The 57,671-nt window shown below is 37.0% G+C and carries 62 protein-coding genes (2 of these 62 running past the window's edge); 1 reads left to right on the top strand and 61 read right to left on the bottom strand.

Features of this window, described 5'->3' with window-relative positions:
* The 54 genes from JMM81_RS03810 to JMM81_RS03545 form a co-directional block, all read right to left on the bottom strand.
* Positions 1-380 carry the 5' portion of a flagellar biosynthetic protein FliO gene (locus JMM81_RS03810; RefSeq protein WP_256240160.1) on the bottom strand. The gene continues 319 nt to the left of window position 1, outside the view, so the window shows 380 of its 699 coding nt (coding positions 1-380); the start codon lies at positions 378-380; its stop codon lies beyond the left edge, outside the window.
* Positions 381-404: 24 nt separating this feature from the next.
* Entirely contained in the window at positions 405-767 is a 363-nt protein-coding gene (locus JMM81_RS03805) for a response regulator (RefSeq protein WP_256240159.1), read from the bottom strand.
* Between the two features lie 75 nt (positions 768-842).
* Positions 843-2,120: a flagellar motor switch phosphatase FliY gene (gene fliY / locus JMM81_RS03800; protein ID WP_256240323.1), complete on the bottom strand. Its 1,278-nt coding sequence runs from the start codon at positions 2,118-2,120 to the stop codon at positions 843-845.
* Positions 2,110-3,108: a flagellar motor switch protein FliM gene (fliM, locus tag JMM81_RS03795; protein WP_256240158.1), complete on the bottom strand. Its 999-nt coding sequence runs from the start codon at positions 3,106-3,108 to the stop codon at positions 2,110-2,112. Before fliM ends, fliY begins: the two co-directional genes overlap by 11 nt.
* A gap of 45 nt (positions 3,109-3,153) precedes the next feature.
* Complete coding sequence (gene fliL / locus JMM81_RS03790; protein ID WP_256240322.1) at positions 3,154-3,582, bottom strand: flagellar basal body-associated protein FliL; 429 nt, start codon at positions 3,580-3,582, stop codon at positions 3,154-3,156.
* Entirely contained in the window at positions 3,572-3,790 is a 219-nt protein-coding gene (locus JMM81_RS03785) for a flagellar FlbD family protein (protein ID WP_256240157.1), read from the bottom strand. The genes fliL and JMM81_RS03785 overlap by 11 nt, the downstream gene beginning before the upstream one ends.
* Before the next feature lie 50 nt (positions 3,791-3,840).
* On the bottom strand, positions 3,841-4,650 hold the full coding sequence (gene flgG, locus JMM81_RS03780) for a flagellar basal body rod protein FlgG (RefSeq protein WP_256240156.1): 810 nt from the start codon (positions 4,648-4,650) through the stop codon (positions 3,841-3,843).
* Between the two features lie 80 nt (positions 4,651-4,730).
* Positions 4,731-5,123: a TIGR02530 family flagellar biosynthesis protein gene (locus tag JMM81_RS03775; protein ID WP_256240155.1), complete on the bottom strand. Its 393-nt coding sequence runs from the start codon at positions 5,121-5,123 to the stop codon at positions 4,731-4,733.
* A gap of 14 nt (positions 5,124-5,137) precedes the next feature.
* Positions 5,138-5,773 carry a flagellar hook assembly protein FlgD gene (gene flgD / locus JMM81_RS03770; protein ID WP_256240154.1) on the bottom strand — a complete coding sequence of 212 codons (636 nt, stop codon included), beginning with the start codon at positions 5,771-5,773 and terminating at the stop codon, positions 5,138-5,140.
* A 12-nt stretch (positions 5,774-5,785) separates the two neighbouring features.
* Positions 5,786-7,444: a flagellar hook-length control protein FliK gene (locus tag JMM81_RS03765; RefSeq protein WP_256240153.1), complete on the bottom strand. Its 1,659-nt coding sequence runs from the start codon at positions 7,442-7,444 to the stop codon at positions 5,786-5,788.
* 41 nt (positions 7,445-7,485) lie between these two features.
* The gene (locus tag JMM81_RS03760; RefSeq protein ID WP_256240152.1) at positions 7,486-8,094 is read right to left on the bottom strand and encodes a MotE family protein; all 609 of its coding nucleotides are present in this window, start codon (positions 8,092-8,094) and stop codon (positions 7,486-7,488) included.
* An 8-nt stretch (positions 8,095-8,102) separates the two neighbouring features.
* Positions 8,103-8,546, bottom strand: coding sequence for a flagellar export protein FliJ (gene fliJ, locus JMM81_RS03755; protein WP_256240151.1), 444 nt, complete (start codon positions 8,544-8,546; stop codon positions 8,103-8,105).
* Positions 8,547-8,550: 4 nt separating this feature from the next.
* Positions 8,551-9,867 (bottom strand): flagellar protein export ATPase FliI, encoded by a 1,317-nt coding sequence (gene fliI, locus JMM81_RS03750; RefSeq protein ID WP_256240150.1) that lies wholly within the window; start codon positions 9,865-9,867, stop codon positions 8,551-8,553.
* Positions 9,864-10,631: a flagellar assembly protein FliH gene (gene fliH / locus JMM81_RS03745; protein WP_256240149.1), complete on the bottom strand. Its 768-nt coding sequence runs from the start codon at positions 10,629-10,631 to the stop codon at positions 9,864-9,866. Before fliH ends, fliI begins: the two co-directional genes overlap by 4 nt.
* Positions 10,624-11,640 (bottom strand): flagellar motor switch protein FliG, encoded by a 1,017-nt coding sequence (gene fliG / locus JMM81_RS03740; RefSeq protein WP_256240148.1) that lies wholly within the window; start codon positions 11,638-11,640, stop codon positions 10,624-10,626. Before fliG ends, fliH begins: the two co-directional genes overlap by 8 nt.
* Before the next feature lie 14 nt (positions 11,641-11,654).
* Positions 11,655-13,253 carry a flagellar basal-body MS-ring/collar protein FliF gene (gene fliF / locus JMM81_RS03735; RefSeq protein ID WP_256240147.1) on the bottom strand — a complete coding sequence of 533 codons (1,599 nt, stop codon included), beginning with the start codon at positions 13,251-13,253 and terminating at the stop codon, positions 11,655-11,657.
* A 76-nt stretch (positions 13,254-13,329) separates the two neighbouring features.
* The gene (gene fliE / locus JMM81_RS03730) at positions 13,330-13,626 is read right to left on the bottom strand and encodes a flagellar hook-basal body complex protein FliE (RefSeq protein WP_256240321.1); all 297 of its coding nucleotides are present in this window, start codon (positions 13,624-13,626) and stop codon (positions 13,330-13,332) included.
* Between the two features lie 26 nt (positions 13,627-13,652).
* The gene (gene flgC / locus JMM81_RS03725) at positions 13,653-14,111 is read right to left on the bottom strand and encodes a flagellar basal body rod protein FlgC (RefSeq protein ID WP_256240146.1); all 459 of its coding nucleotides are present in this window, start codon (positions 14,109-14,111) and stop codon (positions 13,653-13,655) included.
* The gene (flgB, locus tag JMM81_RS03720) at positions 14,111-14,506 is read right to left on the bottom strand and encodes a flagellar basal body rod protein FlgB (RefSeq protein ID WP_256240145.1); all 396 of its coding nucleotides are present in this window, start codon (positions 14,504-14,506) and stop codon (positions 14,111-14,113) included. Before flgB ends, flgC begins: the two co-directional genes overlap by 1 nt.
* Positions 14,507-14,955: 449 nt before the next feature.
* Positions 14,956-15,735 carry a GTP-sensing pleiotropic transcriptional regulator CodY gene (codY, locus tag JMM81_RS03715; protein WP_256240144.1) on the bottom strand — a complete coding sequence of 260 codons (780 nt, stop codon included), beginning with the start codon at positions 15,733-15,735 and terminating at the stop codon, positions 14,956-14,958.
* A 116-nt stretch (positions 15,736-15,851) separates the two neighbouring features.
* Positions 15,852-17,258, bottom strand: coding sequence for an ATP-dependent protease ATPase subunit HslU (gene hslU, locus JMM81_RS03710; protein WP_256240143.1), 1,407 nt, complete (start codon positions 17,256-17,258; stop codon positions 15,852-15,854).
* A gap of 20 nt (positions 17,259-17,278) precedes the next feature.
* Positions 17,279-17,821, bottom strand: coding sequence for an ATP-dependent protease subunit HslV (hslV, locus tag JMM81_RS03705; protein ID WP_256240320.1), 543 nt, complete (start codon positions 17,819-17,821; stop codon positions 17,279-17,281).
* A gap of 251 nt (positions 17,822-18,072) precedes the next feature.
* Positions 18,073-18,975 carry a tyrosine recombinase XerC gene (gene xerC / locus JMM81_RS03700; protein WP_256240142.1) on the bottom strand — a complete coding sequence of 301 codons (903 nt, stop codon included), beginning with the start codon at positions 18,973-18,975 and terminating at the stop codon, positions 18,073-18,075.
* Between the two features lie 62 nt (positions 18,976-19,037).
* Complete coding sequence (gene trmFO, locus JMM81_RS03695; protein ID WP_256240141.1) at positions 19,038-20,345, bottom strand: FADH(2)-oxidizing methylenetetrahydrofolate--tRNA-(uracil(54)-C(5))-methyltransferase TrmFO; 1,308 nt, start codon at positions 20,343-20,345, stop codon at positions 19,038-19,040.
* 303 nt (positions 20,346-20,648) lie between these two features.
* Positions 20,649-22,745, bottom strand: coding sequence for a type I DNA topoisomerase (gene topA, locus JMM81_RS03690; RefSeq protein ID WP_256240140.1), 2,097 nt, complete (start codon positions 22,743-22,745; stop codon positions 20,649-20,651).
* A gap of 417 nt (positions 22,746-23,162) precedes the next feature.
* On the bottom strand, positions 23,163-24,029 hold the full coding sequence (gene dprA, locus JMM81_RS03685) for a DNA-processing protein DprA (protein WP_256240139.1): 867 nt from the start codon (positions 24,027-24,029) through the stop codon (positions 23,163-23,165).
* A gap of 149 nt (positions 24,030-24,178) precedes the next feature.
* Positions 24,179-25,081 carry a succinate--CoA ligase subunit alpha gene (gene sucD / locus JMM81_RS03680; RefSeq protein ID WP_256240138.1) on the bottom strand — a complete coding sequence of 301 codons (903 nt, stop codon included), beginning with the start codon at positions 25,079-25,081 and terminating at the stop codon, positions 24,179-24,181.
* Positions 25,082-25,101: 20 nt separating this feature from the next.
* The gene (gene sucC / locus JMM81_RS03675) at positions 25,102-26,259 is read right to left on the bottom strand and encodes an ADP-forming succinate--CoA ligase subunit beta (protein ID WP_256240137.1); all 1,158 of its coding nucleotides are present in this window, start codon (positions 26,257-26,259) and stop codon (positions 25,102-25,104) included.
* Between the two features lie 319 nt (positions 26,260-26,578).
* Positions 26,579-26,872 carry an EscU/YscU/HrcU family type III secretion system export apparatus switch protein gene (locus tag JMM81_RS03670; RefSeq protein ID WP_256240136.1) on the bottom strand — a complete coding sequence of 98 codons (294 nt, stop codon included), beginning with the start codon at positions 26,870-26,872 and terminating at the stop codon, positions 26,579-26,581.
* Positions 26,869-28,275, bottom strand: coding sequence for a hypothetical protein (locus JMM81_RS03665; protein ID WP_256240135.1), 1,407 nt, complete (start codon positions 28,273-28,275; stop codon positions 26,869-26,871). The genes JMM81_RS03670 and JMM81_RS03665 overlap by 4 nt, the downstream gene beginning before the upstream one ends.
* A 10-nt stretch (positions 28,276-28,285) precedes the next feature.
* Complete coding sequence (locus JMM81_RS03660) at positions 28,286-29,056, bottom strand: ribonuclease HII (protein WP_256240134.1); 771 nt, start codon at positions 29,054-29,056, stop codon at positions 28,286-28,288.
* 106 nt (positions 29,057-29,162) lie between these two features.
* Positions 29,163-30,041, bottom strand: a complete 879-nt coding sequence (ylqF, locus tag JMM81_RS03655; RefSeq protein WP_256240133.1) for a ribosome biogenesis GTPase YlqF — start codon at positions 30,039-30,041, stop codon at positions 29,163-29,165.
* 18 nt (positions 30,042-30,059) lie between these two features.
* The gene (gene lepB, locus JMM81_RS03650) at positions 30,060-30,611 is read right to left on the bottom strand and encodes a signal peptidase I (RefSeq protein WP_375162344.1); all 552 of its coding nucleotides are present in this window, start codon (positions 30,609-30,611) and stop codon (positions 30,060-30,062) included.
* Positions 30,612-30,843: 232 nt separating this feature from the next.
* A complete protein-coding gene (gene rplS, locus JMM81_RS03645) occupies positions 30,844-31,188 on the bottom strand; it encodes a 50S ribosomal protein L19 (protein ID WP_256240131.1) in 345 nt (114 codons plus the stop codon).
* A 185-nt stretch (positions 31,189-31,373) separates the two neighbouring features.
* A complete protein-coding gene (gene trmD, locus JMM81_RS03640) occupies positions 31,374-32,120 on the bottom strand; it encodes a tRNA (guanosine(37)-N1)-methyltransferase TrmD (protein ID WP_256240319.1) in 747 nt (248 codons plus the stop codon).
* Positions 32,120-32,638 (bottom strand): ribosome maturation factor RimM, encoded by a 519-nt coding sequence (rimM, locus tag JMM81_RS03635; RefSeq protein WP_256240130.1) that lies wholly within the window; start codon positions 32,636-32,638, stop codon positions 32,120-32,122. The genes trmD and rimM overlap by 1 nt, the downstream gene beginning before the upstream one ends.
* A 13-nt stretch (positions 32,639-32,651) precedes the next feature.
* Entirely contained in the window at positions 32,652-33,038 is a 387-nt protein-coding gene (locus JMM81_RS03630) for a YlqD family protein (RefSeq protein ID WP_256240129.1), read from the bottom strand.
* Between the two features lie 297 nt (positions 33,039-33,335).
* The gene (locus JMM81_RS03625) at positions 33,336-33,575 is read right to left on the bottom strand and encodes a KH domain-containing protein (protein ID WP_256240128.1); all 240 of its coding nucleotides are present in this window, start codon (positions 33,573-33,575) and stop codon (positions 33,336-33,338) included.
* 11 nt (positions 33,576-33,586) lie between these two features.
* Entirely contained in the window at positions 33,587-33,859 is a 273-nt protein-coding gene (rpsP, locus tag JMM81_RS03620; RefSeq protein ID WP_256240127.1) for a 30S ribosomal protein S16, read from the bottom strand.
* 121 nt (positions 33,860-33,980) lie between these two features.
* A complete protein-coding gene (gene ffh, locus JMM81_RS03615; protein WP_256240126.1) occupies positions 33,981-35,333 on the bottom strand; it encodes a signal recognition particle protein in 1,353 nt (450 codons plus the stop codon).
* A gap of 12 nt (positions 35,334-35,345) precedes the next feature.
* Positions 35,346-35,678, bottom strand: a complete 333-nt coding sequence (locus JMM81_RS03610) for a putative DNA-binding protein (protein WP_256240125.1) — start codon at positions 35,676-35,678, stop codon at positions 35,346-35,348.
* A gap of 171 nt (positions 35,679-35,849) precedes the next feature.
* The gene (gene ftsY, locus JMM81_RS03605; RefSeq protein ID WP_256240124.1) at positions 35,850-36,839 is read right to left on the bottom strand and encodes a signal recognition particle-docking protein FtsY; all 990 of its coding nucleotides are present in this window, start codon (positions 36,837-36,839) and stop codon (positions 35,850-35,852) included.
* Between the two features lie 95 nt (positions 36,840-36,934).
* Positions 36,935-40,501, bottom strand: coding sequence for a chromosome segregation protein SMC (smc, locus tag JMM81_RS03600; protein WP_256240123.1), 3,567 nt, complete (start codon positions 40,499-40,501; stop codon positions 36,935-36,937).
* A gap of 12 nt (positions 40,502-40,513) precedes the next feature.
* Positions 40,514-41,278 carry a ribonuclease III gene (rnc, locus tag JMM81_RS03595; RefSeq protein WP_256240122.1) on the bottom strand — a complete coding sequence of 255 codons (765 nt, stop codon included), beginning with the start codon at positions 41,276-41,278 and terminating at the stop codon, positions 40,514-40,516.
* 185 nt (positions 41,279-41,463) lie between these two features.
* Complete coding sequence (locus JMM81_RS03590) at positions 41,464-41,697, bottom strand: acyl carrier protein (protein WP_256240121.1); 234 nt, start codon at positions 41,695-41,697, stop codon at positions 41,464-41,466.
* Positions 41,698-41,878: 181 nt separating this feature from the next.
* Positions 41,879-42,622 (bottom strand): 3-oxoacyl-[acyl-carrier-protein] reductase, encoded by a 744-nt coding sequence (gene fabG, locus JMM81_RS03585; protein ID WP_256240120.1) that lies wholly within the window; start codon positions 42,620-42,622, stop codon positions 41,879-41,881.
* On the bottom strand, positions 42,619-43,566 hold the full coding sequence (gene fabD / locus JMM81_RS03580) for an ACP S-malonyltransferase (RefSeq protein WP_256240119.1): 948 nt from the start codon (positions 43,564-43,566) through the stop codon (positions 42,619-42,621). The genes fabG and fabD overlap by 4 nt, the downstream gene beginning before the upstream one ends.
* Positions 43,559-44,587 (bottom strand): phosphate acyltransferase PlsX, encoded by a 1,029-nt coding sequence (gene plsX, locus JMM81_RS03575; protein ID WP_256240118.1) that lies wholly within the window; start codon positions 44,585-44,587, stop codon positions 43,559-43,561. The genes fabD and plsX overlap by 8 nt, the downstream gene beginning before the upstream one ends.
* A gap of 79 nt (positions 44,588-44,666) precedes the next feature.
* Positions 44,667-45,230, bottom strand: coding sequence for a transcription factor FapR (gene fapR, locus JMM81_RS03570; protein ID WP_256240117.1), 564 nt, complete (start codon positions 45,228-45,230; stop codon positions 44,667-44,669).
* A gap of 174 nt (positions 45,231-45,404) precedes the next feature.
* Entirely contained in the window at positions 45,405-47,453 is a 2,049-nt protein-coding gene (gene recG / locus JMM81_RS03565) for an ATP-dependent DNA helicase RecG (RefSeq protein ID WP_256240116.1), read from the bottom strand.
* Positions 47,446-48,333: an L-serine ammonia-lyase, iron-sulfur-dependent, subunit alpha gene (gene sdaAA / locus JMM81_RS03560; protein WP_256240115.1), complete on the bottom strand. Its 888-nt coding sequence runs from the start codon at positions 48,331-48,333 to the stop codon at positions 47,446-47,448. Before sdaAA ends, recG begins: the two co-directional genes overlap by 8 nt.
* A 75-nt stretch (positions 48,334-48,408) precedes the next feature.
* Complete coding sequence (gene sdaAB / locus JMM81_RS03555) at positions 48,409-49,071, bottom strand: L-serine ammonia-lyase, iron-sulfur-dependent subunit beta (RefSeq protein WP_256240114.1); 663 nt, start codon at positions 49,069-49,071, stop codon at positions 48,409-48,411.
* A 260-nt stretch (positions 49,072-49,331) separates the two neighbouring features.
* The gene (locus JMM81_RS03550) at positions 49,332-51,014 is read right to left on the bottom strand and encodes a DAK2 domain-containing protein (RefSeq protein ID WP_256240113.1); all 1,683 of its coding nucleotides are present in this window, start codon (positions 51,012-51,014) and stop codon (positions 49,332-49,334) included.
* Between the two features lie 16 nt (positions 51,015-51,030).
* A complete protein-coding gene (locus JMM81_RS03545) occupies positions 51,031-51,393 on the bottom strand; it encodes an Asp23/Gls24 family envelope stress response protein (protein WP_256240112.1) in 363 nt (120 codons plus the stop codon).
* Between the two features lie 320 nt (positions 51,394-51,713).
* Between JMM81_RS03545 and rpmB the strand changes: the two genes are divergently transcribed.
* Positions 51,714-51,902 carry a 50S ribosomal protein L28 gene (rpmB, locus tag JMM81_RS03540; RefSeq protein WP_256240111.1) on the top strand — a complete coding sequence of 63 codons (189 nt, stop codon included), beginning with the start codon at positions 51,714-51,716 and terminating at the stop codon, positions 51,900-51,902.
* A 206-nt stretch (positions 51,903-52,108) separates the two neighbouring features.
* Here rpmB and spoVM read toward each other — a convergent pair whose 3' ends face one another.
* The 7 genes from spoVM to rsmB all read right to left on the bottom strand — a co-directional run.
* Positions 52,109-52,189 carry a stage V sporulation protein SpoVM gene (spoVM, locus tag JMM81_RS03535; protein ID WP_017551496.1) on the bottom strand — a complete coding sequence of 27 codons (81 nt, stop codon included), beginning with the start codon at positions 52,187-52,189 and terminating at the stop codon, positions 52,109-52,111.
* Between the two features lie 125 nt (positions 52,190-52,314).
* Positions 52,315-52,962 carry a thiamine diphosphokinase gene (locus JMM81_RS03530; protein WP_256240110.1) on the bottom strand — a complete coding sequence of 216 codons (648 nt, stop codon included), beginning with the start codon at positions 52,960-52,962 and terminating at the stop codon, positions 52,315-52,317.
* Positions 52,963-53,045: 83 nt separating this feature from the next.
* Complete coding sequence (rpe, locus tag JMM81_RS03525) at positions 53,046-53,690, bottom strand: ribulose-phosphate 3-epimerase (protein ID WP_256240109.1); 645 nt, start codon at positions 53,688-53,690, stop codon at positions 53,046-53,048.
* Positions 53,691-53,692: 2 nt separating this feature from the next.
* The gene (gene rsgA / locus JMM81_RS03520) at positions 53,693-54,574 is read right to left on the bottom strand and encodes a ribosome small subunit-dependent GTPase A (protein ID WP_256240108.1); all 882 of its coding nucleotides are present in this window, start codon (positions 54,572-54,574) and stop codon (positions 53,693-53,695) included.
* 51 nt (positions 54,575-54,625) lie between these two features.
* Positions 54,626-56,602, bottom strand: a complete 1,977-nt coding sequence (gene pknB, locus JMM81_RS03515; protein ID WP_256240313.1) for a Stk1 family PASTA domain-containing Ser/Thr kinase — start codon at positions 56,600-56,602, stop codon at positions 54,626-54,628.
* Entirely contained in the window at positions 56,602-57,357 is a 756-nt protein-coding gene (locus JMM81_RS03510; protein WP_256240107.1) for a Stp1/IreP family PP2C-type Ser/Thr phosphatase, read from the bottom strand. Before JMM81_RS03510 ends, pknB begins: the two co-directional genes overlap by 1 nt.
* A gap of 46 nt (positions 57,358-57,403) precedes the next feature.
* On the bottom strand, positions 57,404-57,671 hold the 3' portion of the coding sequence (gene rsmB, locus JMM81_RS03505; protein WP_256240106.1) for a 16S rRNA (cytosine(967)-C(5))-methyltransferase RsmB. The gene runs 1,082 nt beyond the window's last position; only the last 268 of its 1,350 coding nucleotides appear in the window; the start codon falls outside the window, past its right edge; it ends in the stop codon at positions 57,404-57,406.

The following is a 57,671-nucleotide window of genomic DNA, read 5'->3' as shown; positions in this document are numbered from 1 at the left end:
GAACGATTACCACCAAGAGTCGTGCCACCTAAATTTTCAATTAACTGCGAGCGTTTATATAAACTACTTTTTTTATTGATAAATTTCAAAATAGAGTAAAGTAACGCTACAACAAAAATAGTCGCTACGATCATTTTAATAAAGTCCCATAAGGTTAAACCAACCGTATTTGAAGCTGTTTCTATTTCTGGATTTTTCTCTAATCCTTCGGTCGGTCGTTCTTCTGGTTTAGATGTTTGTTGTTCTCCACAAGCATCCGGTTGTTCCAAACAATCTTTGACACTTTTATTTACTTGCTCTGCAAAGGTTTGTGTTTGAAAACCTAGCAGAGCAAACATGAATAATAATCCTATGAAACAGAATTGTTTTTTTTGCAACATCCTGCACCTTCTAAAAATAAGTCTTTAGCTGAGCGTTTTCGAAATGGCTTCCAATACGCGATCAGCTTGGAATGGTTTAACAATAAAATCTCTTGCACCTGCTTGAATAGCATCAATGACCATGGCCTGTTGACCCATTGCCGAACACATGATTACTTTTGAATTTGGATTCATCTTTCTAATCTCTTTTAGAGCTGTAATTCCATCCATTTCAGGCATTGTAATATCCATCGTCACAAGGTCTGGCTGACATTCTTTATATTTTTCTATGGCCTGTTGACCATCTGCTGCTTCCCCTACTACTTCATATCCGTTTTTCGTTAAAATATCTTTGATCATCATTCGCATAAATGCAGCATCATCCACTATTAAAATTCTATGAGCCATAAATCTTCAACCCCCACCATTATCTTTTTTCATATATTAGCAATGATGAATAGAAATCTATTCATCTGTTCAACCTTATTTAAGTTTTCTAAGTCGGTCCGATTGACTAATAATATCCGTCACTCGTACACCGAAGTTCTCATCAATAACAACTACTTCCCCTTTTGCAATTAATCGATTATTTATATGAATATCGACAGGTTCACCCGCTAATTTATCAAGCTCAATAATCGACCCAGGAGACAATTCTAAAATTTCTTTTACAGATCTTTTCGTTCTTCCTAATTCCACCGTTACTTGCAATGGAATATCAAGTAACATATCTAAGTTTTTTGCCTCTGACTCTTGAAGATGATACGGTTCAAAATTCGAAAACATAGCTGGCTGCACGTTGGGGTGTGCACCTAAAGGATGAGTTGAACCAAAATGCTGCGGACCAGTATGTTGATTTTCCGAATGTGTTGGCATTTGGTTATTTACTGGATATGACTCCTGAAGATATGGTTGTTCCTGCTGTTCCAAATGTCTTGACCCCTGGGGAGCCTGATTCATATACATAGAACTATTCTGTTGTCCAATAGATTCATATTGCTCTTGGTGTCCATTTAAATTTGGCATTTGCTGCAAAGTTGAAGCTGTGTTCACAGACTCATTTACTTCTTCATTTGTCCCAGCTGTAGGGTTTAATAAGTCATTCACTAAACTTTTCGCAAAGTTTAGCGGCAACAACTGCATGATATTTGAGTCAACTAAGTCACCAATTTTTAATCGAAATGATATTTTTACAAATAGATCATCTTCTGGTATTCGATCCGTTCCTTCACCTTGAGAAACATTTAATATATCAATCGAAGGAGGTGAAATATCTACCCTTTTACTAAAAATAGTTGACATAGATGTTGCTGCAGAACCCATCATTTGATTCATAGCTTCTTGAACGGCACTCATTTGGATTTCTCCCATTAAAGCATCAGGGTTTTTGCCGTCCCCACCTAACATTAAATCCGCAATAATGCTAGCATCTGTTTGTTTAATCACTAATAAGTTGCTGCCAGAGAATCCTTCTGTATAACTTACTTGAATAGCCACGTAAGGATGAGGGAATTCATCCGCTAATTTACTTTGCAATATTACGGTTACTTCTGGTGTTGTAATATCCACCTTTTGATTTAATAAAGTAGACAATGCGGTAGCTGAACTTCCAAATGAAATATTCCCAATTTCTCCTAATGCATCTTTTTCCACTACAGACAAATGTTCTTCTAAATTCACATCAGGCACGACATCTGATACGTCGCCTCCACTGAGTAAAGCGTCAATTTCATCTTGTGAGAGCATTTCATTACTCATGATCGTCATCTCCCTCCTTCCATGTATCTAATACTTGAATGGCTATTTTTTTGTTCATTTTCCCAGGCTGTCCAACAAATTTAGGAATATCTCCGACTTTTAATACAAGAGGGTCGTCAATTGATTGATTTAATTCAATTACATCTCCAGTACCAAGCATTAAAAAGTCTTGAATCGATATAACTGATGTGCCAAGCTCAGCAGAAATCGGAATCTCTGCCTGTTGGATACTTGCTTCAAGTCTCTTAATTTCTTTAGGCTCCCCGGCTTTTTTCTCATTCTGCATCCAATATTGAATCGACAATTTAGGAATAATCGGTTCCAAAACAACATGTGGAATACATATATTAATCATTCCACTTGTTTCCGCAATCGTCGTATTTAATGAAATGACCACAACCGTTTCATTCGGAGATACCATTTGTAAAAATTGTGGATTCACTTCAAATTCTGTCAAAACAGGATCTATTTCCACAATCGTTTCCCATGCTTCCCTAAAATAATCACACGCCTTTTCAAACATGGCAGACATTATTTTGGTTTCTATCTCCGTTAAATTATCTACTTTGTTAACACTTGTCCCTTTTCCACCCATCATTCTGTCCATCATTGCATAAGCAATATTCGGATTCACTTCCATGATAATCCTACCTTCTAATGGCGGAACTTCAAAAATATTTAAAATAGTCTTTTTGGGTATGGAGCGAATAAATTCTTCGTAAGGAATTTGATCTGCTGATGCGACACTGATTTGAACAAACGTTCTTAATTGAGCGGAAAAGAACGTAGTCATCAGCCTTGCAAAGTTCTCATGGATACGAGTTAAACTTCGGATTTGATCCTTTGAGAAGCGGAGTGCTCTTTTAAAGTCATACACTTTCACTCGTTTCTCAGTTTCTTCTTTTTTTAATTCATCTGCATCCATTTCACCTGTTGACAATGCTGATAATAAAGCATCTATTTCATTTTGAGAAAGAACATCTCCAGACATCAACCCCACCTCCTATTGTTCATCTTTTTGCTAGTGATGTCTTTTTCATTGGAGGAGAAATTGGGTGATATAAACCTTCTCAACCTTGCCATCTTGCATAAGCTCATTTGTTTTGACCTTTAAATCTTCCTCTAGTTGTTGTTGGCCTTCTTTTCCTTTAATCGTTTCCGCTGTTTTCTCAGAAAGCTCCAAGATGATGATATTATTTATCTGAAAACTTCTCTTTTCAAGTTCTTCTTTAGCCTTTTTACTGTCAGTCTGGATTTTGAAGGAGATACGAATAAAATCATCGCTAGCCAGATTGGTTGTAATCTCAGGTATATCTACGGTAGCTTCCATCACCTCATCAATCGTTGGTTCCTTATTTGGGTCCTGACCATTGTGATTTAACACCATCACGATCGCCACAACTCCAACAAGGGCGATGGCAACAAGCAGGATGAGCATCGTCATGATAAGTTTATTATTCTTCATCATTATTCCCCCCTAACCGTTGTCCGAGCAGATTAACCGATTGATAAAATGCTAAAATCAACTCCAACACTTTCTCTTCCTTTTCTTTGATGACGTATTTGTTACCATTCGTCATCGTAATGGTTGTATCCGGAAATGATTCAATAGTCTCTATGTACAACGCATTAATTATAAATGATTTTCCGTTTAAACGGGATACTTTTATCACTGTTAAATTCAGGGTTAAAGGGAAACCTTTAACCCTATACCTCCCTTAAATTAACGTTTTAAATTCACTAACTCTTGTAAGATTTCATCTGATGTTGTAATGATTTTAGTGTTTGCTTGGAAAGCTCGTTGTGTAGTAATCATTTCGGTAAATTCTTCTGAAAGATCCACGTTTGACATTTCAAGAGCACCAGATAAAATGGTTCCTGCACCCGATTGACCAGGCTCTTTAACTTCAGATGGTCCGCCCGAACTTTGAGACACTTTAAAAAGGTTACCCCCTGCTTTTTCTAATCCACCACTATTTGCAAATCTAACCACAGCAATTGCTCCACCAGGATAATTTTCTAAAACCCCATTTCTAATATAGGAAATTTTCCCGTCCACACCAATACTAATATTTTCAACTTCATCAATATTTTCTATTTCAACTACAGCATTATCGGAATCTGTCACAAATTCACCAGATCCAGTGACTAAACTTCCATTATTATCAAAGTAAAAATTCCCCGCCCGCGTGTACAAAGTCTCTATACCCTTTTGAACTTGAAAGTATCCATCTCCTTGAATCGCTAAATCAAGAACACGATTGGTTGTTTGAATACTCCCTGCATCATGAAGTGTATCAATAGTTGCTACTTGTGATCCTAAACCAACCTGCTTAGCATTTATACCACCCATACCCAATGCAGTTGATGGTGCTGTTGCCCCACCAATCGTTTGATTCATGGTATCCTTAAAAGTCACACGGCCTTTTTTAAATCCATACGTATTCACATTTGCTATATTGTTCCCTATTACGTCCAATTTCGTTTGAAAGTTTTTTAACCCACTAACTCCTGAATACATTGACCTTAACATTATATATTTCTCCTTTCAGATGAAGCTGCGTCAGTCGATCGGCAGCTAATAGGCTTCCACTTAGGTCCAGCCAATTTATTTTAGTTCATTAATATCGTACCGTTGATATTTGTAAAAATTTGTTCAGTAGCTTCTGCTCGATTCATAGCGGTAATCACTGTATTGTTTTTTGCACTAACAATTAAAGCCACATCATCTAATAACACAAGTGATTCCTTCACTCCCAGATTCTTTGCTTCCGTTACTTTTTCGCCAATCTGTTTCCATTGAGTTTCATTGATGTCGATGCCTCTCTGTTCTAAACGTGCTTGCGCATGCTTGGAGATGGTTAAACCTTTTCTCTCCGATTCTAGTACAGATTGAAGTTCATTAGCAAAATTTGACTGCTGATTTTGTTCCTTTTTTACCGTTTTTTTTAAATCTCCCTGAATAAGCGGTTGTGTATAGAGTGGTCGGTAAACACGATGCCCCATTAAAACCTCCCCTTTTATTCGATTTTCATAATTTGAGTTGAAGAAATTGCTGTATTTTCTTCATCAGCTAGTTGGAATGCTGTATGTCCATTTCTAAATGAAACTGAGTTGACGATGGCTGAGGTTTCCTCGTTTTGATCATTTAGGTACGTAACCATTTTGCCAATCATCATACTTGCTTGTAGCATATTCGATTCATTTATGAAATTATTCACCTGTGAAATGTTACCTGGTTCTAACTTTATTCCATCATCCAAGATAAAAAGAATACTCTCACCTTTAAATTGAATGCTTGCTACTTTTCCAACACCGTCTAAAACTTCTGTCGTTCCATCTTCTAGTTCATTGAGTTTATGCCAAGCAATCTCTTTCCCAACAAATTGATTGTAAGAAATTAATTGGCTTTGTTGTTGTTGAGCAATAAATTTTTCAAATGTACTATTCATATTAGTCATTTGCTCTAATGTAGAAAACTGAGCCATTTGCGCAATAAACTCTGTATCCTCCATTGGGTTAGATGGATCTTGATTTTGTAACTGTGCCATTAGCAGTTGCAAAAATTCATCTTTGCCTAATGTGCTTGATGCCGTTCTTTTCTGGCTTTGCTGATAATTTGATAACAGTAAAGACGCATCAATCGAATTCGCCATTTCCTTCACCTCTTATACTTCAACATTTAATAAGGCTTCTTCAAAAGAAACGCCAAATTGTGGATCATGTTGTTGTTTTTGTTCTTCTTGTTCTCTTTGCTGTTTTTGTTCTTGCTGTTGTTGCGAATCTCTATTAATAAAACGTTCTTGCCCACTCATCTGCTGTAAAATATCAATTTTTTCTACTTGAATATTTTGTAAGCTAAAAGCATTTTTTAAGCTCTGGAGCTGCGACTCTAATAGATCTTTAGCTGTTAAAGTGCTTGTCAAAATTTTAGCGACCAACACTGATTCTTTTTGAATTAGTTCCACTCTCAATGCACCTAGATGTTCTGGGTTTAATTTTAAAAAAAGTTTTTGCGTTCCACCTGTCTTTAACAAATGGCTTTTAGAAAGGATCGATTCAAATTGTTGGATTAGCTTTTCGGTTGATACCTGCTTGTCTGATCCATCTATCAAAAGAGTTAACTGTTCGGTTTTTGACATCTGTTGCACCGGAAGGAATCCACCATTTGAAAAATTAAAACTATTATTTTGATTCATAGAACTATTTGTATTTTTACCTGTATGCTGACTAGTAAGTTGTAATGGATGTAAATTATTTAAAACAAAATTTGTCTTCTTATTTGTCACTACCTGCTTGTTTACTTCATTTTCACGAGATACTATCTGTTGGCTTGTTAAAGACTGTTTTGCTACTTCACTTTCTACTCCCTTAATCGCTTGAGGAGGCATCGCTTGCTTTGCTACTTCACTCTCTACTCCTTTGACTGCTTGAGGAGGCACTGCTTGCTTCGCTGCTTCACTTTCTACTTCCTTAATAGCTTGAGTAGCAGGCAGCACTTGCATATTTATTTCATTTTTAGACAAGTTTAACTGCGTAGTCGCTGATAGAAATTGATTAGCCTTTATATTAGAATCGGTCTGTAAATTCTTAAATGTTTGCTCATTTAATTCTTTTACAACTGGAGTAAATACTTGCTTTAAAAATTCACTTCTCGTTGTTGAAACATTCTCTTTGAGCGAAACTTCAAGTTTCTCGATTGTTTTTTGTAAAAACTCCTCTATCTTCTGTTGATCCATAGACGGCTTTTTATAATCAGAAAGCAATTCAAAGAGTTTTAATGACTTTGCTACAGAGGCAAAATTTTGATCTGTCTTTAAGGTCGTCTGATCCATATTAATATTTGGTAAAATATTAATAAGTGCGATAATTGCCTCATTCCCGTCCATTTCCGGGATCTCTTCTATTACAATTGAAAGTTCCTCTTTGGATCGACTAGCATTCTCTTTTTCTGTATCACTAGTTACATCCTTTAGAAAATCTGTAATAGCCTTGATGATATCTTCATCCCTTAACTGTAAAGCATCCTTAACTAAATCAATCCTGTCCGTCTCTATATCTGATAACATTCCATCCAACAATGTAGACCCAATCTCTATATTGGTAAGATCAGATAAGTTCAAAAATTGAATAAGTTCAGCGAGCTCTTCATTTGAAAGCTGATCAACCGTTTCGGTTACTATCTTCTCTACATCACGACTCAAATTTTGCGACTGAACTAGTCTAGACAATAAGTTAGCAAATTCACTATCCTGTCCAGTCCTAGACTGGATACTACTGTTTGGCATAGAAACAGAGTTTACAAACCCTAGTGCTGCAACTTGCACCTTTTCACCTCCCTTCCATTTAATGTAGAAATTACTATTATTTATTCATTTACTTCCATGTCACTGTTAATCGATAATAACCCTGTGTATTTAGCGGCATCTGTTGCAGTCATTTTTTCTAAAATAGCAGCTAGCGTACCTGGTTTTAAACTCGATAATATTTTCATTGCTTCAGTATCATTCATTTCTGTAATTATAGGAGCAACTTTTTTAGCAGACATCGTTTCATATGTGTTCACAATACCTTTAAAAGCTTGCTCTTCTAATTGTTGAGACTGTGTTAAATTATCTATTTCCTTTTGCAATTGTTCCTGTTCAAGTTTCAACGTTTCAATTTCCTGAGTTTTTCCTTTGGTCTCTGTCTCCAACTGAACAATGGTCGTTTCGCGATCCTTCACTTCTGCTTTCAGTTCTGTTAGCTTACCTTCTAGTTCCTCCAAAGCCTGCTTTTCCGTTATTTCCTCTTCAGAAGGAATAAATGGAACCTTCTCACGAATCTCATTTACCTTTTCAAATACATTTACCCCTGCAACTGTTAGTACGAGAACCGCCACGGTTATGGCAAATAGCGAGGGGATCACAATCACAACAAAAAACCATTGTGTTTTACTATATTGTTTTCTTTTCTGTTCTTCTATCAACTTTTCCATATAAGCACCTAACTTCCCCGATGCACATAATATTGAATTGAGATATCATCCATTTGCCTAGCTTCTATTTGCTTTAATCCCTCAAAGAATTCAAGTTTTCCTTTTTCTTGCATTTTCTCATATTTTTTCACTTCAATATTTTTCTCCATCAGTTTTTCTTGATAAAAATGCATATGAGTCCGCGAATTGTGAACCATTTGTTGATAATGATCAATCGTCTTCTGTAGATTAAGAATAAACCGCTGATGATGCCTAATTTCTTGAACAGGTAATCCATTTTCAAGTTTAGTTGATTGGTAGCTTTCTAAATCTTCTTTTTTCTTCAAAGCTTCATATAATTTCTCTGCCGCCTCTTCAAATCGTTTCACTGAGTCATTATAAACGGAGAGCGCTTCGTCTTTTTCCCGTTCTTTTAGCATCATGATTTTTTCAAACTTAAAATGATACGGCATGAATCTATTCCCCTTTTCCAATTAATGCATATAAGGCATTGACACTTTCTTGCATTGTCACTTTTTCGTAGGTTGCTTGTTTTAAAAAGGAGATAATTTGTGGATATAAGTGGATAGAAGCATCTACATCTTTAGATGAACCTTTTTTATATGCACCAATATTGATTAAATCCTCTGAATCGTAATACGTGCTTAATCGTTCTCTAAGTCTTTCAGCCGATTTAACATGTTCGCGTTCGACAATATTATTCATCACTCGACTAACACTTTTTAATACATTTACCGCAGGATATTGCCCTCTATTTGCTAGACTACGATCAAGAACAAAGTGCCCGTCCAGAATTCCACGCACGGTGTCAGCAATCGGTTCATTCATATCATCACCATCGACAAGAACCGTATAAAATGCTGTAATAGAACCTATCTCATTCGTTCCCGTTCGTTCTAATAGCTTCGGCAATATAGCAAAAACAGAGGGGGTATACCCTTTAGTCGTTGGTGGTTCACCAATCGCCAACCCTACCTCTCTCTGAGCCATTGCAACCCGTGTAACAGAGTCCATCATCAGCATGACATTCATACCCTGATCACGGAAATATTCAGCGATAGCTGTCGCCGTTAAAGCTCCTTTAATCCGCATTAATGCTGGTTGATCCGAAGTGGCAACTATAACAATGGACCTTTTTAAACCTTCTGGACCAAGGTCTTTTTCGATAAATTCTCGTACCTCTCTGCCCCGTTCACCGATTAAAGCGATGACGTTTAAATCGGCAGTAGTATTCCGAGCAATCATCCCTAACAAAGTACTTTTTCCAACTCCACTCCCGGCAAAAATTCCAACTCGTTGGCCATTACCAACTGTAAGTAAACTATCAATCATTCGAACCCCAACCTCGATAGGTTCAGATATGGGTGGTCTTTTTAATGGGTTTGGTGGTGATTGCTCAGTCGGTACTGTCGATAATCCTTTCGGTAAATCTGTACCGTCCAATAAGTTCCCTAAAGAATCAATAACATTGCCGATTAGAGCATGTCCGACTTTAATTTCAAGTGGCTTTGAAGTTGCCTCCACAAGGCTACCTGGTGCAATATCATTAACAGATGTATAGGGCATGAGAATAACAACTTCTCCCCTGAACCCTACTACTTCCGCTTGAATCACTCGATTCTTTCTATGACTTACATGTATGAAGCAAAGATCTCCAATTGAACTTTCAGGCCCTTGTGATTCTATCATAAGACCAACAACTTGTTTGACACGACCGTAGCGTTTAAAGGAATCAATCTCATCAATTTTTTCTAACAATCCAGAAGCTTTCATGATGTTTCACTCTCCAAACATTCCGTAAGCTTTTGTTTAATTTCTGAAAGCTGCGTGTCAATACTTACATCGATTCGACCATAAGGAGATTCTATCAGACAACTGCTTTCCAATAAGTCACTATCCGGATAGATGAATAGGTTCGTATCCTGAGAGAAAACCGACAATAGCTCATCCTTTTTCGCTAGAAGGTTCTCATAATGAACAGGATGCACATGAATTTTCACATCTTGAAATTCCTTTACTTCTTTTACTGCTTTTTTTACGAGAGATATAAAGCAATCCCCATTTTCTTCTATCTTTGTTTTAAGTACCTTTTGCGCTACCTTGATAGACAAATCTAAAATGGTTTTTTCAGAGGTTTCCAAATAAGCATGATAATCGTATTTTGCTACTTGTATGATTTTCTGAGCATCCTTGAGCAACTCTTGATACTCTGAATATCCTTGGCGCTGACCTTCTTCCCATCCCGCTTTGTAGCCTTCTTCATTAGCTGCACTTATCAATAATCCTTTTTCACGTTCCCAGTCTTCACGACTACTCTGAATTTCTGCATATAGAGCATCCATTTCGCTTTTTACTTGTTGACGAATCTGCTCTGCTTCTAATCTTGCCTCTTCAACTAATTCAGTTGGAATAATATTTTCTTCCTTCAAATCAAAGTCATTTTCCACTTTTTCAGGAGTGTTAAACATCTTAATCGAAATGATTTTTTTCTCGGAAAGAGTAGGGTTTGACCACTGAGATTTAATGAGCCTAGACAATAATATCATCTCCTCCACCACGGGCAACAACAATTTCTCCTGCATCTTCCAAGCGGCGAATAATAGCCACTATCCGTGATTGTGCTTCCTCAACATCACGCAAGCGAACAGGCCCCATATATTCCATCTCTTCTTTGAATGTTTCAACCATTCGTGTTGACATATTTTTAAAGATAATCCCCTTCACTTCATCACTTGAAACTTTTAGCGATAATAAGAGATCCTCATTTTCACATTCACGAATAATACGTTGAATGGAGCGATTATCTAATGTGACAATATCTTCAAAAATAAACATTCTCTTTTTAATTTCTTCAGCAAGTTCAGGGTCTTGAATTTCAAGCGCATCTAGGATTGTTCTCTCAGTTGTTCTATCAACACCATTTAAAACTTCAACGACCGCTTCAATTCCACCCGTTTGTGTGTAATCTTGCGTAACCGTTGCAGACAACTTTCGTTCTAAAATTTGTTCAACTTCATTAATGATTTCAGGTGACGTACTATCCATTACAGCAATTCTCTTCGCTATATCTGCTTGCATCTCCTGAGGCAATTCCGAAAGAATTTGTCCTGCCTGCTGTGAATCTAAATAGGAGAGAATTAACGCAATGGTCTGTGGATGTTCATTTTGGATAAAATTTAAAATCTGTGCTGGATCTGCTTTCCTCGCAAAATCAAATGGACGTACTTGCAAAGAAGATGTGAGTCGATTTAATATAGCCGTTGCTTGTTCCTCACCTAGGGCTTTTTCAAGAACCGTTTTGGCATAACCAATCCCACCTTGCGTAATGTAATCTTGCGCAAGTGCAATTTGATGAAATTCTTCAACAACATCTTCTTTTGCATGACTTTCTACCTTTTTAACACTAGAGATCTCTAGTGTTAACTTTTCTATTTCTTCTTCACTTAAGTGTTTATAAACAGAAGCAGAAACATCAGGACCTAGGGAAATAAGAAGAATGGCCGCTTTTTGTTTTCCGCTCAATTCTTTTTGTTCTTTTCTTGCCATCTTTTACCCTCCCTTTAGTCCTCAGCAATCCAAGATCGCAAAAGCTTAGCAAATTCATCTGGTTTTTCCTTTGCCATTTTTTCCAGTTGTTTTCTGCGCAGACTATTCTCTGTTTCATGACTTTCATTTACATCTGGAACATCAACGGGTTGGACTTCTTCTTCTACAGTTTCCTCTAGAGTTTTCTCTCGTTTTCTGCGAGTTCGCATAATCAAGATGATCAATCCTCCAATAATAGCAACTAGAACGCCACCAATAACATACACCCACCATGACAAGGATGCTGATGAAGTTGGTTGCTCATTAAAGGTAACCTTCCCTTCAAATGGCTGCACTGAAACAGATATTTTTTGATTAATTGCTTCATCCGTCAGTTCAGGATTTGCATTTTTATCAATCGATGTTCTCACAATTGTTGCAAGCATATTTGTAATATCATCCACTCGTTCTTGTGGCAAAGAATTAAGATTATCGGCTTCCGGTGGTTCTACCATGACTTGAATACCCAAATCTCTTATTTTATATGGACTTTCCACAATCTCCTTTCGAATTCTATTGATCTCGTAATTGATTGTGTCGTCTACTTTCTCATAATCACCATTGTTTGTATTGCCTTCTAAGTACTGCGCTGCTAATGCATCCGCAGGATCCTCTGCTTGAACAGGCCCACCAACTTGATTCCCATTCCCAGTATACGTTTCCGTAATTTTTTGGGCACTAATTGCAATGCCTTCCATATTTTCTTCATCTACTGGTGTAACTAAGTTTTCTTCTCGATTTTCCTGAGTAAAATCAACATCTGCCGTTACTGAAACAACTACTTTGTCTTGACCAATCAAGGTACCAAGCATTGTTTGAACTTGACGTTGTACATCCCGTTCAATCTCTTTTTTAATTTCCTGTTGGTTAGCAAAAATCGAGCCAGAAAAATTATTTTCATTTTTCAAGTCAAAATACTCAAAGTTTTGGTTCATAATGACGATATTATCTGTAGGTAAATTAGGAACACTTTTAGAGACTAATTGATAGAGTGCCTTAATTTGATTTTGTTCAAATTCATATCCAGGTATCGTACTTAACACAATGGAAGCAGATGCTTTCTCCTTCACATCGTTAACAAAAATACCAGACTCTGGAAGGTTAATCATAACTTTCGCATCATTAATCCCTGCAATCCCTTTTATTAAATCAGCAAGCTCTGTTTGCATTGCATCAAGTTTTAGCATATTAAATTCATTTTCTGTTGTTCCCATTCCAGCATTTTGACTAAAAAAAGAATAATCAATACTACCTGATTTAGGAAGACCTTCTGCTGCTAGCTCTACTTTTAATGTATCAACAATATCTTCTGGCACTTTTATCGTTTGACCACCATCGGCTATTTCTGATTTAATCCCTCTTCCATCAAGGCTTTCTTTAATAGAACCCGTTTCCGAAGGTGAAAGATTACTATATAAAGGGACTAAATTTGTTCTAGTTGTGAAAAAGGTAATAGCCCCGGCTACCATCAAAATAAGTACGATAGCACTAATCATTAGGGCTTGTTGTTTTTTCGAGCGACTTGTCCAGTACGCTTTTAATGGATCCACAAACTTTTGTAACGATTCCTTCATAACGATCCCCCGGTTATTAATCTGATTGGTCAGTAGTAAATAACCGCCAAACTTTGCATCGCACTAACAAAGCTTATTAAACTTGCATTCTCATCATTTCTTGATAAGCCTCTACAGCTTTGTTGCGAACCTCTAATGTTAATTGCATGGTAACACTTGCCTTTTGCGAAGCAATCATCACTTCATGTAAATCTACATCTTGTCCAAGAGCCAACTTCTCTGTCATTTTGTCTGACTCAATTTGCGTTTGATTCACTTTTTCAATTGAATTCTTAAGGAAAGAAGAAAAAGTCTGTTGTGCCTCGTCAGGTGTAGCGGTAGTTTCTACCGGTTTCTGAGTATTTAATAGATTATTTACGGGTAAAAAGGTAATAGTATTCAATTAAGGTTCTCTCTCCTTTATTTTCCGATCTCCAATGCTTTCATGAGCATATTTTTCGATGCATTAAACACCGTGACATTTGCTTCATATGAACGAGTAGCACTCATTAAATCAACCATTTCCCTCAATGGATCTACATTCGGCAACCGTACGTAACCATCTTCATTTGCATCCTGGTGTGTCGGGTCATAGACAAGCTGAAATGGTGTTTCATCTTCAACAATGTTTGTCACTTTCACACCATTTCCCGTCCCTTGATTGCCACTTGTATTCATTGCAACCTGTAGGAATGACGAGAATTGATTTCCCTTCGGTTCCATAACGACAGATTTACGACGATAAGGCTCCCATTCGCCATCCACGAGTTTCGCACGAGTAGTATCGGCATTAGCCATATTAGATGAAACAACATCCATACGGAGACGTTGAGCAGTTAAAGCAGAAGCGGTTGTATTCATACTATGAAAAATGGACATTACTTCCCACCTCTAATTACATTTTGTAAACTTGAAAATTTCCCACTTACTCTTTCAGTAAGAGCATTGTAGTAAATTTGATTTGTGGCTAAATCAGACATTTCTTTATCTATATCCACACTATTACCACTTTCATTATAGGAAACCTGATTTTTATTCATAATGGCAGCTGTTGTATCTGATAATCGATTAAACATAAAATGTCTAGTGTCAGTACGATTTGTCGATAGTGATTGACTAACAGCGTCATTTAAGGAAGCTTTGAAACTAACGTCCTTTGCTTTATAGTTCGGGGTATCTACATTAGCAATATTTTGCGAGATTACCTTCTGCTTTGTAGCCGAATAACGGAGTGCACCCTCAAGAGTAGATATCGTTCCTGAAAATAAATTCATTATAACACCTCTATATGACAATAATTACAAAATCCAATGGAATTTGTCGATTTTTAATACTTTTTGACAAATTTTTAGTAACAAACTTAATTGTAATGAAAATGAAATAATATGTCTATGAATGCAGGGATAATTTTAATAAGTATTTTGTCCCATTTTCATATTAACATCTCGAATTTTTACTTAATTAAGGGAATTTATACAAATAAAACTTAAAATAACGTGAATACACTACACCAATTTTCACATGCCTAAATCAAAAGAAGTAGTTAATAAGATAGACTCTCTTGTCTTATATTTTAAATTAATTTAGCTTAACATAAGAAAGAAAGCGCTTAAAATTTTATGAAATTTAAGAAAAATGTCGTAAATTGTTTTCTGGCACTATAAAAATAGGTCATAAAAAAATCACCTGTTTCATAACAGATGATTTTTTATGACCTAATAGATTAGTTTGTTTTTAATTTTTCTAATTCAAACAAAAACTTATCATTCAATACTTTAATGTAAGTCCCTTTCATTCCTAATGAACGAGATTCAATAACTCCTGCACTCTCTAGTTTCCGAAGTGCATTGACGATAACAGAACGGGTAATACCTACACGATCGGCAATTTTCGAAGCTACCAATAACCCTTCCGTTCCATTTAATTCTTCAAAAATATGTTCAATTGCCTCTAACTCACTGTATGATAGTGAGCTGATCGCCATTTGTACAACCGCTTTACTACGAGCTTCCTCTTCGATTTCCTCGGCCTTTTCATGAAGAATTTCCATACCTACAACAGTTGCTCCATATTCAGCAAGAATTAAATCATCATCATGGAACTGTTCTTCTAATCTTGACAAAATAAGTGTTCCCAGTCGCTCTCCTGCACCAATAATAGGTACAATTGTTGTTAAACCGTTTTTGAAAATTTCTTTATTCTCAATTGGAAAAGCAGTATATTCACTTTCTACATCAATATTTGAAGTCGTTACATTAAGGCTAAACAAACTATTTGTATACTGCTCTGGAAATTGGCGATCCTCAAGCATTTGTTTCATTCGCTCACTTTGAATTTGTTGATTAGCCGCATAACCAAGCAATTTCCCACGGCGACTCACGACGAAAATATTGGAATTAATTACATCACTCAATGTTTCAGCCATCTCTTTAAAGTTTACCGACTTTCCCGCCGCCTTTTGAAGCATCGCATTAATCTTTCTTGTTTTTGACAATAAATCCATTACATTCTTCCTCCTATTTACTAAAACCATAAATATTCTTTATCTAATGTTTAGTTGTATCATTTTTACTTTTTTGTTATTACACTATTCTCTATCAAGCATTGTATGAATTTAGTCTAGAGAATAAAGCGGCTTAAATCCTTATTTCGAGAAATCGCACCCAATTTCTCCTCAACATACTGTGGTGTAATCATGATCTTTTCCATCGTGATATCTGGTGCTTCAAAAGATAAATCCTCAAGTAATTTTTCTAATATTGTTTGTAGACGCCGTGCACCAATATTATCTGTATTTTGATTTACATCAAAAGCAACTTCAGCTATCTTACGAATAGCTTCGTCAGAAAATTCAATTTCTATACCTTCTGTGGCTAATAACGCTTCATATTGCTTAATAAGTGCATTATCTGGTTCGATTAATATTTTAACAAAATCATCCGTCGTCAATTTCGTTAATTCAACACGAATCGGAAACCGACCTTGGAGTTCAGGTATTAAATCAGACGGCTTTGCTGTGTGAAAAGCTCCTGCAGCTATAAATAAGACATGATCTGTTTTAACAGATCCATATTTCGTGACAACGGTAGACCCTTCTACTATAGGTAAAATATCACGTTGCACACCTTCACGGGAAACATCTGCCGATGAGCCACCATTATTCTTACTTGCAATTTTATCAATCTCATCGATAAAAATAATCCCTGACTGCTCTGCACGATAAACAGCTTCTTGTGTTACCTCATCCATATCAATTAACTTTTGTGCTTCCTCTTGAGTCAGTACTTTTCGTGCCTCGCGAACCGTCAGCTTTCTTTTTTTTCGACGTTTAGGCATTAAACTCCCCAAAGCATCTTGCATATTGAGTCCCATTTGTTCCATACCAGAACCTTGTAGCATATCAAACATTGATGGTTGCTGCTCCTCAACTTCTACTGTAACCATATTATCTTCTAATTCGCCTAATGCTAAATTGGCTTGAACGACTTTTCGCTTTTCTTGATGATTCAGATCATCCGTTGAATTAGATTCTTGTTCATCTTGCGTGTTTCCAGCACCAAATAGCATTTCAAGAGGATTTTTCATATTGGTTGTTTTTTTATTAGTAGGAACTAGTAACTCAACTAAACGTTGATTAGCATTTTTTTCCGCTTGTTCCTTTACGCTTACCATTTTCTCCTCTTTGACAATTCTTATAGCTGTTTCTATAAGATCTCTAACCATCGATTCTACATCACGACCAACATACCCTACCTCCGTGAATTTTGTTGCTTCGACTTTCACAAAAGGTGCCTGAACAAGCTTAGCCATGCGTCTTGCAATTTCTGTTTTCCCGACACCTGTCGGACCGATCATCAAAATATTTTTCGGACTGATCTCATCGCGAATGTTTTCGTCAAGCATACTACGACGATAACGATTTCGAAGTGCAACTGCGACTGCTTTTTTCGCATCATTTTGTCCTATGATATATTGGTTAAGTCGTTCAACGATTTGACGGGGCGTTAAATTTAAACTTTTTCCCATTTATTTGGACTCCCTTCCCACTATAACTCTTCTACAATAATGTTACTGTTAGTATATACACATATTTCAGAGGCAGTTTCAAGTGATGCTTTGGCTATTTCCTTTGCGGTTAAATGTTCGCTAGCATATTTCTTCAATGAACGTCCAGCAGATAAAGCATAATTGCCACCTGATCCAATAGCTAAAATACCGTCATCTGGCTCAATCACTTCTCCTGTTCCTGAAACGAGAAGTAGATTGGTATCATCCATAATAATCAACATGGCTTCAAGCCTTCTTAGGACTTTATCACTTCTCCATAGTTTTGCTAATTCAACTGCAGCACGTTGCAGATCACCATTATATTCTTCTAATTTACCTTCAAATAATTCAAACAATGTGAACGCATCTGCAACAGAACCAGCAAATCCAGCTAATACCTTTCCATTAAACAATTTTCTAACTTTTCTGGCTGTGTGCTTCATCACAACAGCATTTCCAAATGTTACTTGACCATCACCAGCCATCGCGCATTTCCCATTATGATGGATGGCAAAAATAGTGGTTGCATGAAATTCTGACATCATATAGCCTCCTTTTTCACAAACTTAATCAGTATGAAATATATATGTTCCTCAACTTGTTTGTCTAGCTTCAGTGACTAAACCCTCAAGCTCATAGACTTTATAAGTAAGAAGGTTACAAGTACACCCTTCTTATCGACCCATTTTATGCTTATCGGACTTGCACAGGATGTGCTGTCGCCTATGTTCGCCACAAAACATATGGCGGTTTTTAAGCAAAATTTCTTCTATAAGACGCCTTCGCTTTTCTGCTAAGCTCTTGGGTGATGGGACATATATGATTTTCTTAAATACTCATTCGTTACATGTGTATATATTTGTGTTGAGGAAAGAAAGGAATGACCTAATAGCTCTTGGACGGTTCTCATATCTGCGCCATTTTCTAACAGATGTGTGGCAAACGTATGACGGAGCATATGCGGATGAATTTTCCCTACTAAGGTTGAGTCCTCCATTAACTTATTTAATATAACGCTAATTCCTCTAGAAGTTAACGGACCTCCTTTATAATTCACGAACAAAAAATCATGATTATGATGATTTTTTATCAGTTTCTTACGACCATTTTGTATGTATTGTTCCAGTGAATCATGAGCAAAACTTCCAAAAGGAACATATCTATCTTTGCTCCCTTTCCCATGAACGAGAACGGTTGATAAAAAGAAATCTACATCCTTGATCCTTAATTGACTACATTCGCCTACTCGAATCCCTGTCGCATATAGCAATTCAAGTAAGGCAGAATTTCTTAAACCTAATGGTGTATCTTTATTGCATGCATCAAACAATTGCTGCACCTCTTCGCCATAAAAAAAATCTGGCAATCGCTTTTCTGCTTTTGGAGTGGAAACAAGTGAAAATGGATTTTCATCTATTATTTTCTCCCTAAGTAGAAATTTATAAAAGGTGCGTAAACTTGAAACTTTTCTTGATACTGATTTTCTAGCTAGTTTTTTTTCAAATAGTTTTGTCAAATATATTCTAATATCTAAATAAGTAACCTGCTTTACACCATCGATATCTTGTTCAATCATGAACATAAAAAATTCGTTTATATCATGTTGATAAGACTCAATTGTATATTGTGCACAATTTCGTTCTATTTGTAAATATTCAATAAATAAATTTAACGGAATGTTCACATTTTCACTCATTTTCAATCACCTCACATGGGCTACTATAGCATATCACATCATAATAGCCCTCTGCAATGAATTCACAAACTTGTCGCAAATTTCTGAATTGTTTCCAACGCCCTTTTAGCATGCTGTTCATTTCGTTCTTGTTTACCTTTTATTCTTACAGGAAGTTCAGGAAATAAACCAAAGTTTGCGTTCATCGGCTGGAAATTCTTTGAATTTGTTGTCGTAATGTAATGAGCCATACTTCCAATCGCTGTTTCTACAGGAAATTGAATAGGATCTTGACCGTTTATAAATCTCGAAGCATTTATCCCTGCGACAAGTCCACTTGCTGCTGATTCAACATACCCTTCAACTCCTGTCATTTGTCCAGCAAAAAATAAATCTTCACGGTTATTAAATTGATAAGTAGCCTTTAGTGCTTTCGGCGAATTAAGAAATGTATTTCGGTGCATCACTCCGTAGCGAACAATTTCAGCTTTTTCAAGCCCTGGAATTAATTGCAACACTTCTTTTTGCGGTCCCCATTTCAAATGAGTTTGAAAACCTACAATATTGTATAGCGTACCAGCTGCATCGTCTTGGCGTAACTGAACGACCGCATATGGTCTTTTTCCTGTTCGTGGATCTTCAAGACCAACAGGTTTCATTGGTCCAAACAACATTGTTTTTTTACCTCGTTTTGCCATTACTTCAATCGGCATACAGCCTTCAAAGAAAATTTCCTTTTCAAATTCTTTGAGGGGAGCTGTTTCAGCTGTAATTAATGCATTGTGAAAACGATCAAACTCCTCTTCAGTCATCGGACAATTTAAATAAGCAGCTTCCCCTTTATCATAACGGGATTTTAAATATACTTTTTCCATATCAATGCTGTCTTTTTCAATAATTGGTGCTGCAGCATCATAAAAATAAAGGTAGTCCTCACCAGTTAGTTCTTTTAAGTTCTCAGCAAGAGAAGCACTTGTTAATGGACCTGTAGCAATGATTGTCACACCCTCTGGAATCTCAGTCACTTCTTCGTGAATAACTGTTACATTGGGATGATTTTTCACTTGTTCCGTAACACGTGCTGCAAAATCATGTCGATCAACAGCCAAAGCTCCACCAGCTGGAACTGCACTTTCATCGGCTGAGCGTATAATGATCGAATCAAGAAGACGCATCTCTTCTTTTAGAACCCCTACAGCATTTGTTAACGTGTTAGCTCGAAGTGAGTTACTACACACTAACTCTGCAAATTTATCTGTATGATGGGCAGGTGTTTGTTTCACCGGCCTCATTTCATATAAACGAACGGAAATACCTCTTTTTGCCAATTGCCAAGCTGCTTCACTACCCGCAAGACCTGCACCAATGACATTTACGAAAAAATCTTTCATGAATTAACCTCCATCTTAAAAAGCACAAGCAACAACGGATCAAAACAAAATCAATCCTATACTAGAGCTAAATTATATAAAAGTATTTATACTAGTATTACGCCACATTCACTTATTTTACACAATTATTCAAAGAGAATAAAGTTTCAAGTGACTATCCTTATCAAAACTTATTCTTTTTGTATCATACTAATTAATCTGATTGGGTATCTAATGCCCCCACTAGCCCTTCTAATGCTAACCACTTTGAGCCCTTGGACATTCCATCTTTGCATAGGAAAAGAGTGAGTAGTTTACTCACCCTTAGCTTTGTGGTTCTTCTTTATAATCACATTCCATACATTGTACTTGTACACCTTTTTTCAACTTTTTTTCCACTAAAAGAGCTTCACACTTTGGACAATTACGAGGTAATGGCTTGTCCCAAGAAAGAAAGTCACATTCAGGAAAGTGATCGCAACCATAAAAAATTCGCTTCTTTTTGCTTTTTCTTTCAATAATATTTCCTTCATGACATTTTGGACATTTGACCCCGATTTCTTTGACAATCGGCTTTGTATTTCGACAATCAGGAAAATTACTACATGCCATAAATTTTCCATAACGTCCCATTTTAAAAACCATTGGGTTTCCACATTGCTCACAATCTTCACCAGCAGGTTCATCTTTTATCTCTACATGTTGCATCTCTTTTTCTGCTTTATCAAGGTTTTTTTCAAACCCTTGATAAAACTCATCAAGAATATGAACCCATTTAACTTGTCCTTCTTCAATATGGTCTAGGTCATTTTCCATTTTTGCTGTAAACTCAACATTGAGAATTTCCGGAAAAAACTCAAGGATTAACTCCATTACAATTTCTCCAAGCTCAGTTGGAACGAAACGTTTATTATCAAGCGCTACATAGCCTCTTTTTTGAATCGTGTCCAATGTTGGTGCAAAAGTAGATGGACGACCAATTCCAAGTTCTTCAAGTGTTCTCACAAGACGTGCCTCTGTATAACGTGGAGGAGGTTGTGTAAAGTGCTGCTTCGGATCGATCTCTTTTTTAATGATTTCGTCCCCTTCTTGTAGATCCGGTAACAATCGATCCTTCTTCTCCTCTGCGTTATCATCTGTTCCCTCAACATAGACTTTCATAAATCCAGGAAACTTTATTTTAGAGCCATTGGCTCTAAAAATAACCGAACCGTTTTTTAAATCAACACTCATCGTATCCATTATAGCAGCAGACATCTGACTTGCAACAAATCGTTCCCAAATAAGTTTATAAAGTCTCAACTGGTCTCTTGAAAGAAATTCTTTTACACTACTAGGATCTCGGAGAGTACTTGTTGGACGAACTGCTTCATGTGCATCCTGAGCATTCGATTTTTTCTTTTCCTTTCGCTCTTCCTTTTGTAAATAGCTACTTCCATATGTACTTTCAATGTACCCTGCAGCCTCAGCCTTTGCGACCTCTGAAATACGAGTTGAATCGGTTCTCATATAGGTAATTAATCCAACTGTTCCTTCTTTTCCAAGATCAATACCTTCATAAAGTTGCTGCGCGAGCATCATCGTCTTTCTCGCCCTGAAGTTTAATTTTCTTGCCGCTTCTTGTTGCAATGATGATGTGGTGAACGGAACAGCCGGATTACGTCGGCGTTCTTTCTTAGTAACAGAATCAACAATAAAACGATTACCTTTTAATTGTTTGATTACTTCATTTACTTCATCTTCTGAAGATAACTCAGCTTTTTTCTTATCAAGCACATTTTCCTTATCAAACCCATAAAATGAAGCTTCAAAGCTCTCTATTCCCTTTAAGAACTCTCCATTGATCGTCCAATACTCTTCAGGAATAAAAGCCTTAATTTCTTTTTCTCTATCAATAATCAATCGTACTGCTATAGACTGAACTCTACCAGCACTAAGCCCTTTTTTAACCTTTTTCCACAACAACGGACTGATATTATAACCTACTAAGCGATCAAGAATCCGCCGTGCCTGCTGAGCGTCCACTAAATCCATATTAATGGGACGTGGATGCTTGAATGACTCTTTTATAGCATCCTTTGTAATCTCATTAAAAACGACACGACAGTCTGAATTCACATCCACATTTAAGCTATTTGCTAAATGCCAAGCAATTGCTTCCCCTTCGCGGTCGGGGTCAGCTGCGAGATAAATTTTCTTCGCTTTTTTTGCTGCAGTCTTCAGATCTTTTAAAACAGGGCCTTTTCCACGAATCGTAATATATTTTGGCTCAAAATGATTTTCTATATCGACACCCATTTGACTTTTTGGCAAATCCCTAATATGGCCCATGGATGCTTTTACCTTATATTTTTTTCCTAAATACTTCTCAATCGTTTTCGCTTTTGCCGGCGACTCAACGATCACAAGAAACTCTGACATTCCAAAATCCTCCTCAAGAGGGATTATATCCACATTATTTCTATCTTTACAGTAAACTTAAAATATTCATTATTATTGTCCATTTTTATCCCATCTGTCAAACAAAAGAATGAATATTTTTCCTTTTTCCCTAGTTACTTCAAAAAGGAAAACGATTTCATTGTCAAAAACACAATGATTTTTTGATCATTTTCTTTGCTCTTTATACCATTATAATTATTCATCATTTCCATTCATTTTTATATCACTTTAAAGAATCTATACTTTACTTATGTTGCAAAATGTATAACAGATTAAAAATAATTTCAACCTTTTTATTGTATATTTCTCGAAAATTGGGGAAACCACTATGAAATTAGTTATTATTCTCCACTATATTAAGAATTATATTGAAAAATTATATTTTTATTACAAATTTCAGTAATATGAGAATTCTTCTAAAATATCTTGTGCAGAAATAACTAACTTTGCCCCTTGTTGGATAAGTTCATTTGTACCGACCGAACTCGGATTAAAGATATGTCCTGGAACTGCAAAAACTTCCCTGCCTTCATGAACTGCATAATTTGCTGTAATTAAAGACCCACTACTTTTTTTAGCCTCAATAATTAAGGTTCCGTGGCTAATCCCAGCAATAATTCGGTTACGCATTGGGAAATGCCACTTTTGTGGTTTCATGTTTGGTGGGTACTCTGAAATGACAAGATGCCTCTTCATCATTTCATGGGCTAACTTTTCATTTTCTTTCGGGTACAGAGAATGAAACCCACCTGCAATAACTCCAACTGTTTGCCCTCCTAACTTTATAGCTGTATGATGCGCAAAAGCATCTATCCCTACTGCAAGTCCGCTAACAATGACCGTCTTTTGCTCAATTAACTTAGGAAATAATAATTCTATTGACTTTTTACCATAAGCAGTTGCTTGTCGTGAACCTACTACAGCGAGTCGTTTTTTCATGGATAGCAGACTGAGGTCACCTTTTACATATAGTACCCATGGGGGCTTGAATGTTTCGCGAAGTATTTCTGGATATTCACGATCAAATATGGTAATTGTTTGAATGCCAAGTTGTTCATACTCATGAATAGTAGTCATTATCTTTTTGGACTGTAGATCATGTAGGATGGTATTTGCTGTTGTTGGTGAGGAAATATAGTTTCTTATTCTACTATCATAAAGGAATTGTAGCTGAGGGTCTTTTTTGAGGATCGTAAAAATGATATTCCAACTCGCCCCTTGGCAATGGTGGAGATGAACAAGTCTTTGTTTGAATTCGTTCATGATGAACCTCCTAGTCGCTGAATGACTATTATTTTTTATTATTATAAAGAAGTAGCTTTGGGAAATAATCTGATAAAGAAGTAAAAAAATCAGTAAATGATAAGAACGGGGAAAAGCCCCTCTAAATAAAGGGGCTAATTCCTATCAAATTAATGCGTTTTACACTTTTCGTAAAGCCCTTGTTCTTTTAGTACAGTAATTAATGTTTCACCCATAACAGAAGGTGTATCAGCTACTTTAATTCCACATTCATTCATAACGCGGATTTTTTCATCAGCTGTTCCTTTTCCACCAGAAATAATAGCCCCTGCATGGCCCATACGTTTGCCTGGAGGTGCTGTACGTCCGCCAATAAAACCAACAACTGGTTTTGTCATATTTGCTTTTACCCACTCGGCAGCTTCTTCTTCAGCTGTTCCACCAATTTCACCAATCATAATAACCGCTTCCGTTTCCGGATCTTCATTAAATGCCGCTAACACATCAATAAAGTTCGTTCCATTAACAGGGTCTCCACCTATTCCGACCGCTGTTGTTTGACCAATTCCAGCTTGTGTAAGCTGATGAACAGCCTCATACGTTAACGTTCCTGAACGAGATACCACACCTACATGTCCTTTTTTATGAATATAACCCGGCATTATACCAATTTTACATTCATCTGCCGAAATAACACCTGGACAGTTTGGACCGACAAGACGCGTATTCTTCCCTTCCATATAACGTTTCACTTTTACCATATCTAGTACTGGAATATGTTCAGTGATACAAATAACTAAATCAAGCTCTGCATCAACCGCTTCAATGATTGCATCTGCTGCAAAAGGAGCAGGAACATAAATGACAGATGCATTTGCACCTGTTGCGTCAACCGCATCTTTGACAGTGTTGAAAACAGGAACTCCTTCTACTTCTTGACCACCTTTACCTGGAGAAGTACCTCCAACAATTTTTGTACCATACTCTAACATTTGTTTTGTATGAAAAAGGGCCGTGGAACCGGTAATCCCTTGAACGATTACTTTTGTGTCTTTATTAATAAATACGCTCACAATGATTCTCCTTTCTGAGATTATACTAGTGAAACTATTTTTTGTGCTCCGTCAGCCATTGACTCAGCTGCCACAATATTTAAACCAGATTCATTTAAAATATTTTTTCCGAGATCAACATTTGTTCCTTCTAAGCGAACAACAAGTGGAATTTGAAGTCCGATTTGCTTTACAGCTTCCACTACACCTGTGGCGATGACGTCACACTTCATGATTCCACCAAAGATATTCACAAAAATACCTTTAACATTCGAATCAGAAAGGATAATCTTGAATGCTTCTGTTACCTTTTCAGCGGTCGCACTACCTCCAACATCAAGGAAGTTTGCTGGTTGCCCACCATAATAGTTGATAATATCCATTGTCGACATGGCAAGACCTGCACCATTTACCATACAACCAATATTACCATCTAAAGAAATATAACTTAAGTCATATTTAGACGCTTCAATTTCTTTTGCATCTTCTTCTTCAAGGTCACGGTATTCAACAATATCTTTTTGTCTGTATAACGCATTTGAATCAAAGTTTAATTTCGCATCTAAAGCCATTACTTTTCCATCACCTGTTACAACAAGTGGATTGATTTCTGCAATCGAGCAATCTTTTTCTATATAAGCACTATAAAGACCTAACATAAATTTAACCGCTTGACCGATCAAATCATGTGGAATATTGATATTGAACGCAACACGACGTGCTTGATAAGGCATTAAACCAATAACTGGATCAATTTCTTCTTTAAAGATTTTTTCCGGTGTTTTTTCTGCTACTTCTTCGATTTCTGTTCCGCCTTCTTCAGAAGCCATTAAAACAACACGTGACGTTGCTCGATCTAAAACAAGACCAACGTAATATTCTTTTTTAATGTCACAGCCTTCTTCAATAAGGAGGCGTTTTACTTCTTTTCCCTCTGGTCCTGTTTGATGTGTAACGAGTGTTTTCCCAAGAATTTCATTCGCGTATGTACGGACTTCTTCTAAGTTCTTCGCTACTTTAACTCCACCAGCTTTTCCACGCCCTCCAGCATGAATTTGAGCCTTTACAACACAAACGTCAGTCCCAAGTTCTTTCGCCGCTTCAACAGCTTCTTCAACTGTAAATGCAACTTTTCCATTTGGAACCGATACCCCATATTTTCTGAGGATTTCTTTTCCCTGGTACTCGTGAATATTCATTTCCCATCCTCCTACTAAACTATTAAGAAAGCATTCTACAAACTTGCTTATTAGATCACTTTCATATCCAGAAAATTTTCACTATTATATAAAGTAAAAATATACTGCGCTTTCATTTTATATAATGAATAGTAGCTTGTCTACTATAATGAATCAAAAATAATCATTTTTTTAAAATATTCAAAAATTCACTTCATTGAAAGCGTTTTCATTAAATTTAACTATATTAAAATAATCATCTCTGTTAAATCCCTTACTTATTTCAGATGATTGCACAAACTTTAGCAGACGTAAAAAACGAGATTCTACGTAACCTCAGTCAACCATCTCGCTTTTTACTTGCCTGCTTATCCGCACGATAAATAAAAGCAAATACTTCAGCAACTGCCTGATAAAGCTCGTCAGGAATACGATCATTGATATTCAGTTTTCCTAATAACTCAACTAAAGAAGGATCTTCTTGTATCGGAACATGATGCTCTTTCGCTTCTGACAAAATCTTGTCAGCAATAAGTCCCTTGCCTTTTGCCACAACAGTGGGTGCATTCATTTGCTTCTCATCATAATTCAATGCAACTGCTTCTTTTCTTTTTTCATCTTGATTATAGCTCATATACGCAAATCCACTCCTGAATATTGGCTTGAGGTAAAATATGGAGATAGTTGTTGTTTATCCCGTTTCATAACTCGCTTCGATGGTTGAGTAAAATGAACAGCCGATAATTTAAAATCGATTGATTTCAAACTTTCCCTCAATTGCTCAATAAAAGGAGAAGCTATTTGCTTTAAAGAATCATTTTCATTCATAACGGATATGGTCATAACTCGGTTTTGAACTTGCATATCGACAATCGTATCACGAAGGTTTTCGAGTTCTAAATAAAATAAAATTCGACAATAAGCTGGATCAATCTGACCATTTTCTCTTTTTCTTCCACTCCACTGCATCGTTAAATCAACCACTTTATGCTGTAAGGCTACCGGGACTTGTACGACAAATTGTTGAGTTGGACCTGAATCCTGCGAAAGAATCTGAAGCCCAGTTATTTTATGGAGTACTTTTTCCGCTATTTCACTTATAGAGCCTGATGAAGTTTCCTTTAAAAGATCGAGTAATAATGGCTTTAGTGCTTCTTTTTTTAATAATTCTTCCTGCGGCTGTTTGAGGAATTGTGCCACTTCATGCTCATAAGAAAATCCAATATTCTTCATCAATCCTTTTAGATAATTTGTAAATGCTGAATGATCCTGTAAAGCAGAATTGGTCGCTGCTAATGATTCACTCCTCATGTTCATTCCATTTTTCTGGTCATTTAACAACTTTTCCACATTTATCCCGGGGGTATTAAATTCATCTATAAAAAGAGCTAGTTGGTTTCCTACTTTCGTTAAAGGTTGCTCCTTTAACAGGTTTCCGAGCGTTTCTAAGGACTCTGTGAAAGACTCATTGTTCATTATAGCAAGAACAGCTTGGAAAGCTGTCTTCGTCATCGGAAGCTGTTTATGTAGCATCTGCTTAACGGCTTCTAATCCATCTTGACTAGCATCAGATTCTTTTAACCAACTTGCTGTTTGATGAACGATTTCTTTACCGATAGGGAGCTGTTCCTTAAGAAAAAAACGCATGATTTCTGTGTTCTCTTCATTTACAGGAATGGATAGTTCTTTTAATAAACCAGCCAGCGAAGCCCCAGAGGTATCAGGTTTTCTAGTGTTCATATGCATTCCATTTGAGGTTCGTCCAGGCCCAATATCCGCTACATGTCCAACCACCTTCAATCTGACCTTTCCTTCTCCAGGTTGGACTTGAAACCAATATTTTTGATTGGCTTCTAAAGATGCTTCTAATTGGGCAACTATTTTTTGCGATCCTACTTGTAACGAGGCAATTCCATTTGGAAATAGCTTAATTATTTTTCCGTTTAAAATTTGACCAGGCTGAAAGGAGGTTGTTTTAAATTCTTGTGTTGCCCCCTCTTTTAATAACCCAGTTATTAAATTATTTATCATGGTCATGTTGTCACCTTCATGAATGGATATATTCCTTTACAGGGGAAAAACTTTTACGATGAATTGGTGTAATTCCGTGTAGTTTAATCGCTTGCAGATGTTCCTTCGTTCCATAACCAGCATTGCGGGCAAAACCATACTGTGGGTATAGCCGGTCATAATCCTTTAAGATTCGATCACGCGTTACTTTTGCCACGATAGATGCAGCCGCAATAGAGACACTAAGACCATCACCTTTTATAATGGCCTCCGATGGATAGGATGTTTCAAGTTTTACTGCGTCAATTAAGAGAAAATCTGGTTTTGGTTCTAACTGTTGAATCGCAGCTAACATCGCCTTTTTGGTAGCTTTAAAAATATTTATTGTATCAATTTCATCGCTTTCAATCAAACCAATTCCGATTGACACAGCTTTTTCACTTATTTCAGTAAAAAATTGCTCTCGTTTTTGCTCACTTAACTTTTTAGAGTCATCGATTCCTGGAAGATAGAAGTTGTGTGGCAAAACCACAGCTGCAGCGACGACTGGGCCTGCTAGTGGACCTCTGCCTACCTCATCAATTCCAGCCATAAATCGATAACCTTCGTTATGATATTTTTGCTCATATGCTGTCATAAACATAAATTTCTCATATTGCTGTTTTTTTTGTTCCTGCTCACGACTCCATCTTTTTATTAATGTTTGAACACCCTTTCGCTCATCTTGTTTGAGCTGCATGACAAAATCATCATTCTGATCTGTTACCTTTGAAAGTTTTTCTGTGATTTCTTTAATCGTCCATTTCAACTAGAATAACTCCTATCTCTTTTCTATTAATACTATCGGTACTGCTCGAAAAAAATCAAGACCATTCTAAAGGGAATAGTCTTGATTTTTCAATATATCATCTTCTTTATTTTTCAGAATAACCATCGTTTACTAGTTGCCCTGGTTGTTCAAAGGAAAGAGCACCCATCTTTTCCGACCGAATTTCTCTAATAATAAGTTCGGTCACTTTATCGTAGTCTATTTCCCCTTTTCCCATTAGACAGCCACGTTTCCTACCAATTTGATCAAAGAATACAACAATATCTTCTGGGAATTCTTCAAGCTGAAAACGTTCCTTTAAGCGATACGGATAATTAGCTTCAAGAAATCGCAATGCATATATAGCAACATCTTGTAAATTTAGAATCGTATCTTTTATAGCCCCTGTTAAAGCAAGCTTTAAACCAACTTCCGGATCCTCAAATTTCGGCCACAGTATTCCTGGTGTATCCAATAATTCAAGCTCTTTCCCTACTTTGATCCATTGTTGAGCTTTCGTCACACCTGGAGTATTACCTGTCCTCGCAATATTTTTTTTAACTAGCCGGTTGATTAGAGTTGATTTCCCAACATTTGGAATACCTACAATCATCGCTCTAATGGCTCTTGGATTGTTTACACCTTTTGCTTTCATCCTGTCAAACTTATCTTTTAATATTTCCTTTGTAGCGGACACAATTTCTTTCATCCCTGTCCCTGCATGGGAATTAATAGCTAGTGCCTTAATCCCTTTACTATGGAAATACTCAATCCATTCCTTCGTAATGGTTTTATCTGCCATATCTGCTTTATTCAACAATACTAACCTTGGTTTATGTTGAATGATTTCATCAATCATCGGATTTCGAGATGAAAGGGGAATCCGAGCATCCACCAATTCAAATATAATATCTATGAGTTTTAATTTTTCTGTAACCTGTCTTCTAGCTTTGGCCATATGGCCTGGAAACCATTGAATGGTCAATAAATACAACCTCCCGCTTTATTTAATAAGACGCACGTCTTCTATAGGCCAATAAATAACACTTGTTTTTCCTAACACTTCTTCCATCGGAACTGTTCCAATATGTCGGCTATCCTTACTAAATCGACGATTATCACCCATGACAAACAAATGTCCTTCTGGAACTACATCACTACCTACTGGAGTCTCTCGTAATGTAAATGAATTAGTTAGTGGACCATCGATGACTTGTTTTTTATACTCATCAAGATATGGCTCCTCATATGCAGTTCCATTCACATAAAGGGTATCATCTCTATATTCAATTGTATCTCCGGGCAAACCGATCACCCGTTTTATGTAGTCTTTATTTTCCGGTGCGTGAAAAACAATGATATCAAATCGATCTGGTTCACCTATTGTATAGCTGAATTTGTTGACAATCATTCTATCTTGATCATGTAATGTCGGCATCATTGATAGCCCATCAACGACAATCGGAGCAAATAAAAAATAACGTATTACAGCTGCTAATAATACAGCAATGACAAGTGCCTTTATCCATTCCCAAAGTTCATTCTTTTTTGCCAACGCATTCCCCACCATTCTAGGGTATTTTCTCTTTAAAGTGATCAAAAAAAACATTCTTTTTTTAAATCATTTCACTAATGATTACTAAGCATCCATTTTTGAGTTTTGCTTCCTACCCCAAACATTTTTACATCATCTCTATCACTATTTTACATTAATTTTAATACAAAACAAAAAAGAATTAAAATTCAATAAAAAGGAGCCTGTTAACCAAGCTCCTTTTTTGACTCTTTTATCGAATTTCTTTAATACGCGCTTTTTTACCACGTAAATTACGTAAATAGTAAAGTTTCGCACGGCGTACTTTACCACGGCGAATTACTTCAAGTTGCGCAATTTTTGGTGTATGGACAGGGAATGTACGCTCTACGCCTACTCCGTAAGAGATCTTACGAACAGTAAAAGTTTCGCTAATTCCACCACCACGACGCTTAATCACAACACCTTCATAAACCTGAATACGTTCACGAGTACCTTCGACAACTTTTACGTGTACACGTACAGTGTCACCAGGACGGAATGTAGGAAGATCTGAACGAAGTTGTTCTTTTGTGATTTCTTCGATTAATTTATGCATCGTCTTCAACTCCTTCCAACAGACGCTCTTGCACAATATGAAACTTTTCTAACTGCAGCGGAACATCGTTATAAGACATAAACTATATAGTCAGCCTAAGTCACAAAAACTATTATAGCACATAGGGAATTTCAATTCAACAGTCATTATATGATTTAATTAATAAGATTTAAGTTGCGTATACCTTATACATGACCCTTTTCGTCAATGAATTCTTCAAGCCACTTTTTTTGTTTATCGTTAAGTTCAAAATTCATTAGTAAGTCAGGGCGTCGCAAAAAGGTTCTCCTTAATGATTCCTTTGCTCGCCAATCATCAATTATACGGTGGTTTCCTGAAAGAAGGACATCTGGAACTTTCATTCCTCTAAAATCAGCAGGACGGGTGTAGTGAGGATGTTCTAGAAGGCCTGTACTAAATGAATCTTTCATATGGGACTGTTCATTTCCTAATACACCTGGAAGAAGACGAACGATGCTATCGATGATCACCATGGCTCCTAACTCTCCACCGGTTAAAACAAAATCTCCGATTGAAATTTCATCGGTCACAACATTCTCTCGAATCCTTTCATCATAGCCTTCATAATGCCCACATACAAAAATAAGATGTTCAACACTCGCTAATTCCTCAGCCTTTTTCTGATCGTATCTCTCACCTTGAGGGCAAAGAAGTACAACTCGTGGCTTAACTGATTCAGACTTAGCCATTAAATCTGTAACAGCATCAAAGATTGGTTGTGGTTTTAATACCATTCCAGCACCACCACCGTATGGATAATCATCAACAGTTTGATGCTTATTGTCAGCATAATCACGGAAATTTACCACTCGATAAGAAGTCGCTTTCATCTCTTCAGCTCTTTTTAAAATAGACTGACTAAATACACCAGAAAACATATCAGGAAAAAGGGTCAGTACATCAATCTTCATCATGACAGTAGACCTTCAAGTGGAGTAATGGTAATTTTCTTTTCCACCACATTAATTTCTTTTACTACATCCGCAATATAAGGGATCAACTGTTCTTTTCCACCTTTTCCTTTAACGACCCATACGTCATTGGCACCTGGTGTTAAAATTTCCTTTACCTTCCCCACTTCTTCTCCTTCATCCGTTATGACTGTACAGCCTATAATCTCATGAAAGTAATACTCATCTTTTTGGAGCTTTCCAAGTTGGCTTTCTGGTACTTTTAAAATGCCACCTTTCAACTCCTCCAGTTGATTAATATTGTCGTAACCCTCAAACGTTAATAAGTCAAAATTTTTATGAGTACGGTGCGATTCCACAATTAACTCCATCGGATCTGCATCATCTGACATAAACAAATACAATGAGTTTCCCTTTTTATAACGTTGATCTGCAAAGTCTGTCTTAGAAATAACGCGCACTTCACCTTTGATTCCATGTGTATTCACAATTTTCCCGACATTAAACCACTTTTCCATAGAACGCTCACCTCTAACGTATTTCTATTACAATATCATCTTTAATCACAATTGTTTTTTTGTGTGTTAACTCGCTCCATTGATCACCTTTATCAATGTCAACTAAAGCCTGGACTTCTTGTTCCTTTAATTCGCTTCCTAAAGGTAGCATATGTAATTGTTCTAATTGAAAATCAATAAGTTTTACTTTTTCAAGTCTACTTTGAATTTCTTTCTCAAACTGATTTTTTAAGTTTTGTTGCTGGAATTTCTTTGTTTTTTCTATTTTTTTTAATTCAAAATGAAGTTGATCACATTCTTTTTCTAGTTGTAACTTGTTCGTATGATATTTTGTCTGAAGTTCATCTTTACTTTTTTCTGTTAACACCTGCTTTACCACAACAGATTGCAGTAATTTCATTTAAGCACCTCCTATCAGACTCTTTTCTTTTATAAAAAGGCTATGTTAATGATGATTGTTGATAAATGACCTTTGGTATATGCGGCCATGTGTTTGAGTCAGGATGAATCACTTAATGGACACGTATACCAAAAGCCATTAGAGCACCCACACGATTGTTTAACACAGCCTATAAAAAAAGCGCAAGCCCTGAGTGAGGAACTTGCGCTTTTCTTTTGTCCAGCTCCAGCACCCCGAGTGTCTGATGACCAAGGCCTAGAGCTTTTCAATTAGCTAGATACGATATACAGGAGCTTGTTACTCCTTAATTTCTAAGTTAATCTTTTTTTGTAAAGTCGTATTTGTACTAGCCGCTGCATAAACAACAGTTCGCAACGCTTTTGCAACGCGCCCCTGCTTACCGATTACTTTCCCCATATCGTTCTTGTTAACGGAAAGCTGATAAGTTATGCGAGTATCCTCTTCCTGGACATTCACTTGAACATCATCCGGAAAGTCAACAAGAGGCTTGACTATGGTTTCGATAAGATCCTTCATAATGAGTAAGATTACTTACCGTTTTTAATATTATGGAATTTCTCCATAATACCTTGATTAGAGAAAAGGTTACGAACTGTATCTGAAGGCTTTGCGCCGGTTTGTAACCATTTTAATGCAAGTTCTTCATTAATGTTAACCTGTGCTGGTTGAGCAACCGGATTGTATGTTCCAATTGTTTCAATAGAACGTCCATCACGAGGAGAACGAGAATCTGCTACAACGATACGATAGAAAGGAGATTTATTAGCTCCCATACGCTTCAAACGAATTTTTACTGCCATTTTAATAAGCACCTCCGAATAGTTTCACACAAGATAGTATAATATCAATTGTTAAAAGCTTTGTAAAGTATTTTTTCTTGTCAGTTCAAAAAGTATAGACGTTTTGACAAGAAATTGTAAATCAAAACGGTTTAAATGGTAATTTAAAACCGCCTTTTTTCTTTCCTTTTTGTTGCATACCAGTCATTTGTTTCATCATTTTCTTCATGTCTTCAAATTGCTTAAGTAAACGATTTACTTCCGGAACAGAAGTCCCACTTCCCTTAGCAATTCGTTTCCGACGACTGGCATTGATGATTTCAGGTTGTATTTTTTCTTCCTTTGTCATCGATTTGATAATTGCTTCCACATGGGAGATTTGTTTTTCATCGATTTGCATGTTGTTTAGGCCTTTTATTTTGTTTGCACCCGGCATCATTTTCAACAATTCATCAAGTGGACCCATGCTCCGCACTTGACCAAGCTGCTCAAGGAAATCATCAAAGGTAAAAGACGCTGTACGCATCTTTTGTTCCAGTTCCTTTGCTTTTTCTTCATCAACATTTGCCTGCGCTTTTTCGATAAGCGTCAGGACATCGCCCATACCTAGAATTCTAGATGCCATTCTTTCAGGATGGAACGCTTCAATTGCATCCATTTTTTCACCAAGACCGACAAACTTAATCGGTGTATTCGTAACAGAGCGAATGGATAATGCAGCTCCCCCACGAGTATCTCCATCAAGCTTTGTCAAGACAACTCCTGTTAAGCCAAGCTGCTCATTGAAACTAGAAGCAACATTGACAGCATCCTGCCCCGTCATTGCATCCACCACGAGAAAAATTTCATCTGGATTTGCAAGCTCTTTAATTTGCTTGAGCTCACCCATTAATGCTTCATCCACATGGAGACGGCCAGCTGTATCGATTAGCACATAATCATGATGTTCTTCCTTTGCCCTTACAATAGCCTGTTTAGCTATTTCAACAGGACTAACTTGATCTCCGAGAGAGAATACAGGCATACTTAGCTGTTTTCCAAGCGTTTCAAGCTGTTTAATTGCTGCAGGACGATAAATATCGGCTGCTACAAGCATTGGATTCCGATTATATTTCTTTCGAAGCAGGTTAGCGAGTTTACCAGTGGTAGTTGTTTTTCCTGCTCCTTGAAGTCCAACCATCATAATGACAGTTGGTGGTCGACTTGCGACAGCAATTTTACTTTGCTCGCCACCCATTAGTTCTGTTAATTCTTCCTTAACGACCTTAATGACTTGCTGTCCCGGTGTTAAGCTTTTCATCACTTCTTGACCAACAGAACGTTCGCTTACCTTCTTGACAAACTCTTTTACCACTTTAAAGTTAACGTCTGCTTCTAAAAGAGCAAGGCGCACTTCACGCATCATTTCTTTAACGTCTGCTTCCGTTACCTTCCCTTTGCCGCGAATCTTTTGGATTGTATTTTGCAGTCGGTCGGCTAAACCTTCAAATGCCATCTATGCCGCCTCCTAATCTAATTTCTCTAGCTCAGCAACCATTTTTGATAATCTATGTAGAGAGGGTGAATCTTCTCTCATCAATTCTCTCATTTCATTCATCAGCTTGCTACGCTCTTGAAACCTTTCAAACAATAACAGCTTTTCCTCATATTCTTCGAGCATCGCTTCGGTTCGTTTAATGTTATCGTAAACAGCCTGACGGCTAATACTATACTCTTGTGCAATCTCACCAAGGGAAAAATCATCTAAATAATAGAGTGCCATATAGCTGCGTTGCTTCGGTGTTAACAACGACTGATAAAAATCATACAAATAATTCATTCTCGTTGTTTTCTCAAGCATCGCCATTCCCCCAATGTTAAGTGAAAAGCCTTTACAAACAACAGTCTACACACATCTCAGCGTGATGTCAAGAAAATATCTTTACATTCTTCTACCCACTACTTTTCTTCGCTAAAAACACAATAAAGGGCCAACAAAAAATAAAATATCAGTCTTTTATTTTATTCGTCATTATTCATCTACTTCTTCAACCAGGTCTGCAAATAAACCGTATACATATTTCTCTGCATCAAATGATTGTAAATCATCCATCTTTTCACCAAGACCGACATATTTTACGGGAATGTCCAGTTCATTTCTAATGGCAAGTACAATTCCGCCTTTTGCCGTTCCATCAAGCTTTGTTAAAACAATTCCACTTACATTCGTAGCTTCTTTAAATGTTTTAGCTTGGATCATCGCATTTTGACCTGTGGTCGCATCAAGAACAAGTAATACTTCATGCGGGGCACCCGGAATTTCTCGTTCAATTACCCGCTTCACCTTTTCAAGTTCCTTCATTAAATTCACTTTATTTTGCAAACGACCTGCTGTATCGCATAACAGAATATCAGCATTCCTTGATTTTGCAGCTTGAATGGCATCAAACATAACCGCTGCAGGATCCGAACCTGCAGCTTGTTTAATCACTTCAACACCAACCCGTTCACCCCATACCTCTAATTGTTCAATAGCACCTGCTCTAAACGTATCCCCTGCAGCCATTAATACTTTCTTACCCTCCGTTTTAAATTGATAGCCTAATTTTCCAATCGTTGTCGTTTTTCCTACGCCATTTACGCCAACAAACAAAATAACAGTTAACGCATTTTCCTGAATGTTTAACTCAGATGAAGAAGAATCACCCTCCTCATAAATCGCAACAAGTTTCTCAGAAATCACACTTTGCACTTCAGTAGGATCTTGAATATTCTTTCGCTTTACTTCCACCTTTAATTCTTCAATGAGTGTCATAACTGTATCAAACCCTACATCAGCTTGAATTAATATTTCTTCTAGTTCCTCAAAAAAATCCTCATCTACTTTTCGATAACGAGAAACAAGCTCGTTTACTCGTCCTGAAAAACTATCCCTCGTTTTTGTTAAACCATCTTTAAACTTTTCCGTTACATTATCCGTTTGTTTCGTAATTTTTTCCTTTAATTTCTTAAAAAAACTCATGAAGTCACTTCCTTAAATTTAGATATGGTGTCAAATCCCACAATAAATTAGTAGATTATGAAACATCCACTAATGATTGCCTGATACCTTGACTATTATTGTGCAACAAATTCATTTGTATCTTCAAAACGGACAGAAACAAGCTTTGAGACACCTGATTCCTGCATCGTTATACCGTACAGAACATCAGCTTCTTCCATCGTCCCTTTCCGATGTGTGATCACGATGAATTGTGATTCTCTACTGTATCGTTTTAAATATTGACTAAAGCGATATACATTTGCTTCGTCAAGCGCAGCTTCTACTTCATCTAAAATACAGAACGGAACTGGACGCACCTTTAAAATCGAAAATAAAAGAGCAATTGCCGTCAGTGATCGTTCTCCTCCCGATAAAAGACTAAGGTTTTGCAGCTTTTTACCAGGGGGTTGAGCAACAATCTCAACACCGGTATTTAATAGATCTCCCGGATTGGTTAACATTAAATCCGCTTTTCCACCACCAAACAATTCTTTAAAAACAGATTCGAAATAAAAGCGAACCCCTTCAAATGTTTGCTGAAAACGTCTTTTCATCTCTACATCCATTTCATCTATCACTTGAAACAAAGTATCCTTTGCGTTCTGGAGATCTGTTTTTTGTTCGATTAAAAATACATACCTTTCAGATACTCGTTCATATTCTTCGATCGCTCCAAGATTAACCGTCCCTAATTCTTCAAGTGCAAGCTTAATTAATTTAACCTTTTTTCGCGCTTCATCAATCGGCATGGTTAAAGGAAACTCTTCTCTTGCACCTTCAAATGATAATAAATATTCTTCTCTTAAGTGAGCGAGCCTGTTATCCAAATCCACATCAAGACGGTTTAGCTGAACTTCTTCATCTTTCATGATTCCCGTCAACCCTCTATGCTGGCGCTTTAACTCCTTTGTTTCAAGTTCAAGGTCTTCATGAGTAGTTTGCATGTTTAAACGTTCTTCTCGTCTACTCGCGATAAGACTCAAAGTTTCGCTTTTATCTCGTAGCTTTTCTCGAGCAGCTTCCTCTAGTTTGCTTTCACCAGATGAGCTTTCAGACATTTCTGAAGCAAGCAACTGCAAATCTTCCTGGTAATACCGAAATTTTTTTTCATTTTCTTCTAATTCATTTTTGATTAAAGAATCCTTTTCCTTTGTATGAATAAGTTGTTCATTTTTAGCAGCAAATAATGCTTTTAATTCACTAATTTCAGCTAACAAAGTATCTTTTGATAAGGTTTGCGTATTTTTTTTCTCATTTAATTGCTCAATTTCTTTTTCCAGCTTAAGAATATTCTGTTGGAGCTCCCTTAACAAGGTTTCAAGACTCGTTTTTCGGTCCATCATTTTCGCCTTTTCTGATACAAACTCTTTTTTATTAAGATCATAGAGGGATAGCATTTCATTCATATTTTTTTCTTGTTGTTCTATCTCCCTTAGATCACCTTTGACCTTCTGCTCTTTTAATCGTAAGGATTCTCCATTCTTACGCAAATGCTCAAGTTTTTGCTCTTTTGAGGCTACATCATTCTTTAACTCTTTTACTTTTGCTTCTAATTTAGCTGCTTTCACTTCCATATCAGCTAACCTTTTTTTCAATTCATCGAGCTCACTTTTCCGTGATAGTAATGAAGAAGAATTTTGCTTAACGGCACCACCGCTCATACTTCCGCCTGCATTCACAAGATCCCCGTCTAGTGTCACAAACCGACAACGATACCCTAATAGCTTAGCCATTTCATTGGCACCCTTTAAATCCCTTGTAATCACAACAGACCCGAGCAGATTTTTCATAACCTCCGCATAAATAGGATCATAGGTAATTAAATCTGATCCCACCCCAACATAAGCTGGATGATTTTCTATTAACCTCATTTGGCTATTAGCCAACGATCTCCCTTTCATAACAGTTAGCGGCAAAAAAGTGGCTCGCCCAAAACGATTTTGCTTTAAATACTGGATTGCGTATCTTCCATCCTGTTCATTACGTACGACGACATGCTGCATACTGCCCCCTAATACGGTTTCAATCGCCACTTCATATTCTTTTGGTACGGCGATTAATTCAGCAATCGCACCTTCAATGCCCTGCAATTTTTCTCCTCGGGCTTTCAAAACCTCTTTAACCCCTTGAAAAAAACCTGCAAATCCCTCTTCCATTTCTTCAAGCATATCTTTTCGTGATTTTGTTTGCTGCACATATTGATAAGCTTGATATAATGTTTTTTCTTGTTTTTCGTAAGAATTCTTTAGTCCTTCATACTTTCTCTGTTCCTCTCGATACAAGTGAACTTGAGCCTCTAAATCACTCTGAACGGATGTTAGGGTTTGCTGGACTTCTACCATTTTTAACTTAATTTCTTCACGGACTGCAATATATTTCCCATTATCATCTTCTTGCTTTGTGTTCCTAATCACTAACTGATTTAATTGTTGTTCAATGAAATTTAATTCATTTTTTGCGGCAGCCTGTTCATTTAATACATCTATATATTCGCTTTTTAACTCATCTATTTTTTGCCCGATATTTTCACTTAATAAGTTCATTTGTGCCTGTTTTTCTTTTAAGTGTCGCTTTAACGTTTCCGCTTCTTTTTCAAGCATAACAACCTGGTCTTGTAACGATTGTTTTTGGTTGGTTAAGTTTGACACCTTTTCAGACAACTCATCCATATTGCTTTTCAATTGCTCTTTATTTTGCGAGGCATTTTTCTTTCTTTCTTTTAATACTTCTTTACGACCTTCAAGTTTCTCAAGGTCCTCACTTGCATGTAGCAATACATTTTGGAGGTCACTAACCGATTCATCCAATGCAGACATACGATCTCTTAATTCTTCAATCTTGGCTTCCTTTCCTTGCAATAGAGTAGAAAGCTTTAGTTCATTTTGCTTGTGTTTTTCAACGTTCTCAGACATAGCCATCCATTTAGCATGAAGTTCTTCAATTTCAAAAACAGTTACTGCCACTTCTACCTTTTCTAAGGCTTCTTTTTGCTCAAGATAGTCCTTTGCCATTGATGCTTGGATTTTTAATGGCTCAACCTGACTTTCCAACTCATATAGAATATCGTTCACACGGTTTAAGTTCTCTTCTGTTTCGATCAGCTTTCCTTCAGCTTTCTTTTTTCTCGTCTTATATTTCAATACACCTGCTGCTTCTTCAAAGATTGTCCGCCTGTCCTCTGCTTTATTGTTAAGGATTTCTTCTACTTTTCCTTGGCTAATAATTGAAAAAGCTTCTCTTCCCAGCCCAGAATCCATGAAAAGGTCGACAATATCCTTTAACCGGCAGGATTGCTTGTTAATAAAAAATTCACTATCACCAGATCGGAATACACGGCGGGTGACGCTCACCTCATTATAATCAACCAGCAGAGACTGATCTTCATTATCTAAAGTCAAAGTGACTTCTGCAAAGTTAAGAGGTTTTCGCGAATCACTCCCAGCAAAAATAACATCTTCCATTTTTGCTCCCCGAAGTGATTTGGCTGATTGTTCCCCTAAAACCCAGCGAATAGCATCGGTAATATTGCTTTTTCCACTTCCATTAGGACCGACAACAGCTGTGACTCCTGGAACAAAATCCACTGCTATTCGCTCAGCAAACGATTTAAAGCCCACTATATCCAATCGTTTTAGAAACACTCTTTTCCCTCCTTACTCTGGATGCTTTTCTGTTGATCGTTCTTGTAAATGTGTTTTAAGCTTTTCCAGAGCCTTCTGAGCAGCATGCTGCTCAGAAGATTTCTTCGAGCGGCCTGAACCTGTACCAATTTCCGTTCCATTCATTAAGACTACGGACACAAATTCACGATTATGTGCAGGTCCTTTTTCAACGAGAATCTTATATTCAATAATACCTGTACTATCTCGTTGCACCAATTCTTGCAACTGACTTTTAAAATCCATTACATGAGAAAAAGCACCCGCATTTACCTTTGGAAAAACATATTTCTCTAAAAAATCAATAACCGTGTCGATACCTTTATCTAAGAAAAGTGCCCCGATAAAGGCTTCAAATACATCAGCAAGTAATGCCGGTCTTTCTCTACCACCAGTCAACTCCTCACCCTTCCCAAGTAAGATGAGCTTTCCAAAGTTGAGTTCATTAGCAAACACTACAAGAGACGGTTCACAAACAATCGCTGCCCTCAATTTTGTTAATTCTCCCTCGCTCATCATCGGGTATTTTTGATATAAAAATCTTGATACCGTTAATTCAAGAACAGCATCACCTAAAAATTCTAATCTTTCATTATCTTCATATGGCTTACGTCGATGTTCATTCACATACGATGAATGAGTAAAAGCTTGCTTTAACAGTTTTATATTCGTAAATGATACACCTATGAGTTCCTGAAAATCTCTAAATTGATGATCATTTATGCGAACTACTCTTTTCTCTTTTCCGTTCTTACGCATATACAATTCCACCTTAAATCAAATTAACTACTTATAAAAGTTTACGTAATAAAAACAAAAAACGCAAAGAATCTTTTCAAAAAAAATAACACCTAATTAATAAAAATAGCTACAGAGGTGTTGTTTCTTTATATATATTGAAGAAAGCCCCGTGTAAAAACGGAGCTTTTTCTTGAGCCTAACGATTATTGTTTTGCTTGTATGTAAGTAACTGCGTCACCAACTGTCGCAATTTTTTCAGCATCATCGTCAGAAATTTCCATATCAAACTCATCTTCTAATTCCATAACAAGTTCAACTACATCAAGAGAGTCTGCACCAAGATCATCTTTAAATGAAGCCTCTAATTTCACTTCAGATTCTTCTACACCTAGACGATCTACAACGATCTTTGTTACTCGTTCTAATACTTCTGCCATTGGTTCTTCACCTCCCCTCAAGTCATTATAGAGTATTTCATTTGAATAATCTAGCAAAACTTGCACCTTATAAACAAGCACAAGCGACTAGGAGTTCCCCTCCTAAAATGACTCTGTCCTTATGCCTTCGCCGGTACTTCTACACCTTATCCAAAAATGCAAAAAACAGGAAGTTATTGCGTTACATAACCATTCCACCATTAACATGAATCGTTTGGCCCGTAATATAACGGCTATCATCAGAAGCAAGAAACACAACTGTGTTTGCAATATCTTTTGGCTCACCAAACTGAGCAAGAGGAATCATTTTTAACATCTCATTTTGGATATCCTGGGTGAGTTGGTCCGTCATTTCAGTCGTAATAAAACCAGGCGCAACTGCATTGACAGTAACCCCTCTAGAAGCCAGCTCTTTCGCAGTGGTTTTCGTTAATCCAATGACGCCTGCCTTTGCCGCTACATAATTGGCCTGCCCAGGATTTCCACTCACTCCAACAACTGATGAAATATTAATGATTCTTCCGCTTCTTTGCTTCATCATTTGCCTTGTTACAGCTTTTGTGCAAAGGAAAACCCCTTTTAAGTTAATATTCATCACATCATCCCATTCGTTTTCCTTCATACGCATGAGAAGATTATCTTTTGTAATTCCAGCATTATTAACAAGAATATCAAGCTTACCAAATCGTTCAACTGTTTCTTTTATCATACTAGCCACAGATTCACTGTTTGAAACATCACATTGAATAGCGAATGCTTCTCTCCCAAGTTCCTTAATTTCAGCAACTACTTCATGAGCCTTTGCTTCACTTCCTGCATAGTTAACTGCTACATCCGCTCCTTGTCTAGCTAGCTCTAATGCAATTTCTCGACCAATTCCCCGTGAAGCACCTGTCACTAATACCTTTTTTTCCGCTAGTTTCATACTGTCCCCTCCTTCAAAGCTTCTACTACTTCCTTGCATGTTTTCTCATCTGAGACTGCATATGTGGAAACAGAACGACTTACCTTTTTCACTAATCCAGATAAAACCTTTCCAGGACCAATTTCAATAAAAGTAGTAACGCCTAAGTCGATCATCTTCTGCACACTTTTTTCCCATTGAACGGGAGAATAGAGCTGCTCAATCAACTTTTCTTTAATCTCTGCAGCATCCCTTATTTCTGTTGCCGATACGTTTGCGATCACAGGGATTTTTGCGTCTGTTATCGTCATATCGTCAAGTACCGTTTTAAGCTTTTCAGCTGCAGGCTTCATCAATTCTGAGTGAAAAGGACCACTTACTTCAAGCGGAAGAGCGCGTTTAGCTCCTGCTTCTTTCGCTTTGACACAAGCTAGATCCACTCCTTTTCTTGTACCTGAAATAACAATTTGTCCAGGACAATTGATATTCGCTAACTGCACCAGATGGCCACTCTCCGTGATTTCATTTGTCACTTCTCTCAATCTCTCACTATCAAGGCCAAGTATAGCAGCCATTGTACCCTCACCATTTGGTACAGCCATCTCCATAAACTCGCCTCTTTTACGAACGGCATATACCCCTTCTTCAAATGAAAAGGCACCACCTGCAACAAGTGCTGTATATTCACCCAGACTGTGACCCGCTACATAATCAGGTGTAATCCCTGACTCTTTAAAATACTCCAAAATGGCCATACTCGTAGTTAAAAGAGCGGGCTGGGCGTTCGTTGTAAGAGTTAACTCTTCCTGTGGTCCTTCAAAAATAAGTTTTGAGAGCGGAAGGCCTAGTTTTTGATCTGCTTTGTTGAAAATTCCACCTGATGGTTGATGGACTTCTGCTAATGATTGACCCATTCCAACCGTTTGTGAGCCTTGACCAGGAAATATAAATGCTATTTTATTCATGCTTTTCCTCCTTCTGATTTCCAATCGATTCATTCGGATTCGACTTTTCAACTGCTTCTTTTATTGTTTCAGCTACTTGATGTTTGATCATATCTCTTGTTTGTCTTATCGCATTAAAAAGGGCATTTGCATCAGATGATCCATGTGCTTTTATAACAGGTGCCTTTAAGCCGAAAAGGCCTGCACCACCATATTCTGAGTAGTCCATTTTTGACTTTAATTGATAAAGATTAGGCTTCAATACCGCTGCCGCTAACTTCGTTTTTAAATTGGACATTAAAGACATTTTTAACATCTTCATAATAGACATTGCTGTACCCTCAACCGTTTTCAACACCATATTACCCGTAAAACCATCTGTTACAACGACATCTGCAACACCATTAAGAAGATCACGAGCTTCTACATTTCCGATAAAGTTAATATCTAGCTTTTGTAATAACTCATATGTATGTTTAGTTAGTTCGTTCCCCTTTTTTTCCTCTGTACCAATATTCAATAAGCCGACACGAGGCTTTTCAATTCCTCTTACTTTTTGAGAATAGATTGAACCCATTAGTGCATATTGAACAAGATGTTCTGGCTTCGCATCAACATTGGCACCAACATCTAATAGAACAAACCCTTCTCCACCAATCGTTGGCAATGTTGGAGATAGCGCAGGACGTTCAATCCCTTCAATTCGACCAATGATAAACAAACCAGCAGCCATTAATGCACCCGTATTCCCAGCAGAAATGCATGCATCTGCTCTTCCTTCAACAACTTCCTGTGCTGATAATACCATGGAAGCATTTTTCTTTCTTCTTACTGCTCGAACAGGCTCGTCTGTTCCAGAAATGACTTCATCTGTATGAATAATGGAAATTCTAGAATTCTCTTTTATATATTCTTTTATTTTAGTTTCATCACCGACAAGGGTGATTTGGACATCAGGAAAGGTTTCGATCGCTTTTACTGCACCTAGCACGATCTCTTTTGGAGCGTTATCTCCACCCATTGCATCTATAGCGATTTTCATGATTGTCTATCTCACTACTCCTTTTCGCTTTTCATTTATCTAGCCACAACGCCTAGTCGCGACAAGGCCTTGCAGCTTTTCATTTTGTTGAGCGATACATTTCAAATTCACCTTGAAATATTAATTCATTATTTACATAACTATGTACTTCTACTATTGTCCGACCAAAATCGTTATCAATCTTGATCACTTTTGCTTTCGCAACGACACGTTCACTTTCTTTTACAGACTGAATAAAATGGATGTTTGCTCTTGCAGTAAGTGCAAGTTCATCATTTATAACAGCAACTGCTAAAGAATTGGCTTGAGCAAATAAATGATGCCCACGAGCGATATCATTTCTTTTAAAGACATGCTCACGCCTCACATCAAAAATAGAAATAGCCGTTCTATCCAATTCTATATCAATAATTTCACCAATGACTTCTTCAATTGGTAGCGAACGAACTTCATCATCAAATTTTGTTTCGGCCACATTCTTGATTCGTTCTCTTAATTCAGGAATGGATAATTCAAGTCGATCCAATCGAATGGTCTGCACACTAACAGAAAATTTATCCGCCAGTTCTTCGTCAGTAACAAACGGATTTTCTAGTATGGTATCTTTTAAGCTTTTTTGTCTATCCTGCTTATTTCTTTTCATTTTATGACACCGTCCATGATACTAAGACTAGGTACTAATAGTAGTATATAATTTAAAAAAGCAGATGACAAGACCAAACTAACTGTCCCTGCCCGTCTACTTTTTAAATTAGTTATCATTTTATTAAATTATTCACCTTAAAGTGACTAGCTTAATCGTAAAACCTCTTATCATTTAGTCTAGCTGTTCCCCTTCAAGCACACCCGTTTCTTCCAAGTACCCTCTCAACGGTTCATACTCTGCCGCCTTCCAAAAGTAAGAAGATTCAACAAGAACCGTAGCATCCTGTCTAGCTGTTTCAAGAGCACGATAATCATGAACCATATCAGCAACCTTGAATTCAGGTAATCCACTTTGCTTCTTACCAAAAAAGTCACCGGGCCCACGTAGTTCTAAGTCTTTTTCACTTAGAACAAAACCATCATTTGTTTCTGTCATGATCTTCATTCTTTCTTTCCCTGTTTCTGATTTTGGATCAGCCAGTAAAATACAATAAGACTGATCGCTTCCACGTCCAACACGCCCCCTTAGCTGATGAAGTTGAGATAAACCAAATCTTTCTGCATCATAAATTACCATTAGTGTTGCATTCGGGACGTTAACACCTACTTCTACAACAGTCGTTGATACAAGTACATGAACTAAATTATCGCTGAACGCCTTCATCACAGCCTCTTTTTCATCTGTTCGTAATCTTCCATGCATAAGACCAACTTGAAAATGATTTTGAAAATAATGAACAAGTGTACTATGCACATCAATCGCATTTTGAACATCAAGCTTATCCGATTCTTCTATCAATGGACAAATCACATATACTTGGTGCCCTTTATGTAATTCTTTATTCATAAACCCCAGTACTCGCTCCATCATCTCCTGTTTTACCCAATAAGTCTCAATGGATTTTCTTCCAGCAGGCATTTCATCAATAATTGAAACATCCATTTCACCAAACACAGTGATCGCTAATGTACGTGGAATCGGTGTCGCCGTCATAAATAATACATCAGGGCTTTCCCCTTTTTCCCGAAGAATACGTCGTTGTTCAACACCGAAGCGATGCTGCTCATCCGTTATGACAAGTCCAAGTTGTTTAAATTCAACTTCATCTTGAATTAAAGCGTGGGTTCCAACTAAAATATCAATTTCACCCATTTTTAATCTTGAAAGAATTTCTTTGCGCCGTTTTCCTTTTACAGAACTTGTCAATAATTCACACGTTATACCCACAGGCTCAAACATGTTCGTTAATGACTCTATATGCTGTTCAGCAAGTATTTCCGTTGGCACCATTAACGTACCTTGAAATTCAGCCGTAACACTAGCAAATAAAGCAATCGCAGCGACGACTGTTTTGCCTGAGCCTACATCCCCTTGAAGAAGACGATTCATGCGATAAGGTGTTTTCAAATCGGTAAGGGTTTCATTGACAACTCTTTTTTGCGCATTTGTCAATGGATACGGAAGACTAGCAATAAATTCCTCCACCTTCCCGACCTCAACATTTTGTAATACCCCTTCGGATTGCTCTCTTTCTATTTTACGGAGTGTCTGCATTCTTAATTGAAATAAAAGAAATTCCTCATACACAAATCGTCTTCTTGCTTGTTTTAATTCTTCCTGATTCAAAGGAAAATGAAGCGCTCGTAATGCTTCTCTTCTATTTAATAGTTTGTATTTCTTTCGTAAAGTATCCGGGATGGTTTCGTCTACTAAATGACCGTACTGCGAAAAAGCCAGATGAATGTAACGTCTTATTCCTTTTATTGTCACATCACCTTTTATAGCATACACAGGTTCAAAATCTGTACCTTTTGCAGACGAGCCTAATTTCAATTCGTTTGCTGTAATGGTTTGCCTGTGACCATCCCATTTTCCTGAAACCGTAACCGTTTCGTTTATCGAGATTTTTTTCTTTAAATATGGTTGATTAAATAACACCACTTGAATCAAATAACGATCAACAAGTAAGCGCACAGTTAGTCGTGAACGTTTTCGACCATAGTAGGTAAGAGTAGGCTCACTATGAACCTTCCCTTCAAGAGTTATCTTTTCATCATGCTTGACTTCAGCTAAATCACGTAGTCGATAGTCTTCATAGCGATATGGAAAATGCTCCAATAACTCTTTAATGGTATGGATATTCATTTCAGCTAATGCTGTTGCTGTTTCTTCCCCAATCCCTTTAACAACGGTTACAGATTGCTTTAATAGATTAGTCACTTGCTTTTAACGGCATACCAAAAATCTTCGCTTTTAACTGTTGACCCGTTGGTGTTGCCGCCAACCCTCCCTTTCCTGTTTCTCTTAATGCAGTAGGCATCGATTGACCGATTTTAAACATCGCGCCAATTACTTCATCACAGGGAATTCGACTTGTAATCCCCGCTAATGCCATATCAGCCGCAACCATGGCATTTGCTGAACCCATCGCATTCCTTTTTACACAAGGAACTTCAACTAAACCTGCTACTGGATCACACACTAAACCTAACATATTTTTCAAAGTAATGGCCATTGCTTCAGCACATTGAGCAGGAGTTCCTCCAGCCATTTCCACAATAGCTGCTGCTGCCATTCCTGAAGCTGAACCAACTTCTGCTTGGCAGCCTCCTGCCGCCCCAGAGATAGACGCATTATTAGCTACAACATAACCAAAAGCACCTGCAGTAAAAAGATAGGAAATCATTTGTTCACGAGTTGGATTCAACTTCTTTTTCACCGCGAAGAGTGTCCCTGGTACTACACCTGCAGAACCAGCAGTTGGCGTCGCACATATCGTTCCCATTGCAGCATTTACTTCATTTGTTGCCATTGCTTTACTAACCGCATCAAGAACCGTTTCACCTGATAAAAGATTCCCTTTTTCAATATACTTTTGCATGAGAACAGCATCTCCACCTGTTAATCCAGTAGGTGATTGAACTCCCTTAATCCCACGTTCAACGGCTTTCTCCATAACTTCCAGATTTCTCTCCATAATTGAAAGGATTTCTTCTTTTGTACGGCCTGTCACTTGAATTTCTTGCTCAATCATAATGTCTGATATTTTTTTATTTTGAAGATTAGCTTGCTCAATTAACTCAGCCACATTACGAAACATATCCGACTCTTCCCCCCGATATGAAAATTTTAATAGATAAGCATGTTTGATCTTTTGGAAGGACAATTCTATGCATTAGTCTACAATCTTTTTTACTCTAATAATGTTTTCTAATTTCTCCAATTCCGCTAAAACAGAATGATCAATATTTTCGTCTACTTCAATGGTCATTAACGCTTGTTTACCAACTTCTTTTCGTGCTACTTCCATATGACCAATATTAATCAAATATTTTGCGAGTATGTTTGAAACATTAGCAATCGTTCCATATTTATCATTATGAACAATAAGAATGGCAGGATGATTCCCAGATAACCTTAACTCAAAACCATCCAATTCCGTAATTTCAATTTTTCCACCGCCAATTGAAATCCCCACAAGCTCTAACTCTCCGTGATCATCCCCTATTTTCACACGTGCGGTATTAGGATGATTAGGAATCGCTTCCTCTTTAATAAACTCTATTTCCATACCGTTTTTCTTTGCCAATTGAATGGAATCAATAATTCGTTCATCAAATGTATCATAATCAAGTAATCCACCAATAATCGCCACGTCTGTTCCGTGACCTCTATACGTTTGTGCAAAAGAACCATAGAAGGAAACCTTAGCCCACTTTGGTTCACGATTGAATAAACTACGTGCTACCCTGCCAATTCTCGCAGCACCAGCTGTGTGCGAACTAGATGGACCAATCATAATAGGACCAATGATATCAAATACACTTTTATACTTCATTTGCACAACCTCCAAGAAAGTACCTTAAGATGTACTTTTGTTCACTATATGAAAAATGCAAAAATGGGTTAGACCTCTTTTGATAGTATAGCAACAACTGTTACTAAATGTTACTGTATCAAAATTAATCATAACCCATTATTAAGAAAACATCTATTTATAATCATCCACAAAGATTGATAAACAACTATTGCAGAAGGGACCATTCATTGAGGGATTCTTTATTCACCAATAACCATCCATTGCTTTTAAAACGATTATTATTCTACTGATATAATAAACGGATATAAAGGTTGATTTCCGTTATGAACCTCTACTTCTATATCCTGATATTGCTCCTCAATGAAAGAAACGAAAGCCGTAACATCTTCATTGGTCGCATCCTCACCTTTTAAAATAGTCACAATTTCTGAATCATCATCAATCATTTTTGCTAATAGTTCACTTGCTGTTTTACGTTTATCTTTGTTTTTGAACAAGATTTTACCATCTAAGATTCCCATAAAGTCATCTTTTTCGATAGCAAGTCCATCAATGGTTGTATCACGGACAGCAAATGTAATTTGACCTGTTTTTACATGTTGAAATGCATCTGTCATGCTCTTTTTATTTGTTCCGATATCTGCTGCTGGATTAAAAGCAAGTAATGCAGATAATCCTTGTGGAACCGTTTTTGATGGAATGACGATTACATCTTCATCACTAACCTGGGCTGCTTGTTCGGCAGCCATAATGATATTTTTATTATTTGGTAAAATAATGACTTTCTTAGCATGTACATCTTTAATGGCTTTAACAATATCCTCTGTGCTCGGATTCATCGTTTGACCACCTTCAATGATAACATGAGCTCCAATACTTTTAAATAATTCAGCCACACCGCTCCCCATTGACACCGAAACAATTCCATATTCTTGTTTTTCTTGTTGACGGTCAGGCAACGTTTCGTTTAATACGGTATGTGTTTCACCGACAATATTTGAATGCTGTTGGCGCATATTTTCAATTTTCATATTAATGAGGCTGCCATAGCGTTGACCGTAACTAAGCACATCACCTGGCTGTTCAGAATGAATATGAACTTTGACGACCTCCTCATCAGAAATAACAAGTAAAGAGTCACCATATTGACTTAAATCTTGTCGAAATGATTCTTCGGAAAAAGGCTGTTTTGCGTGCTTTCCATTCTCAAGCTTAACCATAAATTCCGTGCAGTAACCATACACAATATCTTCTGTATTCATATGACCTTGAATACTTTTATGATGTTCAGCGCTTACAAGTTCATCCATTGTCGACATTGAAAAAGCAGAATCAGGTAACGGTTCTCCCTTTAGTTCAGCAAGAAAACCTTCATAAACAAATACAAGCCCTTGACCCCCACTGTCCACTACTCCTACTTCTTTTAAAACTGGTAAAAGATCAGGAGTTCGATCCAATGATGCTTTTGCTTCCTTGACAACTTCATCCATAATAAAAATGATATCATCACTTTTTTCCGCAACTTGCACTCCCATTTTCGCAGCATCTTTTGCAACAGTTAAAATAGTTCCTTCAACTGGCTTCATAACAGCTTTATAGGCTGTTTCAACACCTGTTTCTAGAGCATGAGCAAATTCCATTCCATTTATGATGGGTTTTTTTTCAATTGCCTTAGAAAAACCACGGAATAACTGTGATAGAATCACACCTGAGTTTCCACGCGCACCCATCAGTAATCCTTTTGAAAAAGCCGTTCCTACTTTCCCGATATGCTCTTGTGCATGTTGTTTAACTTCTTTCGCACCAGAAGTCATTGATAAATTCATGTTTGTTCCAGTATCACCATCTGGAACAGGAAAAACATTTAATGCATCAACGTATTTCGCATTAGAAGCTAAGTGATTTGCCCCTTGGATGATCATTTCCGCTAAACGTTTTCCGTCCAAAACTATAATTGACACAATCCTTCCTCCCTCACTACGGATTCATTACACGAACACCCTGAACGTATATATTTACTGTGTCAACGGCAAGTCCAACTGTTTTGTCCAATGTATATTTTACTTTTGTTTGCACATTGTGGGCAATCTCTGAAATTTTTGTTCCATAGCTTACAATGATATACATATCAATATGTACTTGTGCTTCCTCTTGACGTACGATAACGCCGCGGGTAAAATTTTCTTTTCGTAATATATCTGTCAAACCATCTTTTATTTGATTTTTTGAGGCCATCCCAACAATTCCATAACAATCTACAGCAGCTCCACCAGCAATTGTAGCAATTACATCATTTGATATATCTATTTGTCCGTATGCTGTTTTTAATTCGATGGACATGAGTCTTCCCCCTTTTGGAAATTGCTCCTTGACTAAAGCCATTTTACTATAAGCTCAGGTAATTTAAAAGATATACTTATTATGCGTTAATTTTCATAAAATTATCTTTCTTCTTGTCAAGTAATTTTTCTTGAAAGGTTTGTTTTGAAGTATTGCAATCGTGGTGGTTGTGTGATAAATTATTAAAGTATCTTTTACCAATAGATGAAAAATAGGCTTATTACTGTTTTTCTCATTATTCCAGATTGATCAGAATCTGATATTACATGTAACTGAACTATATTGAACGTTTCAGTTTTTGCAGTAAGGAGGGAAAATAAATGCCACGTAAATGTGTTGTAACAGGTAGAAAAACAACTTCAGGTAACGCACGTTCCCATGCGATGAACGCTAACAAACGTACATGGGGTGCTAACCTTCAAAAGGTTCGTATTCTTGTAGACGGTAAACCAAAACGTGTTTGGGTTTCCGCAAGAGCTCTTAAATCAGGTAAAGTAGAACGTGTATAATAAATAAAGACGTCCTTACAAGGGCGTCTTTATTTATTTTAACAGATAGACTTAAATTGAACAATGTTTGTACTAGTCAAATAAAACAAAAGCACCCAGTAGACGGGTGCACAGTAGAAAAAGTATAAGATTGACTATCCTATATAAATTGTATTTTTATTTCATCCTAGGACTCTCTGGAATTATACGCTTCTATTAACTTCTTATCATCCTTTTTTAAAAGTCCCTAACATCGCTCGGACAATCCCACCTAAAAATTTAGGCAATTTAATTGTATAAAATTTCATAATCGTGTCCCTCCTCAACCATCTTACAAACTCAAATCCCGTTTTATTGTCGAGATGACTCTAGAATATTCAACCACATTATCTTATTCAAATAACAGAAATAAGTACTCTTGTTTTTAAACAAATTAATCGGTACTTCTTACTATCATTAATATGCCTTTAGAAAACGAAAAAGTACCACAATCATTAATAAGCTCATTACTAATACATAATGTGGAACCAAGACGAATATGACATTCTGTTAATGGATATTTGAATCCCTTTAACGTAATCCCTCTTACCTCACCCGAAATTGGAATAAAAGAAATGTACTTTTTATTTGAAATTTTATTAATAGGATACGTTCCAGATGCTTTTAAATAAATAATATTTTTTTGATCAATTATTTCTATTTGAACATGGCAATGCTCCATAATAGGATTGATAAGTAATTGAATATTTGCAAACATATGGTCAAGTCTACCGCCTGTTGCCCCGAATATACGAATGAGCTCAGGCTTTTGTTTGATTGCCCAATTTAAGGCGTGTTCCATATCCGTCTCATCTTTTTCTGGTCTAAACGTTTTAAGTTCATGAACAGACGTTTGAATAAGTGAAAATTCATTCTCAGAAACAGAATCAAAGTCACCAAAAGCGATATCAGGTTTAATTCCTCTTGTTAACAAAGTATAAACGCCACGATCAACCCCTACCCAAACAACCTCTTTTTCATGATAGTTACTTAAGTCTGGCAGGAGATCAACTGGTCCGCCTCCTAATATATGAATAATCATCTTCTATTCCTTTCTTTACTCTTAGTGTTAAAAAAACAATAAGGAAAGATGTCAGTGTATAAGCTGACCTCTTTCCTTATTATTTATCCCTTTAGCTCTGTAATAGCCTTTTTACGATCCTCTTGACTGTAAACTGCTGAGCCTGCTACTAGAACGTCCGCTCCTGCTTCAATACAGAGTGGAGCTGTATCTTTATTCACACCGCCATCTACTTCAATTTCAAGATTCAAACCTTTTTGTACAACTAATTCTTTTACCTGCTTGATTTTTGGTAGAACAGACATAATGAATTTTTGACCACCAAACCCAGGGTTTACTGTCATTAATAACACCATATCGAGATCTTCGATAATCGGTTCGATGAGTTGAACCGGTGTTGCTGGATTTAAAACAACTCCCGCTTTTACCCCAAAAGATTTAATGAGTTGAATTGTCCTGTGCAAATGACGACACGCTTCTACATGAACAGTGATGTAATCAGCACCCGCCTTTACAAAAGCTTCAATATATTGATCAGGATTTTCAATCATCAAATGGACATCAAGGGGTAAATCTGTAATCGGTCGAATGCTATCAACAACTAATGGACCGATCGTAATATTCGGCACGAAATGGCCATCCATTACATCGACATGAATATAATCTGCGCCGCCTCTTTCGACATCTTTAATCTCTTCTCCCAATTGAGAAAAATCAGCAGATAGTATAGATGGTGCAATTTTGATCATCTTCAATACCTCGGCTTTCTATTTTTTATTTCCTCTAAAAATTCTTTGTAGTGTTTATATCGATAAGAAGGTAATTCCCCATTCTCCAAACTTTTTTTAACCGCACACTTCGGTTCGGAGACGTGTAAACAGCCACGAAACTTACAGTCTTCACTTATTTTCTGAATATCTTTAAAACAAAAGTTTAATTCTTCTAATTCAATATCGGTAAATTCAAGTGAGCTAAATCCTGGTGTATCCGCTACAAGACCACCACCGACATGAATAAGTTCAACATGCCTTGTCGTATGTTTACCCCTACCAAGATGATTCGAAATTTCATTTGTTTGTATACTCAAATCAGGACGTAGAACATTAAGCAACGATGACTTGCCAACTCCTGATTGACCAGCAAAAACAGAAATCTCCCTATTTAAAAATGGTAATAGCTCTTGGATTCCTTGTTCAGTTTCTGAAGAAGTTAATAGCACATCATAGCCAATTCCCCTATAATCATTAGCAAATTGCTGAATTTGACTTTTTTCATCTTCATTCGTTAAATCCATTTTTGTTATACAGATGAGTGGACGAATGCGATTATATTCAATTAAAACGAGAAATCGATCCAACAGTGCTGTACTGAAATCAGGTTCAACAGCAGAAAAAACAAGGATTGCTTGATCAACATTAGCGATTGGTGGTCGAACAAGCTCATTTTTACGATCTTTGACTTCCAGTATATAGCCTTCTGTATTATTTTCTGCCTGAAACACCACTTCATCTCCAACAAGAGGCGTAATTTTATTTTTACGAAAGACTCCTCTGCCACGACATTGAACTAATTGATCATCGCTTAATACATAATAAAACCCACTCAATGCTTTAATAATTTTTCCTTCAGGCATAGCAGCGCTCCCTTATTTTAAGTGAATTACTTTAGTGATAATGGTTTCAACTTACTCTGGAAAATGGAATGATTTATCTAGAATGACTTTATCATCTCGAATCACTCTAATAACCGCAAATTCTCCTGGGGCAATGGTCAGTTCAACTGGTAATTCCCAGTCCTCCGTTATATATTCGGTTACATAAGGTTCCATCATATCTTCATTAAAATCTTCTATAAAGATTTGAACTTCCTGTTGTGCCCCCTCCACTAATGGTTCGTATAGAACCTTAACTACTTCTGTGACTGTTTTTGGTGGAAGTTGTTGCGGTCCTTTTGAAATAATCACCTTTATCTTTGACCCTTTTTTCACACTTGTTCCAGCAGCTGGATTTTGTGACATGACCGTATCTTTCGGAACCGTTTTACTATATTGTTTCTCGGCAACATCTGCTTGTAACCCAACCGAATCAGCATATTCTTGAACTCCAGCAGCATTAAATCCACTTAAATCCTTTACTTCAATCAAAGCCGGACCCTTGCTGACCGTAAATTCAAGTACGGTTTCGTCAGGTATGACTTCATCACCCTCCCGATAGTTTTGCTCTAAGATCATTCCGACATCCGCCTCATCATCATGAACCTCAATCTTCTTTATATCTTTAAACCCTTTATCGTTTAACCTTGTAACGACATCCTCATACCTGCTGTCAGTGTATTTTAATAATTTAAAGGTAGCTTTTCCTGTACTTTCAAAAATATTAATTTCCGCACCTTCTTTAGCCATTCTACCTGCTTTCGGCTCTGTCTTTACAACATAGCCTTCTTCAATTTCCTCATGGCTAACCTCTTTTGTATCACCAATAAAAAACCCAGCTGTAACTAGCTCAGATATGGCTTTATCAAGTGCCATATTCGACACATCTGGCACTTCTATATCTTTAGGTAAAAATAGTGCAGGAAATACAGTAAAGAATAAAATGACAAGGATAATTAATACACTTAATATAGAAAATAAAATGATCGGTAACTTTTTTCTTTTCTTTTTGCTCTTTCCTTTTTCTTCTTGTTTCAAAGAAGTAGAAGCGGATTTTGTTTTTTTCTCTTTCCCATGAATAATCGTTTCATCATGATTTGAATATAATTGATCATCCGTAATAACAGGTATAGCTTTTGTTGCCTCATCATCTAAGGCTATAGTGAATTTAGGCTCATCTAAACGGTCTGGATCAAGAGCCGTTCGAATATCCGCCTCCATCTCTTCCACACTTGCATATCGGTGGAACGGATCTTTTGCCGTCGCTTTCAATACAATATTTTCGACACTTTGCGGAATGGAAGGATTCCACCTTCTCAGTGAGGGTGTTTCCGATTGCAAATGCTTTAAAGCAATTGAAACAGCTGATTCCCCAGAAAATGGGAGTCTTCCTGTCAATAGTTCAAACATAACAATCCCAAGAGAATAGATATCTGATGTATGATTAGCAACTCCACCTCTAGCTTGTTCAGGTGATAAATAATGAACCGATCCAAGCACTGAATTCGTCTGGGTAATACTTGTTGCGCTTAACGCCATAGCAATCCCAAAATCAGTGATTTTTACAGTACCATTCGGATCCACCAAAATATTTTGTGGCTTAATGTCCCGATGAATAATATGGTTGTGGTGGGCATGTGAAATTGCCGATGTCAGCTGTTGCATAACGGTTAACGCATCTTCAATAGGCACTGGTGAACGCTTTTGTATGTATTCTTTCAAGGTTTGACCATCAATATATTCCATCACAATATAATAAATCGAGTCATCTTCATCCCCTACATCATATATGTTAACAATATTTGGATGAGCCAGACTTGTGGCGGATTGAGCTTCACGGTGAAAACGACGAATAAATTCCTCGTTATTAGCAAAGTCAAGACGCAAAACCTTCACAGCAACATCTCGGTCTAAGATCATATCATGTGCCAAATAGACATTAGCCATGCCACCGCCGCCAACCATCTCTAATATTTTATAGCGACCGCTTAATCTTTTCCCAATCATCATCATTTATCACCTTTAGTGCTATCAAGATAAAATTCTACGATAATGAGAGTAATATTGTCTTCGCCACCGTGATCATTTGCAAGTTCTATTAATGAAGCAGCTTTCTCCTCAATTGTTTTTTGAGCTTTCAAGGTATCAACCATTTCCGTTTCTGTCACCTTATTTGATAATCCATCTGAACAAAGGAGAAGAACATCATCTTCTTCAAATACAATCGTTTTTATATCTATACTAACGAACAACTCTGTACCTAATGCTCTTATTAAAACATTTTTACGCGGATGATTTTCAGCGTCTTCTTTTGTAATTTGTCCAGAACGAACAAGTTCATTAACAAGGGAATGATCTTCCGTAACCTGTGCAAAGCCAGCCTCATTTAAAATATAACAACGGCTATCACCAATATGGGCGATTGTAGAGAATAACTCAGTAATAATAACGGCTACAATAGTCGTGCCCATTCCTTCACATTCGGAATAGGCTTTGGAATGTTCAAAAAGGGTAGAATTGACATGTTCAATGTTAACCTTCAGCCAATCTTCAGCTTGTTCTGCCACCTCAATTACTTCTGTTTCTTCCCATTTTTTCTTTAATTTTTGGATCGTCATCTCACTTGCAACATCTCCTGCGCGATGACCTCCCATTCCATCCGCTACGATTGCCAAACGTTGTCCGGATTGATTGAGAAAGATCCCTCCGTTATCTTCATTATGTTGACGAATTTTTCCTTTGTCTGTCTTAAAAGCAGCCTTCATATCTTCACCTCGTCTTTTCTTTTCGCTCCTTTGCTATTTCCTTCATTTAGTCCTTTTTCCTTAAACAAGCAATGTAAAATCCATCTGAATTAAAATATTGCGGTAGTATTTGCATTTCGCTGTTTTTAACTAAGGACTGAATTTCCCCTGGGATTCGTTCCCTGAATGTTTCATCACGTACATACTCAGGGTGTTGTTGTAAAAACGCTTCAACTACCTCTTGATTTTCTTCCTGGTCAATTGTACACGTACTATAAACAAGAATACCATCTTTTTTTAATAAAGAGGCCACAGATTCTAGTAATGTTTTTTGA

Origin of the sequence: Bacillus sp. V3B (assembly GCF_024494465.1) — a bacterium.
In the GTDB taxonomy this organism is placed as follows: Bacteria; Bacillota; Bacilli; order Bacillales; family Cytobacillaceae; genus Bacillus_BD.
The sequence above is the reverse complement of the archived record's forward strand: the minus strand, read 5'-3'. Positions and strand labels throughout refer to the sequence as shown.

Excerpts from the sequence above, each read along its gene's own strand:
- trmFO (WP_256240141.1), bottom strand. The coding sequence starts at position 20,345 with ATGAAAGATTTTTTCGTAAATGTCATTGGTGCAGGTCTTGCGGGTAGT.
- JMM81_RS03760 (WP_256240152.1), bottom strand. The coding sequence starts at position 8,094 with ATGGAAAAGTTGATAGAAGAACAGAAAAGAAAACAATATAGTAAAACA.
- JMM81_RS03545 (WP_256240112.1), bottom strand. The coding sequence starts at position 51,393 with ATGTCCATCGAATTAAAAACAGCATACGGACAAATAGATATATCAAAT.
- hslV (WP_256240320.1), bottom strand. The coding sequence starts at position 17,821 with ATGTCAGAATTTCATGCAACCACTATTTTTGCCATCCATCATAATGGG.
- JMM81_RS03510 (WP_256240107.1), bottom strand. The coding sequence starts at position 57,357 with ATGAAGGCTGCTTTTAAGACAGACAAAGGAAAAATTCGTCAACATAAT.
- plsX (WP_256240118.1), bottom strand. The coding sequence starts at position 44,587 with ATGAAAATCGCTATAGATGCAATGGGTGGAGATAACGCTCCAAAAGAG.
- ffh (WP_256240126.1), bottom strand. The coding sequence starts at position 35,333 with ATGGCATTTGAAGGTTTAGCCGACCGACTGCAAAATACAATCCAAAAG.
- rpe (WP_256240109.1), bottom strand. The coding sequence starts at position 53,690 with ATGATCAAAATTGCACCATCTATACTATCTGCTGATTTTTCTCAATTG.
- fliG (WP_256240148.1), bottom strand. The coding sequence starts at position 11,640 with ATGGCAAGAAAAGAACAAAAAGAATTGAGCGGAAAACAAAAAGCGGCC.
- fliL (WP_256240322.1), bottom strand. The coding sequence starts at position 3,582 with ATGAAGAATAATAAACTTATCATGACGATGCTCATCCTGCTTGTTGCC.
- fliF (WP_256240147.1), bottom strand. The coding sequence starts at position 13,253 with ATGAAGGAATCGTTACAAAAGTTTGTGGATCCATTAAAAGCGTACTGG.
- JMM81_RS03530 (WP_256240110.1), bottom strand. The coding sequence starts at position 52,962 with ATGATTATTCATATATTAGGAGGCGGACCAGTTGATCTCCTGCCAGAC.
- fabG (WP_256240120.1), bottom strand. The coding sequence starts at position 42,622 with ATGAAACTAGCGGAAAAAAAGGTATTAGTGACAGGTGCTTCACGGGGA.
- xerC (WP_256240142.1), bottom strand. The coding sequence starts at position 18,975 with ATGAGTGAAAATGTGAACATTCCGTTAAATTTATTTATTGAATATTTA.
- sdaAA (WP_256240115.1), bottom strand. The coding sequence starts at position 48,333 with ATGTTTCGTAATGTGGCTGAGTTAATTGAGCAAGCTAATCTTCAAAAT.
- rnc (WP_256240122.1), bottom strand. The coding sequence starts at position 41,278 with ATGCGTAAGAACGGAAAAGAGAAAAGAGTAGTTCGCATAAATGATCAT.
- JMM81_RS03630 (WP_256240129.1), bottom strand. The coding sequence starts at position 33,038 with ATGAAATTACTGCAATCTGTTGTGGTAAAGCAGGTGTTAACAGAAAAA.
- fliJ (WP_256240151.1), bottom strand. The coding sequence starts at position 8,546 with ATGCCGTATCATTTTAAGTTTGAAAAAATCATGATGCTAAAAGAACGG.
- rimM (WP_256240130.1), bottom strand. The coding sequence starts at position 32,638 with ATGGAAAAGTGGTTTAATGTCGGGAAAATTGTGAATACACATGGAATC.
- flgG (WP_256240156.1), bottom strand. The coding sequence starts at position 4,650 with ATGTTAAGGTCAATGTATTCAGGAGTTAGTGGGTTAAAAAACTTTCAA.
- rpmB (WP_256240111.1), top strand. The coding sequence starts at position 51,714 with ATGCCACGTAAATGTGTTGTAACAGGTAGAAAAACAACTTCAGGTAAC.
- JMM81_RS03805 (WP_256240159.1), bottom strand. The coding sequence starts at position 767 with ATGGCTCATAGAATTTTAATAGTGGATGATGCTGCATTTATGCGAATG.
- fliM (WP_256240158.1), bottom strand. The coding sequence starts at position 3,108 with ATGTCTGGAGATGTTCTTTCTCAAAATGAAATAGATGCTTTATTATCA.
- spoVM (WP_017551496.1), bottom strand. The coding sequence starts at position 52,189 with ATGAAATTTTATACAATTAAATTGCCTAAATTTTTAGGTGGGATTGTC.
- pknB (WP_256240313.1), bottom strand. The coding sequence starts at position 56,602 with ATGATGATTGGGAAAAGATTAAGCGGTCGCTATAAAATATTAGAGATG.
- ftsY (WP_256240124.1), bottom strand. The coding sequence starts at position 36,839 with ATGAGTTTTTTTAAGAAATTAAAGGAAAAAATTACGAAACAAACGGAT.
- flgD (WP_256240154.1), bottom strand. The coding sequence starts at position 5,773 with ATGGCGAATTCGATTGATGCGTCTTTACTGTTATCAAATTATCAGCAA.
- rplS (WP_256240131.1), bottom strand. The coding sequence starts at position 31,188 with ATGCATAAATTAATCGAAGAAATCACAAAAGAACAACTTCGTTCAGAT.
- JMM81_RS03625 (WP_256240128.1), bottom strand. The coding sequence starts at position 33,575 with ATGAAGGATCTTATCGAAACCATAGTCAAGCCTCTTGTTGACTTTCCG.
- rsgA (WP_256240108.1), bottom strand. The coding sequence starts at position 54,574 with ATGCCTGAAGGAAAAATTATTAAAGCATTGAGTGGGTTTTATTATGTA.
- fliI (WP_256240150.1), bottom strand. The coding sequence starts at position 9,867 with ATGAAAGCTTCTGGATTGTTAGAAAAAATTGATGAGATTGATTCCTTT.
- trmD (WP_256240319.1), bottom strand. The coding sequence starts at position 32,120 with ATGAAGATTGATGTACTGACCCTTTTTCCTGATATGTTTTCTGGTGTA.
- dprA (WP_256240139.1), bottom strand. The coding sequence starts at position 24,029 with ATGAACGAATTCAAACAAAGACTTGTTCATCTCCACCATTGCCAAGGG.
- codY (WP_256240144.1), bottom strand. The coding sequence starts at position 15,735 with ATGGATTTATTGTCAAAAACAAGAAAGATTAATGCGATGCTTCAAAAG.
- flgB (WP_256240145.1), bottom strand. The coding sequence starts at position 14,506 with ATGAATTTATTTTCAGGAACGATATCTACTCTTGAGGGTGCACTCCGT.
- sdaAB (WP_256240114.1), bottom strand. The coding sequence starts at position 49,071 with ATGAAGTATAAAAGTGTATTTGATATCATTGGTCCTATTATGATTGGT.
- JMM81_RS03670 (WP_256240136.1), bottom strand. The coding sequence starts at position 26,872 with ATGAGCTATAATCAAGATGAAAAAAGAAAAGAAGCAGTTGCATTGAAT.
- topA (WP_256240140.1), bottom strand. The coding sequence starts at position 22,745 with ATGTCAGAGTTTCTTGTGATCGTTGAGTCGCCGGCAAAAGCGAAAACG.
- fapR (WP_256240117.1), bottom strand. The coding sequence starts at position 45,230 with ATGAAAAGAAATAAGCAGGATAGACAAAAAAGCTTAAAAGATACCATA.
- hslU (WP_256240143.1), bottom strand. The coding sequence starts at position 17,258 with ATGGGAAAAAGTTTAAATTTAACGCCCCGTCAAATCGTTGAACGACTT.
- fabD (WP_256240119.1), bottom strand. The coding sequence starts at position 43,566 with ATGAATAAAATAGCATTTATATTTCCTGGTCAAGGCTCACAAACGGTT.
- JMM81_RS03775 (WP_256240155.1), bottom strand. The coding sequence starts at position 5,123 with ATGGGGCATCGTGTTTACCGACCACTCTATACACAACCGCTTATTCAG.
- JMM81_RS03665 (WP_256240135.1), bottom strand. The coding sequence starts at position 28,275 with ATGACCATGATAAATAATTTAATAACTGGGTTATTAAAAGAGGGGGCA.
- JMM81_RS03610 (WP_256240125.1), bottom strand. The coding sequence starts at position 35,678 with ATGCTTGAGAAAACAACGAGAATGAATTATTTGTATGATTTTTATCAG.
- flgC (WP_256240146.1), bottom strand. The coding sequence starts at position 14,111 with ATGTCCATTTTTCATAGTATGAATACAACCGCTTCTGCTTTAACTGCT.
- rpsP (WP_256240127.1), bottom strand. The coding sequence starts at position 33,859 with ATGGCAGTAAAAATTCGTTTGAAGCGTATGGGAGCTAATAAATCTCCT.
- JMM81_RS03590 (WP_256240121.1), bottom strand. The coding sequence starts at position 41,697 with ATGGCAGAAGTATTAGAACGAGTAACAAAGATCGTTGTAGATCGTCTA.
- sucC (WP_256240137.1), bottom strand. The coding sequence starts at position 26,259 with ATGAATATTCACGAGTACCAGGGAAAAGAAATCCTCAGAAAATATGGG.